Below are 55,687 nucleotides of genomic sequence, written 5' to 3'. Positions count from 1 at the left end.
ACGCTCGCGAGCAGCCCCAGCCCTACCCAGCGCAGGCTTAGTCCGGCCATACAGCCCAGCGCGGCGACACAGGCGTATAGCATCGGTGCGTCCTGACTACCTACGTACTTTGCATATATGGTGTTGCTGTCCCTGCTCCAAGAGTTAGTGCGGCGGGCTAACCCGCGCGCTGCATATCTGTGCAGCCGCTATGATCTTGCTGCAACATGCAGTTGAATGGATCTTGCTGTACTGTGCAGTGCACAAACAGTCTACATCATGCTCAATGCCGTGCTTAACAGGTATGCTGCGCACTTGTAGGCTTCCCAACACACGAAGATGCTCCATGCAAGTGTAAGCAAACCTCCAATTGCCAGCCCCACAATCATGGAATATCTTTCAGAATTGCCTCTTGGCAATACAGTTATCGATTTTTGATCCGAAGCGCCTTTTTCGTCGCCCTCAGGAACTGTCAGCTGAAACGACGAATTTCGACTCATCTTTTTGATTCCCTGAAATCGATCGGCAGTTCATGTCCGGCAACGAAAAGTGAAGACTCAGAACTAAAGCCAAACTAAATTGCATTGCATCTCGGTTTATGGTTCGGCATATTTGAACGATCGCCGGCCCCGCTTGGTTCCATTCTTGAGTGCGCAACCTGCCGTTGCCTGAACGCGACCGCGCCGGAAGCCTACCCTGATTGCCGCGATCTGCGGCGTCACCTCCCGCGTGGTCGCGCACCTTGCCGCGTTCGTTGTTCACAGAAGCCGGCGAGGTCCGCCGCGCAGCTGCGGTCTCAGCACGGACCGATCCCGCTTTGCTCAATCCCGGCTCGCCCATGCCCACTGGAACCGCTCCAGGGCGGCCTCCAGGCCCCGTTCCGCCTCGCCGGCTAGAGCGGGGGGTCGCCCGGAGCCGCATCGACCGCTCGCAGAGCCGCCGAGCGCCGCCCTAGCAGCGGCGCAGTCAGGCGTACCTCGCCAAGATCGCCAAGCGCGTGATGCCGTAGTCGAGGGTCCGAAGTCAGGGTCGAAAAACGGGCGCCGGTCCTAATCGGTCGCGCTCCATCTGCTGCCCCCGCATCTGCCCCGTGAAGCATGCCTCTAACCACGTGTAGGGGGTGGGCTGCCTTTCAGCAGCTTTCGCGCAGTAATCAGCTGCTTTCTCGTTCAATCTATGCCATACTATCCGCAGGTAATCATACGCAGTTTGCTCCCTCTGTACGCAATGCACATAGCCAATCGAGCCTGTTGTTATTTTCCTGCACGCAGCCTCAGTATCAAATCGCGGCACAGTAACCGCATCGCCCTGAGCCTGACAGAATATCTCACAGTTCACATCCGAAACAATGAGATCTGTTAGCTCCTCGCCGGTTGTCGTCACCCGCATCTGTGCTTCGTTCTTGCGCCATACAAAGATACAATATGCCATCCCCGTGCCGGAACAAGCCTCTGCCTCAGGGTAGTGCTCACAGACGTCCTCTCTGCCGGGTGCACACCCTTGCTGATCTTTGGGGATCGGCACGGGTTGCCATCCGCTCTCCATCATCATGGGGCGCACCCTGTCATAGAACGCGCCTTTGGAGATGCGGGGCATCCGCTCCAATGCTGCGGCCATCCTTGCGCTGGCTAAGATGACCGCGAGGGCAGTCACGAGTACGCGCATCGAACCCTCCGCGGGCCGGAACAAACTTCGAGCCTTCCCCACTGCAAGCACCTAATCTTAGGCTTTGCATCCCAGTGGCGCCAAGTGCCTCAGCCTGCCGAACCGAATTTGTGCGAGCTGAGCCGATTACCGCCACCCTGCCGTTCCGGCAGCCCTTGCGACGGTTCCGCTCGACGCTCCGCTTTATGCACCGACCTCCCGGCGCAGCCGCTCCAGAGCCTCTTCGAGGGGCGACAGCGGTTCGGACGATCCGTATCGCCGCGGTCGCAAGGACTACGGGGATCTGCGCCGCCGGCAGGCTCAGGGGGCAGGCACGTGCGAAGGCGCAGAGCCTCTACCGGGGCCGGATCGAGAACGTCGAGCGCAACGCCGGGATCACCGCGATGCTGGCAGCCGGGTGCAGTCGGGCGCACATCGCCATGATCGCCAAGCGGGTCCCTCGATAATTGGGGCTTAGGCGAATAAGCCGCCCTTGTGCGCACGAGGGTAATCCCGTTCGTGAACGGCCCGCTCGACTGAGAAGCGGGTGGGACGGGCGCCTTCAGGGCGAGGAACAAGGCGCCAGCCATGGTGGCTGGACGGCTGTTGTCATCACGAGTCCCTGTGACCGCACGCCCGGCAAGGTCCTAGCATTACAGTTGCGTTTTTGTGCGTGCTGGCTGACGGCTGGCCCGGCTTGGCGTCCGGCGCTGCCGCCGCCGTTTGGCGTCTGACGCGCGCTGTTTGAGATGTGCCTGGCGGGCGGCCGCCTGATGCGCCCGTCGCCAGAGCGACCAGGCGATGACGTGAGCGGGTTGAATGCGCCGCTGTGCCATCCGCACCGCGATGCGGCGGATCTCCTGGACCGACCAGCGGATCAGCGGGCGCGCGGTCTCGGCCGGGCTCGGCTTTTTGGGGGCGGCGCGTTGGCGTGATGGCGGATCACCGTCAGCAGGGCGAAGGCCATCATCACCAGGCTGACGTGCCGATGCCAGCCGTGCCAAGAGCGGGTCTCATTGTGTGTCAGCCCGAGGTCGGTCTTGGCCGTCTCGAACGCGTCCTCGATGCTCCAACGCCGTCCCTCGACGCTGACCAGGATCTGGATCGGCGTGCCGGCCGGGCACCAGGTCGTGAAGTAGGCCCGCTCGCCATCGCTCAGGCTGCGGCGGATCAGGAGCCCCCCGCGTCCACAGGCCGGTCTGGTCGTAGGCGGCACCAGCGAGGTCGGCCAGTTCGCAGTAGGCCCAGTCGTACAGCCGCGCGCCCTTCGTCCCGTCGCCCGCCGACAGGCGCGTCCAGGCCGACGGAGCAAGGCCATCCGCGATCGTCTCGGCGGTGCCGGCCACCAGCGGCTTGCCGGCCCAGGAGTTGAACGCGTGATCGCTCTTCNCCCCGAGCACGTANCCCTTGCCCGCCCGCCGCAGGGCCATCTCGATCTCGCCGACCCCGTAGACGGTGTCGGCCGCTACCCAGGAAAACGGCACGCCGGCAGCCCTCGCCCGCTCGATCATCGCCAGAGCCAATCCCGGCTTGGTCGCGAAGGTCGTCCCCTTCGGCACGTGGGCGGCGGCCAGCCGGGCTGGATCCGAGGTCCAGGTCTGGGGTAGGTACAAGGCTCGATCGATGAAGGCATGACCGTGCCGTGAGACATAGGCCGCGAACACGCCGATCTGACAGTTCGTGATCTTGCCGGCCGAGCCGGTGTACTGGCGATGCACGCCGCACGAGGCCTTGCCCTGCTTTAGAAAGCCGGTCTCGTCGAGAACCAGAACCGCGTCCGGGTCGGCCAGCGTCTCCAGAGCATAGTCACGCACCACGTCGCGCAGAGCGTCGGCGTCCCAACGTCCGCGCCCCAGCACCGCCTGCTGGCGCCAGGGCCCGGGATCGCCCGCGGCTTCCGCCCGCATCCAACCCGTCTTGCGCCGCTCTGCACCGAGCAGTCCATCCAAGAACGCTCCGGCCGAGGCGGCGACCCGGCGCTGGGTGAACAGAGGCCGCATGCGCCCCTTCACCTCCCGGAGCGACGAGGCCCACAACTCCAGCGTCGCCTTGACCGAAGTCTCCGACGTCCATGATGCGCGAATCATGGCGACGCAAAGAGTCAGAACCTCGCCGAAAACGCAACTGTAATGCTAGGGTGTGAACCGATCCAAAGCGTTGCAGGGTTTGTCGTTTTGTGATTCCAGGCCGCAAAGCGGCGACCTGGAGGTAGCGATGGCAGACCTGTTCTGGCTCTCGGATGAGCAATGGACGGTGATCGAACCGTTCATGCCCAGGGACCAGCCCGGACCCGAGCGGAAGGACGACCGGCAGATCATCTCCGGCATCCTGCACGTGCTCACTTCTGGCTGCCGCTGGCGCGACTGCCCAGCGGCCTACGGCCCGCGGACCACGGTCTACAACCGCTTCAATCGCTGGTCCCGGCGCGGCTTCTGGAAAGCCATGCTCGCCGCGCTGGCCAAGGCTGGATGGGCCGGCGATGCAGCCGCCCTCGACAGCAGCTACGTCCGGGCCCACCGCTCGGCCCATGGCGGCAAAGGGGGGCGAGGGCGCAGGCTATCGGCCCGTCGCGCGGCGGCCAGACGACCAAGATCCATGCGCTCACCGATGTCCTCGGCCGCCCCGGCGTCCTCCTGCTGACACCCGGCAACGCCAGCGACGTGACGACCGCCCCGGCGGTGCTGGCCGAAGCGCCGGGGCGGATACGGCGTCTGGCCGCCGACAAGGGCTACGACGCAGACTGGCTGCGCGCTGACCTACGCGAGAACGGCATCACGCCGGTCATCCCGGGCAAGCGCGGCCGTAAGCGGAAGCTCCGCCATGACAGACCCCGCTATCGGGAACGCTGGCGGATCGAGGCGACTTTCAACCGCCTCAAGGACTTCCGCAGGATCGCCACCCGATACGACAAGCTCGCCCGCAACTACGCATCAGCCCTCGCGCTCGCCGCCGTCATCGCCTTCTGGTGCTGATCGAGTCCAAACCCTAACCCTCCGCCGGGCGTTCGTGCGTCTGGTTCTCAGTGGATCGTGTAACGCCCTTTGACCGGCAGATCCGTGACGTCGGCCCCAGCCAGCGCCAGCCTCTTCAGCAAGGTGACGAGTTGGACGGCAACCCTGCGAGAGAGCCCGGTCTGCTCGCGCCCGTTCAACAAGACCGGCTTGCCCGTGTGCTCGGCGTAGATGTCCCAGCCCTGGCGTCCTTTGCGTAGGGCGTACCCGCGGCTCGGCATGGCGTTCCTCCGGTCGTGCTTTGCTACTGGCCTGAGGCACGCCCGCATCCGGGACAAGGGCTGGCACGGTCCACTCGGCGGCGACCGCAACAACATCGAGAGCCGGCGGTCTCAGGATGACGAGGGCGCGCGGCCGGCGCCTAACTTCCCTGACCCGCCGCCAGTCTTGGGAGGGTTGAAGGCGTTCACTCAGCCCGGCACTTATTGGCCGCAGCGAGCGGTGCCTAAATGTTGACCACCTCTGGAACGTCCCTTGTATTTGCGAACACTACTCCAATTTCCTGGTTCGTGGCCCAAACTACTTTTGCCTCATAGCGTATGCCCTGGGGCGTGACCGCGAGGGTGAAGCAGTCCGCTACTGTTCGGGCGCTCGTGAGGACAATGCGCGCTCCTCCTGGGGAGAGATTACGGACCAAGCCCTCAACAGGATGGTAATAGCGCCTCATCTCGATGCTAGCGCCAAGATAAGTGCTGGCACGGTGGAATTTGCGGCGTTCGATCATTAGGCGGCGTGTCCTAAAATACGAAACCAAGTTCCTCTTGCCTGCATTGAGCAAGGATCGCGCCGCGTTTGTAATCGACCTGCGTATGCCGCTGTCCTGTTTTGACACATTTTCAGGGCACACCGAGTGTTTCGTAACGAATTCTTACCTGAATCGAGACAGGCTGTCCGTTTCTCCCATGAGGGGAACCACATGGCGCAGATCCGCATCCTCGACCCGCTGAGCGGTCGCGTGGTCTTGGTTGATCTCCCACTGCCTGCGGTTACGCGTCCCGCTCCACGCCCTGCCGAAGGCGTTCGAGAGCCGCGTCCAGGGCCGGTGCAGGGCGCGACGGCGCCGGAGAAGCCGCTGGCGGTGCTGCCGGGCGTCGTCCCGGCAGCTTGAAGAGGCTCCAGAGCCGGATCGAGGGGCGACAACGGTGCGGCCGATCTGGAGGGCCGTGGACGGGCGGCGGTGCAGATGGGATGGCCGGCGAGCGGCAGAACAGGCGCCACAGGCTGCCTAAGCCGCCCTGCTGGGCTTCGCGAACGCGATGCCGTGACGCTCATCATTCGGGGCGCACTTCTGGATGCAACGGCCGGGCCGTCAGGCCGGATCCGAGTTCGGCTGATCGGCCGCGAGCGAAGTCGAGAAATCCGCCAGCCGCATCGGCTCCCCGCCCGGCGGAGTGATGAAAACCTCGCCGACGCCCTCGCGCTCCAGGACGCGCCCGCTCTCAACCGCCGCTTCCGCGGTCTCGCGTCGAACCGAGAGCGGGCCGACCGGGGTCTGGATCGTGACCGTGAACGTGCTCATCGAACCTCGGACGCAGGAGCGCCGTCGTGACGGCAGGAACGGCGGATCGAGTGCCCCGTTCCGCGCGACACGAGGTGGTGTGCGACGGCCGGGCTGACAGGTCCGGATCAGCCCGGCCGCGCCTTCGCCCACACCGATACGCAACGCGGGTAAGCGGTCTCAGATTTCGGAGGCGGCGGCCCGACAGACTCTGGGAACGGCTTATTGTCGGGCCGCCGCTATGGCCGAGCAGGATGGGGGACATCGGCTCGGCTACGGTCAGCCTGCCGCAGGATGGTTGACGAAGTGCTGCCGACCGGGGTCATGCGGAGGCGAGTGCTCGCAGAGCCTGCAGGCGGGCCAGCCTCGGCGCTGCCCTACCGGCTGCCCAGCGGCCAACAGTATGGCGGGTAACATTTAGGCGCCGAGCGATCTCGCAGAGGTTGTAGCTCTCTGCTGCCGCGACAAGCTCCGACGGAGCAGATATGGCGATCCTCGCCATCTATCTTCCAGCTCGATCGTGGCCACTATGCACTGGCACGTCAGTCCAACCTCATACGATGGACGCCTGGTTGCTGCTATACATCGAATAAATAAAATATATGGGCATTCAACCCAGGGTTACATCAAGCAACACCGCTGAGCATAAGCATCGTGAGTACAAGGCCTGTTGTTGAGGTTGCAAAACCGAAGAGGGCTCTGCCGATCGACGGCAGCGGCAATACGCTGCCCGCCGCTCGCTCATCAAGCTGCGACATGCTATGCTCCGTGGGATGTGATACGATCCTTCAACGAGCCGAAACCTCGGCGGTTCCGCCGGGGGCGAGCAATCAGCTTATCTGTCTGGGCTGCCACACTCCTCAGTGGCCGGTGGCCACCGATCGTAGAAGCTGGCCAGCAGGCTCCGGGCTGGTCGATCCGCATTGACGGCCCGCGGCGGCGCCCAAGATTGCCTAGGGGGCGGCATGGAGGTAGCCATGACGCGGTTCGATCACATCCTGAATTGGACGCTCAAGGCCGGATCCCACCAGTTCCCAGGACCGGACGGCGGCACCTGCATCAACGAAGCCGCCGTCGTCGCGGCCGGGTTTCCTTATCAGCCGGTGTGGCGGGTTGAGGTCATGCCGCGCTGTTTTTCACGACCCATCTGCCGCCTCGCGATGCTGCTCAACGACGAATCGGACGACGTGCAGCGCCAACGGTTGCTGCCGTTCGTCACCCGGCTGGCCTGCGCGGACACACCCGAGGTGGAACGCCTGCGCCAGAACTACATTAGCGCGCGCACGTACACGACGCCGTTGAGCTTCGAGGAAGGGCTGACGGTGCTCGAAGGGGCCCTGGCCATTGGCCGTCAGGCCAGCCTGCTGAGCGAGGACGAGGCGGGTGAAAGGCTGGATCAGATCAAACGCATGCCTGAACAGGTAGCGCCAGATCGGACCATGGTGGGCAAGATCAAGGAATGGCTCGGGATCAAAGCTGAAGTCGTCTGACTTTTTGTAAAAGTACCGTATCGCGGGCGGCAGGAACAATGGCGGTCGTTGAACCGCCTGACAGCCAACGAGCCATCAGCTATCATGCGGTCGGGTCCCGATCATTCTCGTGATGGAAGGGGCGTGCTCATGGTGAAATGCCGAATTGCCCTCGCGGTGGCGCTCCTGCTCCCCGGCGTACCCGGCTTGGCCGCGCAGACCCCCTGGACCGATCCGCCGACCCGCACCGAGGTCCCGTCTGAGACGAACGCGCCTGCCCAGCCGGCGGTCGAGCAGCCGAAAGCACCGGCATCGAAGGCGGTCCAGCGGCAGGCGAAGCGCCCGCCCGCCCGCAGCCGCGCCATCGCCACTTTCCGACGGCCTTCGCGGGCGGTCGCGCAGCGTCCGTCGCCGCCGACCCTCCGCTTGCGTGAGGCAGAACGCGTCTCCAGACCGATGCTGCACCGGCAGAGGATCTTGGCCCGAAGAACCCATCCCGTCGTGGCCTCCAAACTGGTGCTGCACCACCAGCCTGTCCTGGTCCGACGAACCCATCCTGTCATGGCCTCCAGACCGGTCCCGCCCCGGTGGGTCGCTCTGGCCCGAAGAACCCATTCCGCTGTCGGAGGAGACGACGTCGATCCGTGGACGATCCGGATACATCCTTGGGCCGGCGACCTCCACTACTCTGGCCCCTATGGAGGCAGGCGCGGGCTGTGCCCCTGGAAACCCGGCCGAGATCCCAGCGACGACGAGGAGTAATGCGGCCTCCTGAGCGTGTTCCATGTCGTGTTCGGGATGATCCTCACCGTCCTGATCGCGCTGGAGTTCAACCACTCGATCCTGAGCGTGCTGCACCGGCAGGAGAGCATCATCCAGCAGCGCAGGGTCATCCTGACCGCGCTGCTGGTCCTCGCGCGCAAGTTCATCATTCTGGACGCAACCAGGACCGCGCCGCTCACCATCATCGAGCTCGCCGCGGCCGTGCTGGCGCTCGGAGCCGTGCACTGGCTGGTGCGCGACCAGGATCGCAAGGACACCCAACTCGCGGCCCAGAGCCGGCCACCCTCGCAGAACTGAGCGGCCGGCCCCCGCTGACGGGGCCGGCCTCGGTGTAGTGCCAGCCCTCAGTCGTACGGGTCAAAGGCTGGGCCGTAGCCAACCGGCCGTGGTCCGAACCGGCGCGGCCCATAGAAGCCGTCCCGCTCGACCACGACCTCCCGCACGACGCGCCGGGGCCGGTACACGACCGGGCGCTCCACCACGACCTCACGGACAACATGGCGGGGGCGGATCACTGGCCGCTCTACGACGACCTCCCGCACGACACGCCGAGGTGGGGCAACAACCTGCCGCTCGACGACGGTCTCGGGCGCGTCGAAGTCGCCATAGCCATACCCCATGGCCTGAGCAGACGTGATGCCCAGGAGCACCCCGCTTCCGAGCACGGCGGCACTCAGTGTAGCCGTAAACACTTGTTCATTGTCCTACCTCACGCATGGACGCAGCTGCCAGGTGCGGTCCGCGCGAGAAACTCCGGACCCGTCCGTTTGGACGAGGCTTGCGGTGATTTTGCGCAAGTGCGTTCCCCCTTGCTGAAAGCGGGAGCTAAAGCCAAGACCGCCTATTAGGCCGAACTCGGTGGCAAGCTTGAGCGGCGCGTCCTCGCCGAGATCGCGATGGAGCCCCTAATCCGATCGAATAGGCTCTAGGGCTACAATCTACCACATATGTTAGGCAACGAACTGTACGGACCGTGATATATGTTAATTTCGATCTACATAGGATGTGGTCAGTTGCAAACCTGAAGCATCATATTGCTAGTACGTTCATGGAGCCTTCACGCCATTATTATGCCGCTCTAAGCGCTCAAGCCTGCCACTGGGCAACTTTCGTGACGAACATGGCTGCTACAGTTTCGCGCCTCCTCCTGGCTCCGATCCACGCCATCCAGGTCCTGACCGGAGCAAAATCCTTCCGAAGCAATCCGATCCTCGGCAGTGCTTCCTTGAACCGCTGCGGGCTGCACGTCTGGCGCGTCAAGACGGCCATTGCCCTCACAGCCTGGAGACGGCGGCGCCTGGCCCCGCTCGTGAGCGCGGAGGACCAGCGGCAGCTCGATGAGCAGGGCTATATCGAGGTGCGCGACTTCCTCCAACCGGAGCACTTCGCCGACCTCGTGCGGGAGGTCACCTCGGTCGCGCTCCCCACCAGACAGTTTCGCGAGGGAAACGCCGTCACGCGACGCGTCCCGCTGACCCCGGCAACCCTGCGCCACCTGCCGGCCTGCCGGCGGCTCCTCGAAATGCCCGGCTTCCAGGGTCGGCTGCGCTACGTGGCGAGCTTCGACGTCGAGCCGGAGGTCTACATCCAGACGATCTTCTCCCATCTCGACGGCTCACAAGCCGATCCACAGCTCGACCTCCACATGGACACGTTTCATCCAACCATGAAGGCGTGGCTGTTCCTGCACGATGTGCCGGAGGATGAGGGCCCCTTCACCTACGTGCGCGGCTCGGCCACCCGCTCGAAGCGGCGCCTTGCCTGGGAGCGGCGCAGGAGCGTGGAGGCCTGTGATCGAACCAAGGCGGGAGGGGGCGGGGCATTCCGGATCCGTCCGGAGGAGCTGCCCCGTCTCGGCCTCTCGGCTCCCGTCAAGTTCGCGGTCCCGGGCAACACCCTGGTGGTGGGCGACACGTGCGGCTTCCACGCCCGGGGCGCGACGGTCCGTCCGGGCGTCCGCATCGAGATCTACGCCGCCAACCGCCGCAACCCGTTCCTGCCCTTCGTCGGGCTCGATCCGTGGTCTCTACCCCTTCTCCGGCGCCGCAAGATCCCCCTGTTCTGGAGCTTGCTGGTGCTGGGGGAGCGGCTCGGCATCACGCGGAGCCAATGGCGGAACGGCGGTCGAGTTCGCGCTGGCGACCCAGTTCTGCCAGTGAGCAAGGTGCAAGAGGGGTTTCTGTGATGATGTAAGCAAAACGACGATTTTTCAGCCACTTAAACCTGTAAGGTTTGCTTGTCAGGTAATTAAATGGGCACTCCTGACCGATCGGAACGCGTCGCTTGAACCAGCACCGCAATAAGGCGGCCTGCGGGGCGGACCACGACGGGCATGGGCCGAGGGTCTGCTTGCGACCCTTCTGAGACGTTCTATAGATATACCACGGGGCGGTGATGTGGTGCGCCAGTCTGGGCCGACACACCGGCTCAGACCGGCCGCAGTGAATGAGGCTCGGAACGAGACATGGCAATTGAAATTATTAGCGTTGGCATTATCGGTGCTGGTCAGATGGGAACTGGAATTGCCCAGGCCTGCGCGACCGCAGGATTTGCTGTGCGTCTAAATGATCGCGAAGAAAATCGCATCAATGTAGCCTTTCAAAATATTGGCGCTAATCTAGTTAAATTAGTATCGAAAAACAAAATTGAAGAAACCAGAAGTCAGGAGACCATCAGCAGGCTTGCTCCGGCATACAGTTTAGCTGATTTGAAAGATTGCGATCTAGTAATTGAAGCGGCGACTGAAAACGAGACGATTAAGCGCGATATACTAAGCGCACTTTGTGGATCACTAAAACAGAATACAATAATCGCAACTAACACTTCGTCCATCTCGGTTACCCGGCTTGCGGCGGCAACCGACCGGCCCGAGCGATTTATCGGCATCCACTTCATGAACCCAGTGCCGATGATGCAGCTCGTCGAGCTCATCCGCGGTATCGCCACCGACGAGGCAACTTATGCCTCGGCCAAGGCGTTCGTCGCCAAGCTCGGCAAGATCTCCACCATGTCGGAGGATTTCCCGGCCTTCATCGTCAACCGCATCCTGCTGCCGATGATCAACGAGGCGGTCTATATTCTCTACGAGGGCGTCGGTTCGGTGGAGTCGATTGATGCGGCGATGCGGCTCGGGGCCAACCATCCGATGGGCCCGCTGCAACTCGCCGACTTCATCGGGCTCGACACCTGCTTGTCGATCATGCAGGTGCTCTACGAGGGGCTGGCCGACTCGAAGTATCGACCCTGCCCGCTGTTGGTGAAGTACGTTGAGGCTGGCTGGCTCGGCCGCAAGTCGAAGCGGGGCTTCTACGACTACCGTGGGCCGGAGCCGGTCCCGACACGCTGACCTTATTGTGGATTGCACTATCGGCAGCCCCATCAGGCCCTCATCCGGATGCAAGCGCGACACCCTACTTGCGCCTCGTTACGGAGTGGCGTGTCAATAAGACGACGGTTTTTCAGCCACTTGAAGCTGTAAGTTTTGGGTGTCAGGAAATCAAAGCTGGACGTCAGCGGTCTCCCGCACGCCTGTTACGCCCGCGCCGGTCGCGTAAGCGCGGTGTATGGAACCAGACCACGCAAGCAGCACCTGCACGGCCAAGGCGTAACCTGAACGACAGCAGGGGCAGCGGCCAAGCCACAGCTCCAGTTCCGCGTGCGGAGCCCGACGACCTCTCCGCCGATGCTCTCGATCCTGCCGACCGCCATGAACACGGTGGCAGTGATCGAGAACCCCGAACGAGGTGCAGGCCTCGGAGCCCGTTGCCGACTGGCGTGTGTCAGTGCGCCGGCAACTGGCCCTCGGGCGTGTAGCGGTCCACCGCTGAGGGCAACTCGCGCGAGAGCCGGGCCAGCAACTCGTCGTGCGAAAGCCCCGTCTGGCGCGCCAGGGTGTCGAGCACCTCCGGCCCGATCGCCTGCTGGAGCTGGTGAGGCGCCATCTCCTGGTTGGGGCCCTGCCGCACCCACGAGTCCGCAGCCTCGCCATGACCGTTCTGCCTGAAGCGGTCGACGAGCTCACTTAGCCCGCCGCTGAGCAGCCCACCGGCACTGGCCCCACCCAGGGAGCCCGTGAGATTGCCCAGGAGGCCTCCGAGGCCGGTCTGACCCGATCCAGTACCCGCGCCGCTGCCGGCGCTGCCTTGCCCGGCCCCGCCGAGCATCTCGGCGATCTTGTCCCGGTTCTGGTAGCCCGCGAGGGCGAGCAGGCCGAGAAGCGCCGTCATAGATGGATAGCCGCGGCTCATGGTCGTTCTCCTGTTCCGCGCCCGAGATCACCACCGAGCGCGTTCGAATGAGGGTGTGGGATCAGAGTGTCGTCCTGCGCCGCCCGGTGACCAGGCCCCAGATCGCGAGCACGATCACCGCGCCCCATCACGGGTCCGGCCCAGCTCCGTTCAGCGCCGAGCCGTCGCGAGCCGTGTCCTACTGGCCCTTCAACCGCTGTGCGTCCTTCACCGCGTCGGCACAGGCCCGGTCACCCTTCGCGTTCAGGTCGACCGCACGCTGCAAGGCCGTCTTGGCCTGAGACACGCGGTCCTCAGAGGACGGCTGCGCGCCGGCCGACGCCTCGCCACCCCGCGCCGCCTGCGCTGCTGTCGTCGGGCGGTTCTCGGACTGGCGGCGCACATCCTCGGGTGAGGTGGCGATCCGTCCGCTGGCGACCGCATCGGCCTGGGTTCCGCCGGTCGCACTGCCAACCGTGCCCGACACGCCGCCGACCGTGCCCGGGCTGCCGCCCTGCTCGCGCGACGCGCCACCCGGCTGGCTGCGGTCCGTCTCCCGCGTGCCCACAGTGCCGGTTACGCCGCCCTTCTCAGTCGCGGCGCTGCTTTGGCTCTTCTCGTCGTTTGGTCCTTTTCGCTGGCCGTAGCCGGGCTCCGACACGGGTGCGCCGAGGCCGGCCTGCGTGCCCAACTCCCGAGTGAGCTTGGCAATGTCATCGCTGCACGGACCGCTCTGCGCGAGCGTTGCGCCCGGTGCGAGCGCGGCAGCCATGAGGGAAGCTCGAAAGAGCAAACTCAGCCGTGGCATGGCCGTCTCTCCTGTGCCGAATGGCCTCTCTCCATCAGCAACAGCGGACTCCGCGCACGGTTCGAGGCGAAACTTCTGGCCATCATGGCTGAACGGCGAAGGGCGGAGCGCGGTCCCGCGAGGGCCGAGCCAACCCGCTCGACGCCCATCCCGCTACGACGAAGTCGCTCGAATTCTCCTCACGCCAAGCATGGAATGAGGGGCCGCTTGCGACCGAGACTGTGTGAGAACGCGGTTGGGTGTGTCGCGATGCAGCGGTGATGGCGCGCGGTGCCGCGTGCCCTCACGCCCGCAGGGCGGTGAGGAGTGGGCCGGTGCCGAGGATCGCGATCACCGCTGCATCGCGACACACCCAACCGCGTTCTCACACAGCCTCCACCCGTTGCGGACTCGCCATACGCGCGTGAGGGCAGCCCGTTCGCCCCTCAGAAGCGATCACGCGGTGAGACGGGTCGCCCAACCGACCCGCAGCCGCCCTGGAACCCAGGTCGCGTGTCACCCGTTCCCGTTGTGCGACGCAGCATGACCGCCCAGGAGCGCTTGTGATCGGACCCGCGGACATCGAAGACATGATGCTGGATGATGCGGACGCGGAGGCCGCAGCCGGCAAGCGCAGCCTGCCCGAGGCCCAGCCGTGGCCGCCGACGAACTGGTCGTGGGGCAGCGAGCCGGCACGGGGCCGAAGCCAAATACCCCTTCTCCGTGCACCGCGGCTTTATGAGGTCGCTTGGTGGTTTCGGCCTTGGCCCCAAACCTCGACGCGGTAGAAATCTGATTACGTGGCGAAAGCAGATGCTTAAACCTCGGGTGTGACGTTCAATGAAATCCGACACATATTTTTTCGAACTCAAAATGCTTTCCTGAGCCTTGAAAGCAGCAAACCCATCACGACATAGGCGCGGCGCACCAAGATAGCCTGTTTAGTTCGCTATCTAGGCGTGACGTGTTTGTTGTATTCAGCAAGCACGTCATGCGCACATACGCAAAAAGGTAGGAAACACGCATGACTTTCAATCCAAACACTGCGCCGAACAAGCAAGCCGAGCCGAATGAGCGGATCGCCGAGGCTGTCAGGGCGACCATCAAAGAGACCTCCGAGCAGCGTACCCAGTTCGCTGATGCCATCCGTGACGGAATGAGCAAGACGGCCGATCTCGGCGAAAAATCTGCCCAGAGCGCCGAGCAAGGCCTGCAGAAGAACGTCGAGGCAGCTTCTCAGCAGGCCTGCGAAGCCGCCGATCACTTCACCCGCACACTCGGCTTCACCGGACAGGACGGCGAGCGCCTCGCCCGCCAGTCCAAGCAGAACCTCGAAGTCGTCATGCGCTGCGGCACGGTCCTGACCCAGGCCATCCAGGATGCCTCGCGGGGCTGGTTCGAGCTGGGCCAGAAGCAGTGGCGGCGCAACCTCGACGGGCTGACCAAGCTGACGCGCGCCACCTCGGTGCAGGAGTTCACCGCGATCCAGAGCGAGCTGGTCCGCGAGGGGCTGCAGCACATGGTGCAGGACAGCAAGGCCATCGCCGAGGGCTCGGTCCGCGCGGTCGAGGAGGCCAGCAAGGCATTCTCCGGCGTCGCCCAGCAGAGCCCCACACTCCCCCGCTGAGGCGCGTAGCGCCCGAGTCAGACACCTCGGGGCGCAGCAACACCTGCGCGGAGCGGCTGCGTCAGCCGCTCCTTCATCCTGCCTCAGTCGCACGGGCTTCCGCGCGGCGCGGAGTACCCCATGTACAACCCCTTCTACTCCCTCAGCTCGAAGATGCTGGCCCTCAAGGCCCAGAAGGTGATTGAGCTCCGGCTCGTCAGGCTGGCCTGGGGCGGACGGGACGGCCGCGAGGAGGCGACCGTGATGGTCACCGAGAAGATCGGGGCCGCCAACGAGGCGGCCGGGACGCTGTGACCGGTGGTTCGCCCGAGGCGGTCGTGTCCCGCTACCGGGAGCACGTGGCCGCGAACACGAGGCGCCTGATGGCCCGGTAGTTCGCAGAGCTCTCCGTCCGTGAAACGTCGCGGCCTCGCGCCGGATCGATCCTGTCGATCAAGCCGAATGCCCCGAGCAGATAGGACTCTACCATGACGAAGCCATCCAACACGCGGGGCTGGCTCGCCCCGACCCTGCTGGGAGCGGCTGCCGCGCTCGGTGCTTCAGCTCTCTACGCGGTTGCCAAAACGCGCGAGGCGGAACACCGTCACCCGCCGATCGGCCGCTTCATGACCGTCGACGGCGTGCGCCTGCACTACCTCGAGCGTGGCCGCGGCGAGCCGCTGGTGCTCATTCACGGCAACGGCACCATGATCCAGGACTTCCTGGTCAGCGGCATCGTCGAGGACCTCGCCACGCGCTACCGCGTCATCCTCATCGACCGGCCCGGCTACGGCTACAGCGAGCGGCCGCGCGCCCTGTGGACGCCGCGGGCCCACGCGACGCTGTTCGAGAAGGCGCTGCGACGGCTCGGCGTCACGCAGGCAGTGGTGCTCGGCCACTCGTGGGGCAGCCTGGTCGCGGTCGCCCTCGCCCTGCAGGCGCCGCAGTTGGTGCGCAGCCTGGTGCTGGCTTCCGGCTACTACTACCCGACGCTGCGCGCCGACGTGATGCTGTTCTCGCCACCGGCGATCCCGGTGCTCGGGGACGTGATGCGCTACACGGTGTCACCGGCGATCTCCCGGCTGATCCTGCCGGGCTTGATCAAGGCGATGTTCGCCCCGGCCCCGGTGCCGGAACGCTTCGACGAGGAGTTCCCGAAGGACCTCATGCTGCGCCCGTCTCAGCTGCGGGCCTCGGCAGAGGACGCGGCCCTGATGACGCCGGTTACGGTGGAGCTTCAGGAGCACTACCGCGACCTGAAGCTGCCGGTCGTGATTATCGCGGGGGCGGACGATCAGGTAGCCGACGTCGGCCGCCAATCGGAGCGGCTCCACCGCGAGTTGCCGCAGAGCGCGTTGATCGTCGTTCCGGGCCTGGGGCACATGATCCACCACCTTGCACCTGAGCAGGTGGTCAGAGCCGTTGATCAGGCGTCGGAGCGTCCCCGCGCCAGAGCCGCCTGAGCTGGTCCGAGGGGCAGGGAGACTGCCTATTCCGGCTCTCCATCTCCCGATCAGTGAGCTGCGCCCGCGTGGCCGCAGCTCACGCCAGTGCATACATCCGAACGGCACAGACCGCACTGGGATCGGGATCGCGACAGGCTCCCTACTACCGCTGTGCGGCCACGCGAAGGTGCCAAGCCTCTGACAAACATCACGACCGTGAGCAGTGCGGAGTAGCTGACATAGCTCAGTCGTGTCCGGCGACAGGTGGAGGGCCAGCCAGTGCGCCCCTCGAACACCGAGGCTGAGCAGATCTGCCGGAGAACCAGTAACGTGGTGCGGTTTCCGGGACCGCGTTTGCGGTTACCGCCGCCCGCGATAGCCGCCAGCGCGGCCCCGACATATGAGCGCTCGGCGCGCAGCAGCAGGCGCTTAAGCACATTCTGTGTCTAACTAGGCAAACCTGCTGCACGTCTACGTCACATCTTGAAATGCGGAATCATATTCCAATCAAAACAAGAGCATGCATCCAAGATGGGCCATAGAAAAGGCAGAATTAGGCGCAAATGATCTGACGCAAAATGAGGAGACGCAGTCGAAGGCGGTGACTGCGTCTCCTCACATTGAAGCGTCAGCGGCTTACTTGCGGCTATAAGCCAATTCAGTGCGCTTGTTGCTCGAGCGCTCTCTCGTATTCGAGATATCTACCTCGTCGCGCCGCACCGTGTCACGCACCGTCTCGACGCGCCGCGTACGCTCCCGCCGGACCACGACCTCCTCTCGCACCTTGACGCCTTTTCCGACGATGGGCACTTCGGATGTCTCGATCATCTCGACCGTGAGTTCGGTCAACGCCTCACCCGTCACGGCGTCGGTCGCTGGCCTGCGCCGCTCAACCACCACCTTTTCGTCATACAGCGCCACCTTCTGCTCGACCGGGGTCTCCACGACGTAGCGGCGGACCGTAGTGGTGCCGCTGTTCACCGTGTGCTTGCCCACGATCAGCGTCTCCTCCGCCAGAGGAATGACCTCCTCCTCGTGGGTGGACTGCCGCGTCGAGGAGGCGGGGACAGTTGACGACCGAGCCACGGAACGGCTCTGCGGGAAGCCCCACATCCCGAACATCGCGTCCCAGAACAGGGAGCCCGAGCTGATCGGCGCAGTGGCTATACGCTCAACGCTCTCCGCAGCACTCCGGATTACCTGCCGGGAATTTTCGTTTATGACTTCCGCCGTTTGCGCTACCTGCTCTGCAGTCTCATGCGCCACTTCCCTGGAACGCCGCTCGCGCTCCGCGGCTTCTTCCTCCCTCGCGAGCGCCTCATCAGCGCGATCACGCTCACGCCTCTGCTCGGCGCGACGCTGTTCAGCCTCAGCGCGCCTTGTTTCTTCGATTTCGGCCTTGCCCTCCTCGATCCTCTCGACGACGGCCTGAGCCTCCTCGTCGCTCAGCACCTTGATGACTGCCGGGAGCAGCTCCTTGCGCTCGTCACGCACACTCTGCTGGAAGACCTTTCTCAGCTCGGCAACCTTCGGTGCGAACTCCTCACTACCCTTCGGCATCTGCTCGAGCTCAGCCAGGAGCTTGAGGGCTTGCTTGTTGTCGTTGAGGGCCTGCGCCACGAGGTCCCTGGTTTCTTTGTGCTTCCGCAGGACTGGAAAGAGATGCTCCTCCTCGAGTTGTGCGGAGAGCTCCAGCTCGGACTTGAGATCCACCAGCAAGCGCTCACGCGTCTTCACAGCGTTGTCAGAGGTCTCTGCCAGCTTGGCGAGAAGCTCGTTTGCTCGGGTCGGGCTGGTTTGGATCAGTTGACGGATGGTCGTCATTCTTACCCCGTGGGATGCGAGTGAATTACTAACGGACAATTCAAATGGAGTTCGACGCCTCCGGACCCCATGACGACCAGGGCCACGAGAGGCGGAGTGCAGGAGTCCCGTCGTCCGTCGTCCCACCTACTTGAGGGTGGGTTGATAGTGACAGACGAGGGGTGGCCAACCAGGAGGCCTCTCACAGCATGGGTTCCATGCTGCACCGCACCGTGAACTGCCCGAGGCGCCAAACGGTTCCGAAGACCTGTTCGTGTGCTTCTGCTGGAATCGTTTGTAGCTAGGTGGCGAGCGCGTCGAGCTTGGAGGCCTGTTTTAATTGAGTGCTATTCTCTTGGAGCCTTCGGAGTAGACGCTACGCCGAGCGGAAGCTTTGCTATTGCTTTGATGAGGCCCGATCTGAAGCGGCTTCCGGCGTGCACTCGCGCCTTTCACGCATGTCTGAAAAACGACCCTTTCCAGACAGGCTGACGGACCGTCGGAGCTGAGGCGCGTGACGCGAGAGCCCCGCGAGCCGGCCAGTGGCAGGGAACCGCGTCAGGAAATCAAATGTCGGGAAAACCCTCGCAGCCGGACAATCCTGACATCCACCGCGAGGGGCCGCTTCGGGTCATGAGTATTCGTGGACAACTCGTCAACGCGGCTACGTGATCCAGCTGAAGTTGGAGTTTACCCGGGTGGCTTCCGTGGCATGCTGCAGCCCACGTGCCCGGTTCGAGTAAGCCGCAGCCAGCGTTGCGGCACAGCCGGCCTCGGCGGCGCGGTACACGTCGGGGAGGCGGCGCGTCAGAGAAGGACGGCCGGACGCTTCCGTTCCGGCGGGCACGCCCGGCCGCCTGCCGTGCCCCGGCAATCGAGGACACATGGGGCACCGCGCCCCTGAACAGCGAGGACGCCGGTACTGTTCCGTAGATGTGGTGTCTTTCGCGAAGGGCGATACCGGCGAAGCGGCTGGGCCGATGAGCCCTCGCGCGGCCCGGCCGTCCATCGCATCCTCCTCAGTCCCATGATCGCGAGCGCGACATGCGCAGCATCACCCACGTGCAGCATCACCACCGCTACGGAGACGTACGATGGATTTTTCCGGGGAACGGGGCACGCGTGGCGGTGAGTTCTTCGGCCTTCCAGCGCGCCTTCAGTCGCCGAGCCCTCCACCTTCTTCCGCGAGCCATCTTCGTGCTTTGGCGCCGGCTGTGTCGGACGTAGATCGCCGCGATCGGCGCCTCGCGGGCGGTCTCAGACCCGTTGCGCGCTGCTTGGCGGGCCATGGATTCGCGTGGGAGTCGAACAGCCGAACAATCCCAAACGTCCTAACCTGTTGATCGGGTTAGCATGTTCTGCTGTTCTACTTGTTCTATCTATAAGGGAAGAGAGAGGGAAACGATGCAGAAAGACGGTGGTGCGCCGTACCCATGGTACGATACCCGCGCAAAAATTCTGGGAGAACTGCGTCCAAAAAAGCCGAACGGTCGAACGTTCGGAACATACCAATAAAGGCAATGGCTTAGAGCGCTAAAAATGTTCGATGTTCGACATGTCAGTCTAGAATATGGTCTGCACAGCTTCCGGTTTGGCCTTGTTCGGGCGTTCGTCCTCGTCGTCCGTCGCTGCTCCACTCTGCCACTCCGTGACGGCTGTGCCCCACTGCCAGCCAGCATACGCTGCCTCCCACTGTGTCCTGAGCTGCGCCAGCGGCGGGAAGGTCCAGCCCTGCCGCCGCATCACCTTGAGCGTGTTCGTGCAGCCCTTCGACCGGAGAAAGCGGCCGAGCTGGTGGTCGCTCACCAGCTTGAGCTTCGGCGAGATATCTCGCGCCTGATCGAACAGGCCGCGCCGCCGTTCGGTGCGGGTGCTGAGGCCGACTGGCACCTTCTCATCCCAACCAGCCGAGACGGCTCGGTTGGGATGGCGGGGGTCTGCGCCTTCAAGGACGCCGGCTTCCAGTAGAGAAACCCACCACGCCTCGAGGGGACTTAGACTCTGCTCTTGCTGCTCCAACAGGGCTTCTGTCCGCACGACCTGACGCGGGTGCCACCCGGCGAGATCTATTGCCAGAAGGTCGTGCAACATGGCCTCGGCTCCGCCGTTTCGGATCTCGGCGTGTAGGGGCCCAAAGTAGGCCTGATCCTGCTTAACGTGCTCTGATACCCGGAACACCGCGAACCGTCGCTCGTCGGCGCCGGCCGGAGCGACCCAACTTTCGTTGCTCGCCATCATCACGTGGAGCCGGTTCGGGACAATCGTACCATCACGTCCCTTGGCTTCGACAAACAGGCTCGGCTCAGTCAGGAGCCGTTTCAGCGAACCTTCGGCAGATTTGTCTCCAGGCCAATAGGCTTCATCAGCAAATATGAAGCAAGTATCGCGCAAATGATTATTGAATTTACCTGACAAATGATCGGAAGATGAGATGTGAACTGCATGTCGCCCGAAAATATAACACATAATATTGCCAAGCGTCCCCTTGCCGGCACCCTTGGTGCCGAGAAGAACGAGGGCTACCTCAGCCGGAGCATCCGGGTTCTGGACCGCCCAGGCCAGCCACCTAATGATGTACTGTGTGTGCTCAGCGTTGCCGCTCGCGACGACATCGTCGATATGGCGGCGGATCAGTGCCCAGGACCCGGGCTCCGGCTTGATCGCGAACCCGCGCCACAGGTTCAGGTGACCGTCGACCTCTGGCGCGGCGCTGGGGTCGAAGGTCAGGCCGATATACTGCCGCCGCTGCGGGTGCCTCAGCCACCACGCTCCCAGCGACATCCGCTTGTCCTCGCCGACGCTGACCGAGCGGTTCGCGAAGAAGGTCTTGAAGTCCTCGATGCCCAGGAAGGTCGGCACCTCGCGGGAGCGGCCGTTGACGCGCTCCCGCCGGAACGTCAGCACCCGCGTCCGGCCGCCATCGATCACCACAGCGTACTTCTCGTTCATCTCGTCGAGCAGCGTGCCGTGGTCGTCGCCTGCGGGCGGCGGCACCGGGCGCGGGCTCTCGGCGCCCTTCGTCACCCCGCTCTCAATGGTGGCGAGCGCCGCCGCCTCGCCGTCGTCGGCTACGAGCCCAGAAACGCGGGCAGCACTGAGGAGTCGATCACGCACGTCGGTATCGTCCAGGGCGCCCGCGCCGACAAGCTGGCCGAGGGAATACGCAGCGCGGTTCAGGGCGTCGTTGCGGTCGCCTTTGGCTGCGCTCGCGGCGGCCTCGATTTCGGCCGCGAGCGCCTTCGACAAATACGCCGCGCTGAACCCTGCCCGCGCCGGCACGATTTCGCCCTTCCGGCGCCCCATCGCGTCGGCCGCGAGCGTGAAGACGTTGGCGCCGGTCTCGGCGGGTTTGGCTTCGCCCCTCCCGCGGCGCTGCCCACGCGTCGACGCCTCCCTGGGTGCGATCTCGTCCAACAGCCAAGCCGGCGCCTCGGCGACCTGAAAGGCGAGGGCGGGGTCCTCGAAGGTATATGCGCGCCCGTCTGCGAGGATGGAGGGCGGTGCGATGACGTAGCCGCCGTCGCCCCTCACGTCGATGCCGGGCGGCAAACTGCCCGAGCTGCACGCGATGCGGCGGTCCGTCGGATATTTAAACAGGAAGTGCGCGCCGCCATGCGGCGTGCGGTGAGCGTGTGTCGGCGGCAATCCGCCGTTGCGCTCCACCAGCTTCTGCCACGCCGCAAACCCGTCGGGATCCCCTGGCCTCTTGGGCCGGTCGGGGTCAACCGCGAACGCCCCGCACCCTGGTCCGAGCCGTACTCCAATGAGCGCGTTCGGCCATTTCTCCCACCACGCCCTGATTGTGTCAGGATTAATCGAAGCCCTATAAAGTCCTCCACTGTTTAATATCCAATTACCGTCTTTATCTTTGTCTCGCGATAGATAGGGATTCTTTGTATTTGGGTTGCATGGCAGTACGGGAAACCCATTTTGTGCCCATTTGACAGCCTCTTCGGCCATATTTACGATGGGAATATTTGCGCCGGCATTCATCAACGGGCCTCCCCGTATACCACCGCCGCAAGCATGGCTGTGACGGCGGCGCTCGCACCGGCCCGCATCAGGCGCTCGCGGCGCAACTCTCCGATGTCGAAGGTGTCGGTTGGCATTGGAACCGGGCGCACCGCCGGCCGCGTCGAGGTGCGGGCGAGCACCCGGCCGGGGGCTCGTTCGAGGGATTGCTGGGGCGCTTCGTTAACCAGATATCTCTCGACGCAGTCCGCCACATGTGCAGGATTTTTCATGGCTCAGGCGGCCCCCTGCGCAGCCGCCGCCAGGAAGTTGTGCACGCTCTCGCTCAGTATCAGACGACGATTTCCAACCTTGATCCCCTTGAGCTTTCCTGAAGCGAGCAAGTCATAGATGGTCGTTCGACCAAGCCCGAGGGCGTAGCATGCTTGTTCTATCGTAAAGGCGAGCTTGGGGGTTGACGCTCGCAGGTCTCTCTGCGGCGCCGGAACTCTGTCGCAATTCATGGCTGCTGTCCTTGCGTGTCCGCCACGGTGTCGGCGGATGAGGAAGACCTAGCCGGCGATCAGCCGGGCCGCAAAAGGAGTTAAGAGGGGTATTTGCCCCCCCTTTTTCCCCATAGCGGCACTTGTGCCGCACTACCCCTCGCGGTGCTGCTTGCGTCGCTCTATCGCTTGCCTGGCACAGTTCTCCGGACTTGCCTTGACACCAGCGATAGCAAAAATATCCCTTACAAGGTTGTAAAATTTCCCGTACGGCTTGCCGTCGCTGGTTCTTGTCGATATCGTCGGCTCTCTATCTGTTATCATGGCATAAGTATCTGCCAATAAATCTGCTAAAGCCTGATCTAAAGATTTCGCTTTACCTCTTCCGACCTTAATCGGAACGTGAGAAGTATCTATAGATCGGCATACTTCTATGCATTCTTCTAATATGACTAGAAGCGTGTCCGGTATTAATCCTGATTCTCGCAACAGCCGGCTTGTAGGCTCGTGTATGTTTTTTATCGTGTCTCTAAGTTTAGTGAAATTATCATCCAAATCACGCAACTCATCATCAACACCGCTGCGGCCTTGCGGCTTGAACCAGTTATGATCAGCCTTTTGCCTTGAAATGAAGAACGCTAAAACTTCCGCCTGCATCTCTGTATAGTCTTTTACTACATCCAGTTTATTCAATGCTGCAGCGACTTGATCTCGCAAATCGTGGCTAAAAGTTTCATTCCATGGTTTACTCATGGTCTCAAGCTGCTATTTGGGGCATGCAGTACCTCGCCCACGCATCCATCAGCTCGCGCCGTTTCTGAAACAGATCGCTGCGGCGATAGGCGCGCACTACCTTGGATTCGACTGTGTGTGCCAATGCAGCTTCGACAACTTCGGATGGGAAGTCTGTTATCTCCGCCGCCCAGTCGCGGAACGAGGACCGGAAGCCGTGAACAGTGACGTTTGCGTAATTGATGGTTCGGAGCAGCCTCCGCAGAGCACTGGCGCCTAACGGCCCACCGCTCCGGACGCTCGGAAATACGAAGTCGCCGGTCCTGAGCTCAGCCATGGCCATCAGTATCGCAAGCGCCGGGCCGGAGAGCGGGACGCGATGTTCCCGGCCGCCCTTCATTCTCTGTGCCGGTACGGTCCACACACCACCCACGAGGTCGATCTCGCCCCACCGGGCATCCAGCACCTCGCCCGTGCGTGCGGCAGTCAGGATTGTGTACTTAAGGGCGTGGGCGGCAATGCTGTCGCCGGTGCGCAGCGTTGTCAGGAATTGCGGTATGTCGGTGAAGGGCAACGCGGCGTGATGCTCCACCCGCCGGATTTTGGACCGGGCCGGCAATAGATTTTCAAGATGGCCGCGCCAACGTGCGGGGTTCTCACCAGTGTGATACCCGCGGGTGCGAGCCCAATCCAGGATGGCTTCGATCCGCCCTCGCAACCGGTTGGCGGTCTCAGACTTGTTCGTCCAGATCGGCTCCAGCACCCTCATCACCAACCCGGTGTCCACCGCCACCACGGGCAAGTCACCGAACACAGGATGAACGTAGGTCTCCAGTGTCGTGCTCCACTGCGTGGTGTGCTTGGCGTTTCGCCAGCCAGCCTGGTGCGTCGCGATGTAGGTTTCGGCAGACTGGCGGAACGTCATCGCGTGCGCCGCCTTAGCCGCGAGACCTTGCCGTTCCGCCTTTCGCGCCTCAATCGGGTCGACTCCCTCGGCGCATAACTTTCGGCAGACAAGTGCCTTGTCGCGGGCCTCCACGAGCGAGAATGTCGAGGCTGAGCCGAGCCCCATAGCCCGCGCCTTGCCGCGCAGGGTGAAGCGGAAGATCCAGCTCTTGGCGCCGTTGCCTGTCACCTGTAGCCACAGGCCGCCACCGTCGCCGTACATCCCCGGCGTCTTCAGCTTCGCGACCCTCACGGCGGAAAGCTTCCCGGTCATACTTGCTGTTCTCACGTTCCTACCCACACCGTAATCGCGAATTTGGGCGAGTTCCAGCGGCCCATTACGGACGACGGGCTGTGCCTTCCTCAGGCATGCAAGGGGCTTAGCGGTCACATGCGCACTAGTACGGACGGTAAGCTGGCGGAGGTCTTCTCCGCCTTCCTCAAGCTCGGCCTAACCTCCTTCGGCGGCCCGATCGCGCATCTCGGCTATTTCCGCGACGAACTCGTCCTGCGCCGCCGCTGGATCGACGAGGCGGCCTACGCGGACCTGGTGGCCCTGTGCCAGTTCCTGCCGGGGCCGGCGTCGAGCCAGGTCGGGTTCTCCCTCGGCATCCTGCGCGGCGGGGGGCTGGCGGGCGGGCTCGCGGCCTTCGCGGGCTTCACCCTCCCCTCCGCCCTCCTCCTCGTCGCGGTCGCCCTGGGGGCGGGGGCGGCCCCCGGCCCCCTGGCGGCGGGGGTGCTGCACGGGCTGAAGCTCGTCGCGGTGGCGGTGGTGGCGCAGGCGGTCTGGGGCATGGCGCGGACCCTCGCGCCCGACCGGCCCCGCGCCGGCCTCGGCCTCGCCGCGCTCTGGCTCGTCGTGCTGCTGCCCGGCGCCGCGGGCCAGCTCGGCGCCATCGCGCTCGGCGCCGCGGGCGGGCTCCTCCTCTGCCGGGGGCCGGGCGCGGGCTCCGGGCACGCCGCCGCCTTCCCGGTCTCGCGGCGGACCGGCCTCGCCTCCCTCGCCCTCTTCGCCGCGCTCCTGGTCCTGCCGGGGTTCCTGGCCGCGCTGACCGGCTCCGGGGCGCTCGCCGCCTTCGACGCCTTCTACCGGGCGGGCGCCCTGGTCTTCGGCGGCGGCCACGTGGTGCTGCCGCTGCTGCAGGCCTCCCTGGTCGGGCCGGGCTTCGTCACCACCGACGCGTTCCTGGCCGGCTACGGCGCCGCCCAGGCCGTGCCGGGGCCGCTCTTCACGGTCGCGGCCTATCTGGGCGCCGTGCTGCAGGGGGCTCCGGGGGGAGTTCCCGGGGCGGCGCTCGCGCTGGCGGCGATCTTCCTGCCGGGCCTGCTGCTGGTGCTCGGCACCCTGCCCTTCTGGGATGCCCTGCGGGCGCGGCCCGGTGCCCAGGCCGCCATGCGCGGGACCAACGCCGCCGTGGTCGGGATCCTCGCCGCGGCCCTGCACGACCCGGTCTGGACCAGCTCCGTCCACTCCCCCCGCGACATGGCGGTCGCCGCGACCGGCTTCGTGCTCCTGACCGTCGGACGCGCCCCGCCCTGGCTCGTGGTGCTGCTGAGCGCGGCTGCGGGGGCGCGGCTCGGCCCCTGATTCGACATCCGACGGATTGCGTCCGCCATGCGGATGTCGGCTTCGCTCAGGCGCCGCGCGGGCTTGGCATACCCAATCCGCTCGATCCCTTCGGGATGGCGGATTGGGGCCTCGCTCAGGCGCCGCGCGGGCTTGGCATACCCAATCCGCTCGATCCCTTCGGGATGGCGGATTGGGGCTTCGCTCACGCGCCGCGCGGGCTTGGCAGACGCTGTCCGGACGTGATCGTCCGGACAGCGTGTGAGTCAGGCGGCCCGCACGCTCGCCAGGAAGCGGGCGACCTCGGCCCCGAGCCGCTCCGACTGGTGCGAGAGCTCGCCGGCCGAGGCGAGCACCTGCGCGGCCGCGCCGCCGGTCCGCTCGGCCGTGCCCGCCACGCCCGCGATGGTGCAGGTGACGGTGCTGGTGCCGGTGGAGGCCTGGGACACGTTGCGCACGATCTCCTGGGTCGCCGCCGCCTGCTCCTCCACGGCCGCCGCGATGGTGGTCGACACGCTGCTGATCTCGCGGATGCGGGCCGAGATCGAGCCGATCGCCGAGACGGCTTGGCCGGTCGCGTCCTGGATCTGGCCGATCTGGGCCGAGATGTCGCTCGTCGCCCGGGCGGTCTGGCTGGCGAGCTCCTTGACCTCGGCGGCCACCACCGCGAAGCCGCGCCCGGCCTCGCCGGCCCGCGCCGCCTCGATCGTGGCGTTCAGCGCGAGGAGATTGGTCTGGCTCGCGATCGAGGAGATGAGCCCGACCACGTCGCCGATCCGGGTCGCCGCTTGGCTGAGCTGCTGCACCAGCCGCCCCGTCTCCTCCGCCTCGCCCACCGCGACCTGGGCGAGGCCGGCCGAGCCCGAGACCTGCCGGCCGATCTCCTGCACGGAGGTGCCGAGTTCCTCCGCGGCCGCCGCCACCGTGCCGACATTCGTCGACGCCTCCTCGGCCGCCGCCGCGACGCTGGAGGATTGCAGCGCGGTCTCGCTCGCCGCCGCCGCCATGGTCTCGGCCGTGGCCCGCAGCCCCGTGGCGGAGGAGGAGACGAGGCCCACGATGCCGCCGACCGCCCGCTCGAACTCCACCGCGAGGCTCGTCATGGCCTCCCGGCGGGCCGCCGCGGCCGCCACCTCGGCGACGCGCCGCCGCTCGGCCTCGTCGGCGGCCGCCCGCGCCACCATCGTCTTGATCCGCTCCACGGCCCGGCCGATGGCGCCGATCTCGTCGCCGCGCCGGGCCTCGGCGATCTCGGCGTCGATCTCGCCGGCGGCCATCCGCTCGAGCACCCCGACGAGCCGCCCGATCGGCCGCGTGATCCCGATCACCCCGACCACGATCGCCGCGAGGATGCCGACGAGCAGGGCGAGTGCGCTGACGACGATCAGGCTGCGGCGGGTCGCGTTGGTCTCCTCCGTGAGCTCCTCGTCGCGCCGGCTCGCCACGGCCGACATCTCGCCCGCGAGGGCCTCGCCGCCCGCCACGAGCGCGTCGAAGATCGGATCGACCGCGCGGTGAACGACGGCGAGCGCCTCGGCGTTGCGGTTCGCCATCCCGAGCCGGCGCACCTCCTTCACCTCGCTCACGAAGCGCTGGATCAGGCTCCGCTGCTCGTCGGCCCAGGCCACGTAGCGGGGAGCCTGCCGGCGCAGGGCCTCGAGCGCCTTCTCGATCTCCGGCAGCGCCGCCTGGAACCCGGCATCGGCGTGCGCCATCTGCGCCTCCTCGGTCTCGGCGATCACCCGGTAGGCCCAGTAGTTCAGCTCGAAGATCATCCGGTTGAGCCGATGCGTCGTCGCCGTGGCGTTCTCCTCCTCGCCGATCAGCCGCGTATAGGCATCGTCGATGTAGCTCATTCGGCCCTGGGCGTACCACACGACGCTGCCCACGATGGCGCCGATCAGCAGGATGACGCTGATGAGCTTACCCAGAACCTTGATGTTGCGGAGTTTCATAACGGTTTTCCCAAGGGCGCGTGACCCATGGTTAGAAATTGGATTAGCACGCTTAAATAAGTGTAAATTCCGGGGCACCCCCCGATTCGACCAGCATAATCTCGTTCTCGCACGGGTGGACTATGCTGAACGGCGTACATCCTCCTGAGGAACCGAGGAACAGGCCGGGGCCGTGCGCCGAGTTGATGCGGCGGCTCCTCACGCCCGACCGGCAGCGGCCCGGTTCGACGACGCGCGGGGACGTGGCGCCCGCGGCCAAGCACCCTATCTTAGCCGCCGGCCCCTCGGGCCCCCTCGCGGCACAGGATGTCCTGATGGAAGACGTCCCTCCCCTCCCCTCGGCCGATCCGCGGTTCGCCCATCTGCCGATTCACGACCGCCACGCCTACGCGGACACGCTCGACCTCGTCGGCGAGGCCGGCGCGGCGCGGCTGCTCGACCGGCTGATCGCGCAGCTCGACGCCGCCTTCCAGGATGGGGCGGACCGGGAGCGCGTGGCGCGGGAGGCCCACGCCCTGATCTCGACCTCCGGCCTCCTCGGTTGCCCGCGCCTCTCGGAGACCTGCCGGGATCTGGAGGAGGCCGCGAAGGCGGGCATCCCGCTGGAGGAGCGGCTCGCCGGGATCCGCCGCATCCGCGACCTCACGGCCGCGGCCCTGCGCACCGTGCGGCAGGGCGGGGCGGGAGACCCGGCCGGTTGAGGCCCGCCGGGGGCCTCGGGCCCGCCGGCCCCTACGGCCCGCGCGGCTCGGTCCCAAGGGTGCGGTCGAAGAAGGCCGCGATCTCGCCGAAGACCTCGCGGGTCTCGGGCGCGTCCGGGTTGAACAGGTACTGCGCGTGGCTCAGGCCCTCGAAGACCTGGAGGGAGGCCTCGACGCCAGCTTGGCGCAGCTTGCGGTGGGTGCGCACCGTGTTCGACAGGAAGAGGTCGCGGGTGCCGGTGGTGAGGATGGCGGGCGGCAGGCCGCGGAAATCGCCGTAGATCGGCGAGAGGAGCGGGTCCTTGAGGTCGTGCCCGGCGGCGTAGAGGCGGGCGACGTGGGTGAGCGTGCCCTCGTAGGAGACCAGCACGTTGTCGAGCCACTCGTTGGCCTTGTAGCTGTCGCCGGTCTCGGTGAGGTCCGACCAGGGCGTGCCGGGGGCGATGGCGGCGGGCAGCGCCACCCCCTCCTGCTTGGCCCGCAGCATCAGGGCGAGCGTCATGGCGCCCCCGGTCGAGGTGCCGAACACCGCCATGTTCTCGGGGCGCTGCAGGGTGAGCGCGGCCTTCCACACCGCCATCGCGTCGTCGAGGGCGGCCGGGAAGGGCGCGTCCGGCGGCATGCGGTAGTCGAAGGAGATCACCGTGAAGCCGCCGAACGCCGCCATCAGCACCGCCTCGACGGTGCCGGCCTCGCCCGGGTTGTGGACGTAGCCGCCCCCGTGGATGTGGACGAGGAGGCGGTTGCGGTTGCGCTCGGGCAGGTCCCGGGGGGCGATGATCCAGGCCTTCACGCCCCCGATCACCTCCGGGGTCGCGATCACGCCGAGGCGCTCGCGCAGGGCCGGCAGGGAGGCGGCCGCCTGGGCAGCGAGCCGCGCGACCAGGGCCTTCCACTCGGCCACGCCGTCCGGGTTGGCGTTCCAGGCCGGAGACCGGTACGGGGCCGCGATGGCCGCCTGGAATTCCGGGCTGACCGTGCCGGGCACCGGGATGCGCCGGCCCGGCACCGTCCGCGGGCCGGGCTTGCCGTTGGCGGCGCTCTGCTCGGCTTCGAGCCGGGCGAAATCCGGTGCGCTCGCCGTCGGCGCCTGCGGACCGGCCGCCGGCGCGTTGGCCGCGGGCGACGGGATGCTGGCCGCGGGCGACGGGATGCTGGCCGCGGGCGACGGGATGCTGGCCGCGGGCGCTTGCGCGCCGGCCGAAGGCGCCTGGGGAGCCGCCGGGGTCTGGGCCCGCACTGCCGGCACGGCCCCGACGAGGAGCAGGGCCGTGGACAGCGTCACGGCAGGCCGACGGATCATGGGCGGAGCCTCTTCGTCCGGGAGCGTCTTCGCGGGCGGCGCGCAGCGAGCACGAATGCACGCACCGGGCCAGGTGGGCAAGGGCGCGGGCAAGGGCGCGGGCAAGGGCGCTTGCGCGCGCGGCACGGCGCGGATCGGGAGCCGGCGGCGTGTCGCCGTCACCACGGCCGGCGGGGATCGGGCCCCGGCCCGGGTTGCCGTCTGGCCTTTGCCGCAACCGGCCGTTAGGAGGAGCCGAATGGGGTTGACCCGGTTGCGCTGACCGGGACCCTGACGAGACCAGCGGGGAGACCGATGTTCGTCCGCACCAGAGCCCGGCTCGCCGGAATCAGCCTCGCCGCCGCGGCGGCGCTCCTCGGCGGCTGCGTCAACAACCCGCTCTCCCAGACCGGCGGCGTCCTCCCGGCGGGGGAGATCGGCCCGCCCCCCTCCGCCCGCGCGGATCTGCGCACGCCGGCCCGGAGCGCGGCGGCGACGGATCCCGACCAGGTGGTGGCCAGCGAGCCGACGCGGCGCCTCAACATCCCGACCGCGGCCCGCGGGGCCGGCGGCGCGGACTCCCAGGCCCGCCGCATCCGCCGCGAGGACCTGGAGGATTACAAGCCGTCGGGCGGCGGGGGCGGCGGATTGCAGCCCTCCCTCGGCTCCGGCGGCGCGGTCGGGGTCGGCGGGCGCTTCTGAGCCTCGCCGGATCTCGTCCTATTGTCTGGCGGACAATGGAGTTCTCCCGGCCCGGGAATGCTCTAGTTTGAGCCCCCGCGGGAGGGGCCCGCCACCGAGGCCCCTCCGCCGGAGGAACCCCGCATGATCAAGACCGTCGCATCCGCCGCCGCGCTCCTGGCGCTGTCGGCGCTTCCCGCGCTCGCCCTCGAAGCCTCCAAGACCCAGGACATCGCCGCCCCGCCCGCCAAGGTCTGGGCCACGATCGGCGATTTCTGCGGCATCGGGCAGTGGCACCCCGCCGTCGAGACATGCGTCCTCTCCGAGAAGGGCGGCAAGCCGATCCGGACGCTCAGCCTCAAGGGCGGCGGCACCATCGTCGAGGAGCAGGTGCGCCGCGACGACAAGGCGATGAGCTACACCTACACGATCCTGGAGAGCCCGCTGCCGGTATCCGGCTATGAATCGACCATCGCGGTCAAGCCCGCGGGGGGCGGCTCGACCGTGAGCTGGTCCGGCTCCTTCAAGGCCAAGGGCGCCGACGACGCCACCGCCAAGGGCGCCATCCAGGGCATCTACGATTCCGGCTTGGCCGCCCTGGCCGCGAAGGCGAAGTAGGACGGCCCGGGCAGGGCCGAGGGACGTCGGGTCGCCGACCCGCCTCCCGCCCGCGGGCGGGAGGCGGGCGGCTCGCCTCAGGTCCCTCCGGCCGCCTCCGCCTGACCGCGGCGGCGGCGCTGCTGGCCGAGGCCGAGCGTCCGGGCGAGCTGCGAGCGCTGCTCGGAATAGCTCGCCGAGGTCATCGGGTAGTCGGGGGGCAGGCCCCACTTCCGGCGATAGCTCTCCGGCGTCAGCCCCCGCATCGTCAGGTGGCGCCGGAGCGTCTTGTACGGCTTCCCATCCTCGAAGCTGATGAGGAAGTCGTGGTTGATCGAGCGGCGGATCTCCGCCGCCGTCGCCTTCTGGGGCGGCTCGGCCGGCCTGACCCCCTCGGCGATTCCGACGAGGGCGCTGTGCACCTCCCGGATCAGCCGGACGAGCTCCCCTGTCTGCACGTGGTTGTTGGAGACATAAGCGGAGATCACGTCGGCCGTGAGCGTGATCGCCGATTCCCGTTTGTCGCTTGTGCCGTCCATGCGCCCATGACCTTAAGGCTTGGTGAACCAAAGAACGATTCTGGCCTTAGGTAATCGCGGAGAAAAAGACAAGGCCGTGAGTCCGTTTTCCCAGTCTAGATTGAACCCCATTGTATACAGGGGTAGGGCATACGGATGTCCAAGGAACCGCCCGCCGCGGGGGCGAGGTTCCAGACGGCCGATTCTGGGGCATCAGACCGGCCGGCCGACCTCTCTTCGGGCGGTTTATTCCGGCCCTCCGGGCGCGGCCGACAGGATGTTTTAACAAAGGATAACGACGAGGGCCGCAGCGAGCCGATCTTCGGCCTGGTGCCGCCGACGCGCCCCGGGGAGCGGGCGGGATTGCCTGACGGCGCGGCAGGGGGGCTAGAGCACGGGACGGCGGGGCGCGCAGCGGTCCCGCCCCGGAAAGCCGTCGGACGCGACGGGAGGCGGGCGCCGCTCTCACCGCCGGCGATCGGCCCGGATCGAACCAAGTCGAGGAACGCCCGATGAGTTCGACGCAGACGCGTGCCCCCGCGGGCGAGCCCGACGCCCTCAATGTGCCGGTGGAGGATGCCAGCCTCGCGGCGTTCTACCGGGACATGACCGTGCCGGAGCGCCGCACCTTCTGGGCCTGCGCGTCGGGCTGGGCGCTCGACGGCATGGACTTCATGATCTACCCCCTCGTCATCGGCACCATCATCAAGCTGTGGGGCGTCGATGCCGGCACGGCGGGGCTCGCCGCCACCGTGACGCTGCTCGCCTCGGCGCTGGGGGGCTGGCTCGCCGGCTACCTCGCCGACCGGATCGGCCGGGTCCTGACGCTGCAGATCACCATCCTGTGGTTCTCGGTCTTCTCGCTCGTCTGCGCCGTCACGCAGGACTTCACGCAGCTGCTCGTCGCGCGCGCCCTCCTCGGCCTCGGCTTCGGCGGCGAGTGGGCGGCGGGCGCCGTGCTGATGGGCGAGACGATCCGGGCGCAGTATCGCGGCCGGGCCGTCGGCTCCGTGCAGTCGGGCTGGGCGGTCGGCTGGGGCCTCGCCGTGCTGGCCCAGGCGGTGCTGTTCTCCGCGCTGCCGCCGGAGACGGCGTGGCGCTGGATGTTCGTGATCGGCGCGGCGCCGGCCCTGCTGGTCTTCTACCTGCGGGCCTACGTGCAGGAGCCGCAGGTCGCGGCCGAGACGCGGGCGCGGGCCGCGGCGGCGGGCGACCGCCCCTCCCTCTGGGAAATCTTCTCGGGACCGATGCTGCGCACCACGCTGCTCGCCTCCCTGATGGCGGCGGGCTGCCAGGGCGGCTACTACGCGATCACCACCTGGCTGCCGCGCTTCCTCACCACGGAGCGCCACCTCTCGATCGTCTCCTCGACGGGCTACCTCGCGGCGCTGATCGTCGGTTCCTTCGCGGGCTACCTCGTGGGGGCGTGGCTCGCCGACCGGCTCGGGCGCCGGCCCCTCTTCCTGATCTTCTCGCTCGGCGCCATCGCGGTGATCCTGGCCTACACCCAGCTGCCGCTCTCGAACGCCGTGCTGTGGGTGCTGGGCTTCCCCCTCGGCTTCTTCGCCTCGGGCTACTTTTCGGGGATGGGGGCCTTCCTGACCGAGCTCTACCCGACGCGGCTGCGCGGGTCGGGCCAGGGCTTCTGCTACAATTTCGGCCGCGGCATCGGGGCCCTGTTCCCGGCCCTCGTCGGCTACCTCTCGGCCGGGATGTCCCTCGCCTCGGCGATCGCGATCTTCGCCGCCGCGGCCTACGGGGTGTTCTTCCTGGCGGCCTTCGCGCTGCCCGAGACGCGCGGGAAGGTGCTGCACGCCGATGCCTGAGATCCGCGACTGCCCCGGCCCCGACCCGCATCCCCGCGCGGCCCGCCGCTTCGCGGTGCCGGCCGGCGCGACGGACACCCACGCCCACGTGATCGGGCTGCCCCCCGCCTACCCCTTCGTGGCCGCCCGCAGCTACACGCCGCCCACCGCGACCCCGCAGGCCTACCTCGCCATGCTGGACGCCACCGGCATGACCTACGGCGTGCTGGTGCAGGTGAGCGTCCACGGCACCGACAACCGGCTGATGGTCGAGACCCTGCGCGCCCATCCGGGCCGGCTGCGCGGCATCGCGGTGATCCCCCTCGGCCTGCCCGATCGCGACCTCGCGGCCCTCAAGGAGGCGGGCGTGGTGGGCCTGCGCCTCAACGTCCTGTACGGCGGCGGCATCGGCTTCGATCAGGTCGAGGCCTACGGGGCGCTCGCCCGCGAGATGGGATGGCACCTGCAATTCCTGATCGACGCCCGCCAGCTGCCGCCGCTCGCCGACCGGCTGTCGCGGCTGCCGGTGCCCTTCTGCGTCGACCATATGGGGCACATGCCGACGGGCTGCGGCACGCAGGATCCGGGCTTCCGGACCCTCGTGGGGCTGGTGCGGGACGGGGCCTTCGTGAAGCTCTCGGGGGCCTACCGGATGAGCGCGCAGCCCCTGCCCTATTCCGACACGGTGCCCTTCGCCCGCGCCCTGATGGCGGCGGCGCCCGAGCGCTGCGTCTGGGGCTCGGACTGGCCGCACGTGGCGCAGTGGGATCCGATGCCGAATGTCGGCGACCTCCTCGACCTCCTGGCCGAGTGGGTGCCGGACGAGGCCGCCCGCCACCGCGTCCTGGTGGAGAACCCGGCCCGGCTCTACGGCTTCCCGGCCGTCAGCCCCGGGGGCTGAAGCCCATCGCGTAGATCACCAGGGCGACCGCGATCACCAGCAGGACGAGCCCGAACAGGGCCGGGCGCACCCGATTGGTGGTTCTCTCGGGCTTGTCGCTGGGCAGGGCCATCGGCTCGCGTCTCTCTCCGGGGTCTCGACCCCGGCCCAACGTCCCGCCCGGGCGCGGGTTCGCGCCCCGGCCAAAATACCCACCCTGAGTTTATCCGGCGGTGTCCTCGCCGATGTAGTCGCGCCAGATCGCGCCGCCGCCGAGGCCGGCCGTGAAGGCGGCGTGGGCCTCGCGCTCGGCCTGCGTCAGGCGGCTGCGCACGGCGCGGGGCACGTGGGCGGCGGGTCCGCCCAGGGTCGCCACCCGGACGGTGCTCGCCACGTCGAGCGTCAGGCCGAGGCTGGTCTGCTTGCCGCCGAGGAGCTCGATGTAGACTTCGGCCAGGATCTGGGCGTCGAGGAGCGCCCCGTGCTTGGTGCGGCGGGAATTGTCGATCCCGTAGCGGGCGCACAGCGCGTCGAGATTGTTGGCGGCGTTCGGATGCTTGCGCCGGGCGAGCGCCAGGGTGTCGACCACGCCCGCGAGGTCGATGGCCGGCGGGGCCGCGTCGCCGAGGCGGGCGTACTCGGCGTTGAGGAAGCCGACGTCGAAGGCGGCGTTGTGGATGACGAAGGTGGCGTCGCCGCAGAAATCGAGGAAGGCCGGCAGGATCGCGGCGAAGGGCGGCTTGTCGGCCAGGAACGCGTCCGCGAGGCCGTGCACCGCGAGCGCGCCCTGCGAGACCGGGCGCTGCGGGTTGATGTAGCGGTGGAATTCCCGTCCGGTCGGAATGTGGTTGAGGAGCTCGATGCCGCCGATCTCGACGAGGCGGTCGGTCTTCGCGTCGGTCCCGGTGGTCTCGGTGTCGAGGACGATCTCGCGCAGCATGCCGGCTCCCCGTGGTGGTCCGCTCCGGATAACCGGAAATCCTTTCCCCGGCCCTGCGCCCGATGCCCGTCCGCCGAGGCCTCGGCCGCGTTCGCCGCAGGGGTCGCCGGTTCGGCTCAAGGCCGCCGCGCGAGGGCCCCGGCCCGCACCGCCGCGATCAGCGCGTCGACCTGGGCCTGCGCGCGCGGGAAGCCCTCGCCGGTCTCGATGAGGGCGTCGGCGCGCCGCCGCTTCTCGGCATCCGGCATCTGCTTGCCCAGGATCGCCGCGAAGGTCGCCTCGGTCATGCCGGGGCGGGCCAGGACGCGGGCGCGCTGCACCTCGGCCGGTGCGGTCACCACCGCGACCGCGTCGCAGCGCGCCTCGCCCCCGGTCTCGAAGAGCAGCGGCACGTCGAGGACGACGAGGTCCGCCCCCGCATGGGCGGCCAGGAAGGCGGCCTCCGCCTCGCGGACCAGCGGGTGGACGAGGCGCTCCAGCCGCCCCAGGCGGTCGGGGCGGTCGAGCACCGCGGCGCGCAGGCGCGCGCGGTCGACCGCGCCGTCCGCCGCCAGCGTGCCGGGAAAGGCCTCGCCGATCCGCGCCGCCGCCTCGCCGCCCGGCCCGTAGAGGGCGTGCACGCAGGCATCCGCGTCGTGGACCGGGACGCCGCGGGCGCGGAACATCGCCGCCGTGGCGCTCTTGCCCATGCCGATCGAGCCGGTCAGGCCGAGGATGAAGGGCCGGGTCACCGGCGCCCCTCGAGATCCGCCACGACGAGGGCCCGCAGCTCCGGGGTGACGTGCGGCGTCACCCCGAACCAGCGCGCGAAGCCCGGCACCGCCTGGTGCAGCAGCATGCCGAGCCCGTCGACCGCGCGCAGCCCCCGCGCCCGCGCGGCGGCGAGGAGCGGGGTTTCCAGCGGCACGTAGACGATGTCGGCGACCGCCGCTTCCGGCGGCAGGCCCGACAGGTCGAGGTCGAGGGCGCCCGCCCCCGCCATGCCGAGCGAGGTGGTGTTGACGAGGAGCCCCGTCCCGCCCGTCAGCGCCGGGAGATGCGCCCAGGCGACCGCCTCGATCCGGGCCGGGTCGAGGGCGCGCAGGGCCTCGGCGCGCGCGGCCGTGCGGTTGGCGACGCGCAGATGCGGCAGGCCGCGCTCCAGGAGCCCGACCAGGATGGCGCGGGCCGCGCCCCCGGCCCCGAGCACCAGGACGGCCCGGCCCGCGTCGGTCCCGGTGGTCCGCGGCCAATCCGCGCCGAGGCTCGCGTCGAGATGGGCGAGGAAGCCCGGCGCGTCGGTGTTGTCCCCGTGCAGCCGGCCCGCGGCGTCGAGGCTCAGGGTGTTGACGGCCCCGATGCGCTCGGCCCGCGGGGTCAGCAGAGCGGCGCCCCGGAAGGCCGCCTCCTTGTGCGGGATGGTCACGTTGCCCCCGACGAAGCCCCGCTCCGGGAAGTCCCGCAGGAAGGCCGGGAAGGCCTCGGGCGCCACGTCGACCCGCTCGTAGCGTCCGGGGAGGCCGTGCGCCGCGAGCCAGTGGCCGTGGATCAGGGGGGAGCGGGAATGGGCGATCGGGTGGCCGACCACGAAGGCCTTCGGCAGGGAGGTCATGGGAGGGAGGTCATGGGAGGGGGGTCATGGGAGGGGGGTCATGGGAGGGGGGTCATGGGAGGGAGGTCATGGGAGGGAGGTCATGGGAGGGAGGTCATGGGTCAGAAGCTCAGGAGACCCCGCGCCCGCAGGCGCGCGAGGAGGGGCAGGAGCGGCAGGCCGAGGATGGTCGCGTGGTCGCCCTCGATCCGCTCGAACAGGTGGATGCCGAGCCCTTCGAGCTGGTAGGCGCCCACGCTCGCGGCGACGGCCGGCCCGGCGGCCGCCAGGTAGGCGTCGATCGCCGCCCCGTCGAGCGGGCGCAGGGTCAGGCGGGCGCTCACCACGAAGCGCTCCGCCACAGCCCCGTCGAGGGCGAGCGCCACGGCGGAATGGAGCGCGTGGCTGCGGCCCTGCAGCGCCGCGAGATGGGCCCGCGCCGCCCCGAGATCGGCCGGCTTGTGGAGGAGCGTGCCGTCGAGATCGAGCACCTGGTCGGCCCCGACCACCGCCCGCCCGGGCGCGTCCCGGGCGACAGCGGCGCATTTCGCCTCCGCCAGGGCGAGGGCGAGGTCGGCGGGCGGCAGGCCGCCGCAGGCCGCCTCGACGGCGCGCTCGTCGATGCCGGACGCGCGCGTCTCGACCGGCAGCCCGGCGGCTTCGAGGAGGGCGCGGCGGGTCGCGCTGGCCGAGGCGAGGAGGAGCGGGGCCGAGCCCCGCCAGGGCGAGAGCGCCGGGGCGGGCGGGGCGGTCATGGGCCGGAACCGGAGAGAACCATGCGGCACTCTCTGCCGGTTCCGGACGAAACCGCAAGCGCCCGGGCCCCGCGTCGCGCAGCGCAGCGGCCGCCGGTTCGGGGGCGACCGCGCGGCGCACCCGCCCTGGTCAGGCCGCCAGCGTGAGCCGGCCGCCGGCGTCGCGCCGGAGGGCCTCCGCCAGGGCGGCGCGGGCGGCCTCCACGTCGGCCTCCCGCCGGGTCGCCTGCGCGAGGAGGAGGCGCTTGTGCACGTCGAGCCAGTGGATGCCCGAGCGCACCACCGGAAGGCGCTCGCGCTCCACGAAGCGGCGCGCCTCCTCGACGGTGGCGAGGTCGAGGACCGGACCCGAGGCGGGCACGACGCGCAGGCCCGGCGCGAACGGGAGGGGAGGAAGGGAGGTCATCGGCGAGCGCCCCTTGCGGTGGAGAGCCGCGATTGATGGCCCCGAAGATGGCCGCGCGAAGGCACCTTGGCCGTGAGGCCAAGGCACCTTGGCCGTGAGGCCGAGGCACCTTGGCCGAGGCCCTTCGGCCGCCGCGGCGCTACTCGGCGATGAACCTGAGCCGGTGCTCCCGGTGCAACTCGACGATGGCGGCGGCCGTCTCCTCGATCGAGCGGCGGGTCACGTCGATCACCGGCCAGCGGTGCTTGGCGAAGAGCCGGCGCGAGGCCGCCACCTCGTTCGCGACCGCCTCGCGGTCGACATAGGCGGTGGAATCGTCGGCCTTGAGGCTGAGCAGCCGGTTCTGCCGGATCTGGACGATCCGCTCGGGCGAGGCGAGGAGGCCGACGACCAGGGGCTTGCGCGCCGCCTCCAGGCCCGGCGGCAGGGGCACGCCGGGCACGAGCGGAATGTTGGCGGTCTTCAGGCCGCGATTGGCGAGGTAGATCGAGGTCGGCGTCTTCGAGGAGCGGCTGACGCCGAGCAGGATCACGTCCGCCTCGTCGAGGTCGAGCGGCAGGTTGCCGTCGTCGTGCGCGAGCGTGAAGTTCATCGCGTCGATGCGCTTGAAGTACTCGGCGTTCAGCATGTGCTGGGCGCCGGGCCGCGCCGTCGAATGCGCCCCGAGATAGGATTGCAGCAGGCCGTGCACCGGCTGGAGCACGGAGAGGTAGGGCGAGCTCGTGGCCCGGCAGGCCTCCTCCAGGCGCTCGGTGAGGTCCTGGCCGACCAGCGTGTAGAGCACGATCCCCGGCGCCTGCTCGATCTCGTTGATCACCCGCTCGAGCTGCGCGGCGGAGCGCACCAGGGGATAGACGTGCTCGATGGCCGAGACGCCCTCGTACTGGGCGGCGGCGGCGCGCCCGACATTGATCAGGGTCTCACCGGTGGAGTCGGAGACGAGATGGAGATGGAAGTAGCTGCGGACCACGATCGCTCCCCGGGGCCGACGTCCCGCCGCGTGTTCGTCCACATTCGGCCTTCAGGGAGTCGATCAGTGTGGATAATCCGGCCGATCAGCCAGGTCCAGGCGAGGAGGCGCGCGGTTTGTCGACTCCGCCGTCAACAGGCGCGCGGCGGCGCTGAGGCAGGACGGGCCGCGTGGGAGAATCCGGGACGCGCCCGGCGATTCCGCGCCGCTCCCCCGGGCAAGCTCCTCGCGAGCCTCGCGATCCCTGAAACCTAGAGCCAATCCGTTAAAGGCCTCTTAACGGCGCCGCGGTGGGGATGGGGTGTGGACGCCGCGCACCCCCCGGGATTCGGGGGTCCAGAAGAAGAATCAGACTCAAGAGTCTTTCTTTCCTTCTTTTTTTCTCGTCCGAGAGGGTCGCGCCGGGACCGGCTTGCGGAGGGCCGGCGGGCGGGCGACGACGCGTCGGGCTGGTATCCTGGCCGCTCTCCGGTCATAGGGGGAAGCCGAGGGGCTTTGGGGGAGGCGCGGGGGAGATGGGCGAGAGCGAGCGCGAGGCGCGGCCGGTCCTGCGGGTTCTGAGCGGCGAGAGCCTGTCCCCTCCTCCGGCCTGGATGATGCGGCAGGCGGGCCGCTACCTGCCGGAATACCGGGAGCTGCGGGCGAAGGCCGGCTCGTTCCTCGACCTCTGCTACACGCCGGATTTCGCCACCGAGGTCACGCTGCAGCCGATCCGCCGCTTCGGCTTCGAGGCGGCGATCCTGTTCTCCGACATCCTGGTGGTGCCCCACGCCCTCGGCCAGGGCGTGCGCTTCGTCGAGGGCGAGGGGCCGCGCCTCGACGCGCTCGAGGACCCGGCGGCGTTCGGGACCCTGCGCGGGGCCGGCGACGCGCGGGTGATGGACCACCTCGCCCCGGTCTTCGAGACGGTGAGCCGCCTGCGCGCGGCGCTGCCCCGCGAGACCACCCTGCTCGGCTTCTGCGGCGCGCCCTGGACGGTGGCGAGCTACATGATCGGCGGGCGCGGCACCCCCGACCTCGCCCCGGCCCGCGCCCTGGCGGCCCGGGATCCGGCGCTCCTCGACGGGCTGATCGAGCGGCTCGTCGCGGTCTCGACCGAGTACCTCGCCCGCCAGATCGAGGCGGGGGCGGACGCCGTGCAGATCTTCGAGAGCCACGGCGGCACCCTGCCGGGGATGCCGGAGGGCGAGGCCGGCGACGCGCTCACCCGCTGGAGCCTCGGGCCGATCGCCCGGATCGTCGCCGGCCTGCGGGCGCGGGTGCCGGGGGCGCGCGTCATCGTCTTCCCGCGCGGCACCGGCCTCGACGGCCATGCCCGGACGCTCGCCGCGACCGGCGCCGACGCGGTCGGGGTCGACTGGGACGTGGACCTCGCCGCCCTGCGCGGGCGGCTGCCGGGGCGCGCCGTCACCCAGGGCAACCTGCATCCCCACACGCTGATCGCGGGCGGGGCGGCGCTCGACGCGGCGGTCGACGCGATCCTCGCCGCGACCGCGGGCCTGCCCCACATCTTCAATCTCGGCCACGGCATCACGCCGGAGACGCCGATCGCCCATGTCGAGCGCATGCTCGCGCGGCTGCGGCGCTGAGCAGGATGGCGCGTTTCGATTCTGCTTGGATCGGTGGGCCGCATCGTTGCCGGCGCCGCACCGGCCACCGCTTCGGCGCGTGATCCCTGGATCTCTGTCCTGCCGGGAGACCGATGCTCTATCTCTGGATCAAGGCCGCGCACGTCGTCGCGCTGATCGCCTGGATGGCCGCCATGCTCTACCTGCCGCGGCTCTTCGTCTACCACGCGGGCCTGCCGGCGGGCTCGCCGCAGGGCGAGACCTTCAAGGTGATGGAGCGGCGCCTCGCCAAGGCGATCATGACTCCGGCCATGATCGCGACCTGGGTGCTCGGCCTGACCCTCGCCTGGATGAGCGGCGCCTACGCGCAGGGCTGGCTCCAGGCCAAGTTCGCGCTGGTGCTCGCGATGAGCGGCCTGCACGGCTGGTTCGCGCGCATGGTCAAGGACTTCGCGGCCGACCGGAACACCCGGGCGCCGACCTTCTACCGGGTGGTCAACGAGGTGCCGACGCTGCTGATGATCGGTATCGTGATCCTGGCGATCGTGAAGCCGTTCTGAGGAGGGCGACCGCATGGAGACGCGCCGTCTCACCCTGACGCTGCCGGACCGCACCGTCTCGGTCGGCTGCGACGTGATCGGCTCCGGCCCGGACGCCCTGCTGCTGCCGGCCCTGTCCTCGATCGCGACCCGGGAGGAGATGCGGCCCCTGGCCGAGCGCCTCTCCGGCCGCTTCCGCTGCCTGATCCCCGACTGGCCGGGCTTCGGCGCCGAGCCGCGGGCGCGGCTGCCGCTCTCGCCGGCCGCGCTGCACGGCGTGCTCGACGCGCTGCTCGCCGCCCTTCCGGGCCCCTTCGCGATCGGGGTCGCGGCGGGCCACGCGGCGCCCTACCTCGCGGCCGCGGCGCGGCGCCATCCCGGCCGCTTCGCGCGGCTCGTCCTGGTGGCGCCGACCTGGCGCGGCCCGCTCCCCACCGCCATGGGACCGGAGCGGCGCCCGCTCTACGCCCGCCTGCGCCGGGCCGTCGAGGCGCCGGTTCTCGGCCACCTCCTCTACCGGGTGAACCTGAGCACGCCGGTCGTCGCCCGGATGATGCGCGCCCACGTCTACGCGGACCCGGCCCGGGTCACGCCGGCGGTGCTGGCCGCCAAGCGGCGGGTGACGCACCAGCCCGGCGCCCGCTTCGGGACGGCCGCCTTCGTCACCGGCGCCCTCGACCCTGCGGCGACCCGCGAGGAATTCCTGAGCTTGTTCGGCCCAGGCCTGCCGCCCGTGCGCGTGCTGAGGCCGGAGGCCGCGCCGCGGCGCTCCGGCGCCGAGATGGACGCGCTGCTGGCGACGGGCCTCGTCGCCCGGGCGACCGTCCCGGGAGCGCTCGCCCCGCACGAGGAGCACCCGGAGGCGGTGGCGGCCGCCATCCTGGCCCCCTGATCCGCTGTCCGGACGATCACGTCCGGAATGCGGATAACAAGCCCGCGCGGCGCTTGAGCGAAGCCGACATCCGCATGGCGAAGCAATCCGTCGGATGTCGTATGACAAGCCCGCGCGGCGCTTGAGCGAAGCCGACATCCGCATGGCCGAAAGGGGAGATGGCGAAGCAATCCCTCGGATGTCGGATGCCCCGTCCGAGGCCGGGCGCGGGGCGGACGAATTCGGGCGCAAGCGCCGGGATGCGGGCCGGGGCGGGTCCGCGCCAGAGTGGCGGCATCGCGGCGGGCGGGCGCGGATCGTCCGCCGCCGCCCGCAGGACCATCCCCATGAGCGTCCCCCATGAGCGTCCCCATGAGCGTCTCCCCATGACCCTCCCCGACCTCGATCCGATGCGCGCGCGCCCGGCGGGCGATCCGCGCTACGCGGCGCTCGTCCGGCGCGATGCCGCCGCGGACGGCACCTTCGTGTACGCCGTGCGCACCACGGGCGTGTATTGCCGGCCGAGCTGCCCGGCCCGCACGCCGCGCCCCGAGAACGTCGCCTTCTACGCCAGCGGCCGGGAGGCCGCGGGGGCGGGCTTCCGGCCCTGCCGGCGCTGCCGGCCGGACGAGGCGGCCCCCGCCGCGCGCCAGGCCGAGGCCGTCGCCCGGGCCTGCCGGATGATCGACGAGGCCGAGACCCCGCCCTCCCTCGACGCGCTCGCCCGCGCGGCGGGCCAGAGCCCATTCCACTTCCACCGGGTCTTCAAGCGGGTGACGGGCGTCACGCCGAGGGCCTACGCGGCCGCGCGCCGCAGCGCGCGGCTCACCGAGGGGCTCCTGCGCGAGGCCGACAGCGTCACGGCGGCCATCTTCGAGGCGGGCTACGCCGCGTCGAGCCGCTTCTACGCCGCCGCCCCCTCCCGCCTCGGCATGACGCCCACGGCCTATCGCCGGGGCGGCGAGGGCGCGACGATCCGCTTCGCCGTCGGCCCCTGCTCGCTCGGCAGCGTGCTGGTGGCGGCGACCGGCAAGGGCCTCTGCGCGATCCTGCTCGGGGACGATCCGGAGGCGCTGGTGCGGGATCTCCAGAACCGCTTCCCGAAGGCCGACCTCATCGGCGGCGATCCCGGCTTCGAGGCGCTGGTGGCGCAGGTCGTCGGCCTCGTCGAGGCGCCGGAAGCGGGCCGCGTCGACCTGCCGCTTGACATCATCGGCACCGCCTTCCAGCAGCGGGTCTGGCAGGCGCTGCGGGCGATCCCCGCGGGCGAGACCGCCACCTACACGCAGATCGCCCGCGCGATCGGCGAGCCCAGGGCCGTGCGGGCGGTCGCGCAGGCCTGCGGGGCGAACCCGCTCGCGGTGGCGATCCCCTGCCACCGGGTGGTGCGCCACGACGGCGCGCTCTCAGGCTACCGCTGGGGCGTCGAGCGCAAGCGCACCCTCCTGGCCCGCGAAGCGGGCCCCCGCGAGCCGACCGCGCCGGAGGGCGAGCGGTGAGCCCGGACGCCGTCGGGGCCCTCGACTGGCCGCGCATCGCGGCGGATCTCGACGCCCACGGCTGCGCCGCCGCGGGCCGCCTCCTCGATGGGCCGACCTGCGCGCGGCTGCGGGCGCTCTACGACGACGAGGCTCCTTTCCGCAGCCGGATCGTGATGGCCCGTCACGGCTTCGGCCGGGGCGAGTACAAGTACTTCGCCTATCCGCTCCCCGAGCCCCTCGCCGCCCTGCGCGGTGCGCTCTACTCCCGCCTCGCGCCGCTCGCCAACCGGTGGAGCGCGACGCTGGGCTCGGCCCTGCGCTACCCGCCGGACCACGCCGCCTTCCTCGACCAGTGCCGCGCCGCCGGGCAGACCCGCCCGACGCCGCTCCTGCTGCGCTACGGCCCGGGCGACTACAATTGCCTGCACCAGGACCTCTACGGCCCACAGATCTTCCCGCTCCAGGTCGCGATCCTGCTCTCGGTCCCGGGGCGGGACTTCACGGGCGGCGAGTTCGTGCTGACCGAGCAGCGGCCGCGCATGCAGTCGCGGGCCGAGGTGGTGCCCCTCGCGCAGGGCGAGGCGGTGATCTTCGCGGTCCATCACCGCCCGGTGCAGGGCGGCCGCGGGGCCTACCGGGTCGCCCTCCGGCACGGGGTGAGCCGGGTGCGCACCGGCGAGCGCTGCGCGACCGGCCTCATCTTCCACGACGCGGCGTGACCTCAGCGCCGCTTCGGGGCGGGCGGCGGGGGCGCGGCCGGCTGCTCGTCCCCGCCGCCGAGCGAGGCCTTGATCGCGAAGGCGACCAGGGGACCGGCCACGTCCACGATCTCGGCCTTGGTCAGGCCGGCCTTGGGATCGTAGGTGCCGACCATCATCACGACCTTGCCGTCGTTCGTGGCGAGGTCGGGCGCGTTCGGCCCCTCGCCCGCGACGGCGAGCGCCCGGCCGGAGATCTCCGCGCCCTTCGGGTCGTTGGTGAAGAGAACCGTGAGCTTGCCGTCCTTGGGCACGCCGACGTAGCAGATCTCCTTCTCACTCCGGCAGGGGAAGAGCAGGCCCGCCGAGGCGTCGGGCGGCGGGGCCGCCTCCTTCGGCGGCGGGGGCGGCGCCTTCGGCTTCGGCTGGGCCGCCGCCGGCGCGGCGAGGGCGACGAGGACGGTCACGGCAAGGAACGGGCGAAAGCTCACGATCGGTCTCCTCCCTGGCGCGCCCGAGACTGCCGCGAAACCCGCCGCCGTCAAGGCGCGGTCGCCCGCGCCGGTCAGAGCGCGCGCGCGTCGGAACGCAATCGCGAGCTTGGCGTTGTGGACGCGTCCGTCATTCCCGCGACCCGGAGGTGTGCGTGCGCGCCCGTCACCTGATGCTGGCCTTCGGCCTCCTCGTGGCCCTGTGCGGCTGGGCGAGCGCCTCGCCGCTCATTCCCCGGGCCGCCGTGACCGTGGCCCTCGACCAGCCCTCGACCGTCGAGACGGTGCGCTGGCGCCGCCACCGCCACTGGCGGCATCACCGGCACTGGCGCCGCCACCATTATCACCGGCGGCACTGGCACCATCGCCGCCACTGGCATCATCGGCGGCATTGGCACCACCGGCGCCACTGGCACCATCGGCGGCATTGGCATCATCGGGCGCACGGGCACCACCGGCGCCTCCACGGCCGCGCCCTGCATTTCAGCCGCCCGGCCGGCCATTCCTGGATCGAGCCGCGCCAGGCGGCGGGCCGCTGAGCCGCGATGCCGGAGGGGCCGCGGGGAGCGCCCGGGCGGGGGCGCGACTGGCTCGACCTCGGCGCCGCCCCGGCTCCCGACGCGCCCGCGGGCGGCACGGGGCCCGCGCCGCGCGCGAGGACCGGGAGGATCCGCGCCGCCTTGTCCCGCCTGCGCGAGCGCCTCGCGGGGATCCGGGGGCGGGCCGCCCGCGCCGCCTCGCATCCGGCGGCGCGCCGGGCCGCGGCGGGTGCGACGGCGGGTTTCCGGGCGGCTTGGCACCCGCTCCGGCGCGCCGCCGCCCGCGTGCCGTGGCTGCGCGTGCTCGCCGGCAGCCTCGCCCTCGGCCTCGCCCTCCTCGGCGTCATCCTGGTCTACGCGCTGGCGACGCTGCCGGTGAATGGCGGCCTCGTGGTCGAGCCGACCGCCTCGGCCCTGGTGGTGCGCGCCGAGGGCGGCGAGGCCTTCGCGACCCGCGGCGTCATCAAGGGGGCCAAGCTCGCGCCGCGCGACGTGCCGCAGGTGCTGGCCCAGGCCATCGTGGCGATCGAGGACCGGCGCTTCTTCACGCATCGGGGCGTCGACCTGCGCGGGCTCCTCCGGGCGGCCCTGCGCAACGCGGCCGCGGGCGGCACCCGCGAGGGCGGCAGCACCCTGACCCAGCAGCTCGTGCGGATGAGCTACCTGTCGCAGGACCGCACCCTGAAGCGCAAGGTGCAGGAGGCGATCCTGGCCCTCTGGCTCGAATCGCAGCTGCCCAAGGACGAGATCCTCACCCGCTACCTCAACACCGCCTATTTCGGGGCCGGCGTCTACGGGGCCGACGCGGCCTCCCAGCGCTACTTCGGCAAATCCGCCCGCGAGCTGACCCTGAGCGAGGCCGCCATGCTGGCCGGCCTCGTGCGCGCGCCCTCGCAGCTCGCCCCCCACCGCAACCTCGACGGCGCCCGCGGCCGGGCCGCCCAGGTGCTGGAGGCGATGGTCGAGACCGGGGCGATCACGCCCGAGCAGGCGGAGGAGGCCCGCCGGCACCCGGCGACCGTGCAGGTGCCGACCGAGACGCCGGTGGGCACGAACTACTTCGTCGACATGGTGGCGGACCAGGCCAAGGCCCTGATCGGAGCCGGCCCGGCCGACGCCGCGCTGCGCACCACCCTCGACCTCACCCTGCAGAACATCGCCGAGAGCGTGCTCGCCCGCCACCTCGACGAGGCGGGCGAGCGCCGCAAGGTCTCGCAGGGGGCGATCCTGGCGATGAGCCCGGACGGGGCGATCCTCGCCCTGGTGGGCGGGCGCGACTACGCCGAGAGCCAGTTCAACCGGGTGACGCAGGCCCGGCGCCAGCCCGGCTCCCTGTTCAAGCTCTTCGTCTACCTGACGGCCCTGAAGAACGGCTACCGGCCCGATTCGGTGATGGTCGACCGCCCGACCCAGATCGGCGAGTGGGAGCCGGAGAATTACGGCGGACGCTACCGCGGCGCGGTCACGCTGCGCACGGCCTTCGCCCACTCGATCAACACGGTGGCGGTGCAGCTCGCCGAGGCGGTCGGGATCCCGGCGGTGATCGAGACCGCGCGGGGGCTCGGCATCCAGTCCGACCTGCCGAACCTGCCGAGCCTCGCGCTCGGCTCCGCCGAGACCACGCTCCTCGACCTCACCCGCGCCTACGCGGCGCTCGCCGCCGGCGCCGAGAGCGTCGAGCCCTACGCCATCCGGCAGATCGCGGCCCGCGACCAGGTGCTCTACACCCGCCCGGCCGCCGCGCCGACCCCCGCCCGCGACCAGGCCGCCCGGGCCGGGATGCTCGACCTCCTCGCCGCCGTGGTGCGGGAGGGGACCGGCAAGGGCGCCCGCGTCGCCGTGCCCGCGGGCGGCAAGACCGGGACCACCCAGGACAATCGCGACGCGTGGTTCATCGGCTTCACTCAGGACATCGTGGTCGGGGTCTGGCTCGGCAACGACGACAACGCGCCGATGGCGGGGGTGACGGGCGGCGACATGCCGGCGGCGATCTGGCGCGACTTCGTCACCCAGGCCATCGCGGTGCGCGGCCGCGCCGCCAAGGCCCGGGCGCCCAAGCCCGAGCGGCCGCAGGCCCGGCCCGAGGCGGCGGCGGCCGATCCCGACGCGGAGGCGCGGCCGGAGCGCGGCCTCCTGCGCGGCACGCCCTCGGTCGTCGATACCGGCACCCTCGACCTCGGCGGCCAGACCGTGCGGCTCCTCGGCGTGGAGGGATTGTCCGGCCGCAACGCCCGCGAGCTCGGCCGCTACCTGCGCCGCCGCGACGTGTCCTGCACGCCCGCGGAGGCCGGCGCCTACCGCTGCAGCCTCGACGGGCAGGATCTCTCGGAGCTGGTCCTGTTCAACGGCGGCGGCCGGGCCGGCGCCGACGCGACGCCGGACCTGCTCGCCGCCGAGGAGCAGGCGCGCTCGAACCGGATCGGCATCTGGCGGCGGTAGCCCATCCCCGCCGGAACACATACTCCTAGGGAGCATTGAACCGGGTCCCTTCTGGCGAGGTCCCGGCATGGCGCAGCAGATCCCGATCTCCCCCGAGGCGCGAGCCGACGGGCCGGCCGGTCCGGACGGCACCCACGCCATCGCCCCGGACGTCGCCTACCAGCGCCACACCCTGGTCAACGTGGTCTATCTCGGCCCGCCCGGCGCGGGCGACCGCGGCTGGGTGCTGGTCGACGCGGGCATCCCGGGCTCGCGCGGCACCATCGAGAAGACCGCCGCGGCCCGGTTCGGCGCGGGGGCGCGGCCGGCCGCGATCCTGATGACCCACGGCCACTTCGACCATGTCGGGGCGCTGGAGGATCTGGCGGAGGCCTGGGACGCGCCCGTCTACGCGCATGGGCTGGAGACGCCCTATCTCGACGGCAGCGCCGCCTATCCGCCGCCGGATCCACGGGTGGGCGGCGGGCTGTTCGCGCTGATCTCGCCGCTCTTCCCGACCAAGCCCGTGGATGTCGGCGCGCGCCTCCGCCTGCTGCCGGAGGACGGCAGCGTCCCGCCCCTGCCGGGCTGGCGCTGGCTGCACACGCCGGGCCACTCGCCGGGCCACGTCTCGTTCTGGCGCCCGGACGACCGCATGCTGGTGGCGGGGGACGCCTTCGTGACCACCGCCCAGGAATCGATCTACGCCGTCGCCGTGCAGGAAACCGAGCTGCACGGGCCGCCCCGCTACCTGACGATCGACTGGGAGGCGGCGCGGGCCTCGGTCGAGGCCCTGGCGCGGCTGCGGCCCGAGACCGCCGTCACCGGCCACGGCCGTCCGCTCAAGGGCTCGGCCCTGCGCGAGGGGCTCGACGCGCTGGTGCGCGACTTCGCCATCGTGGCGGTGCCGCGCGACGGGCGCTACGTCGCCGAGCCGGCGCGGGCCGCGGACGGGTCGGCCTACCGACCGACCTGACGGGTGCGGTGCGGGCCCCGGGCGGGGCCGCGACAACGCGCAGTCCCGGTCGCGGCGGCCCGGCCGGGGCGGCCGAGGCGGGACGATGTCCCGGCGGCGGTCCGAGCGGCTTCGCGGCGCCATCCCCGGCGGGTATGCTGCGTCCCGGTGAGCGACATCCGGGGAGGCGCCCCATGCCAGGGCCGTTCGCGCCGGCGATCCCGGCCGCGGCGCGCGCGCCCGTGAGGCGGGCGATCCGGCGGCGCGACCTGATCCCGCTCTGCGCCGCGGCGGCGTGGCCCCTCGGCGCGCGCGCGGAGCGCGGTCCGCGCCGGATCGGAATCCTCGTCACGGGGTCGCCGGACTCGCACGGCGCCTTCGTGGCGGCGTTCCGGCGGCGGCTGGCGGAACTCGGCCACGCCGAGGGACGGGACGTCGCCTTCGACCTGCGCTGGAGCGAAGGCCGGATCGAGCGCCTGGGGCCCCTCGCGGAGGATCTCGCGCAGCTCGCCCCGGACCTCGTGGTGACCTCGACGACCGCCGCGGCCCTGGCCGCCAAGCGCGTCATGCCGGAGCGCCCGATCGTGTCCGCGACCCTGATCGACCCGATCGGCGCCGGGCTGGTGACCAGCCTCGCCCGCCCGGGCGGCACCGTCACGGGCATGCTGATCAGCTTCGAGACCCTCCTCGGCAAGCAGCTCGAAGTGGCCCGCGAGATGCTGCCGGGCGTCACGCGGATCGGGATGCTGGTCAACCCGGCCAATCCGGTGATCCCGTTCCAGCGCGAGAACACGCAGGCCTATGCGGACCGGCTGCGGGCGCGGCTGATCCCGGTCGAGGCCCGCTCCCCGGCGGACCTCGATGCCGCCTTCGCGACCTTCGCGCGGGACTCCGCCGGCTTCGTGATCGTGCTGCTGGACGCGCTGTTCATCACCCACCGCGCGCGGATCGCCGAACTCGCCCTCGCGTCGCGCGTCCCGACCGTCGCGGGCGCGCGCGAGTTGGCGGAGGCGGGCGGCCTCGTGAGCTACGGGATCGACCTGAGCGCGACCTGGCGCCAGGCGGCCGCCTTCGCGGACCGCGTCCTGCGCGGCGCCAGGCCGGGGGACCTGCCTGTCGAGCTTCCGACCAAGTACGAACTCGTGCTCAATCTCGGGGCCGCTTCGCGCTTCGGGATCACGGTCTCGACCATGCTGCTCGCCCGCGCCGACACGGTCATCGAGTGATCCGGGATCCGCTTGATCGAAGCGAATCCCGGCTCACGAGCCTGCGCGGCGCCTGAGCGCGGCGCCTGAGCGAAGCCGACATCCGCATGGCCGAAATGGAAGATGGCGAAGCCATCAACCGGATGGCGTACGAGGCCGCGGCGCCGGCTGCATCCCGCGACCGGCGGTCGCCGTTAACGCCTCGCTTACTGCGATCCCCGACGCTGCCGGGCGACCCCACCGGAGGAGAACCCATGGGCGACACGGCCGGCATTCCGGGCGACCGCATCCGCACCATCATCGAGCGGATCGAGAAGCTCGAAGAGGAGATCAAGGACCTCAACGAGGCCAAGAAGGAGGTCTTCCTGGAGGCCAAGAGCGATGGCCTCGACGTGAAGATCCTCAAGGAGATCATCAAGCTGCGCAAACAGGACCAGGACGAGCGCGACGAGCACGAGACGCTGCTCGACGTCTACCTGCGGGCCATGGACGCGCCCGCGCCGGTTCCGAGCGCGCGGGCGGCCTGAGCCCCCGTGGAGGCCCCGCCGGGCGGGGCCTCCTCACGCGCGGCGGGCCCCGTCCGGTCCGGCACCGCGTGCGGGCGGCCGCGTCCGGTCGGGGGCACGCGGACGGTCCGAGCCGCGCCCCCTCCCCGCATCGCCGACGGTCCGGGCGAACCCGCCGGCTGCGTCGGCGAACGCGGCGACGGCCCGCAGATCTCCGCGTCGCCCATGATTTTTCCCGCCGACGCGATTACCATCGCGGGCGACACCGCTCCGGGACCGGAGAAGCTCCATGGTCAAGCCCTCGGTTGCGAAGGAACTGCCCTCTCGCGAGGCTGGGCAGTCCCACGATGCGCAAGAGCATCAGAAGTCTGAGATGAACGACGCCGAGCTCGAGCATGTCTCTGCCGGTGCGTACGAATTCTACGTTCAAACTGAAGGTGTAAAGCAGGGCAAGGCGAAAGAGGGCGTAAAGTAGGAATTCATCATCGCGAGGATCGCGTCCGCTGGACGGCCAAGATCGTTCGTCGGTATTCTTGCTTTTCCAAGGGAGTGGTGCCGCCGCGCCGTGTCGTCCGTCGGCGGGAGCCGGATGGGGGCGTGCCGCTCCTCCCGGGCCACCGCGAGGTCGTGAGCGGCCCGATCATCCGCTCGGCCTGCGGGCCGTGCGCATCGTGCCGGGCCTCCGCCGGTTCCGCCCTGCCCGGGCGCAAGGCTGATCCCCGGCGAAGGGCCGCCGCCGAGCCGCGCGAGGGTGGCCACGGTCGGCGAGGTCTGCGAGAGACGCGTCGGACCTCGTGAAGGAGTCGAGCTGTGAGCGGAAGCGAACGAGCCCCGGCCGAGGACCGCGAGGCGCCCTCGCCCGACGCGGTGGCGCGCGCGGTGCTGGCCGCCCTGGACGAGCGGCGGCAGATCGCGCCCCTCGGCGCGGAGGGCCACGGCCTGCGGCTCGACGAGGCGTACCGGGTGACCGCGTCCGTGCGCCGGATCCGCGAGTCGCGCGGCGAGCGCGCGGTCGGGCGCAAGATCGGCTTCACCAACACCACGATCTGGGACGAGTACGGCGTCCGCGCGCCGATCTGGGGCTACGTCTACGACACGACCCTGCACCGCCCGGAGGGGCGGGCGGGCACCTTCTCCCTGGCGCGGACCGTCGAGCCGCGCATCGAGCCCGAGATCGTCCTCGGCCTCGCGCGCGCGCCGGAGCCGGACATGGACGAGGCGGCCCTCCTCGGCTGCCTGGATTTCGTCGCGCACGGTTTCGAGGTCGTGCAGTCGCTGTTTCCCGGCTGGCGCTTCACCGCCGCCGACACGGTCGCGGCCTTCGGCCTGCACGGCGCCCTGCTGATGGGGCCGCCGGCCGCGGTCACCCCGGCGAACGCCGCCGCGTGGGGCGCGTCCCTCGCGGGCTTCCGGATCACGCTCCTGCGCGACGGCGCCGAGGCGGATCGGGGCCGGGCCGAGAACGTGCTCGGCGGCGGACCCCTGGCGGCCCTGCGCCACCTCGTCCGGGTGCTGGCCGAGGATCCGGAGAGCCCGCCGCTCGCCGCCGGCGAGGTGGTCACCACCGGCACCCTGACGCGGGCGCTGCCGGTCGCCCCGGGCGAGACCTGGAGCACCCGGCTCGACGGCCTGCCGCTGGCGGGCGTCACGGTCGCCTTCGCGTGAGCGATCCGGCCGGAGACGCGATGCGGTGGCGCCCGATGCGGGCCGACGACCTCCCGGCCGTGCACCGGATCGGGAACGAGGTCTATCCGCCCCCGCTCCACGAGAGCCTGGAGGCGGTGCGCTCCCGCCTCGCCTTCGGGGCGGACTTCTCCTTCGTCCTCGCCGCCGGGGCGCAGGTGCGGGGCTACCTCGCCGGCCATCCCTGGGACGAGTCGATCCCGCCGCTGAACCGGGTGCTGGCGCCCCCGGCGCGGGGCAGCCGGGCCTTCCTGCACGACCTCGCCCTGCTTCCCGCCGCGCGGGGGAGCGGCGCGGCGCGGGAGGGGGTCGCCCGCTTCCTCGCCCGCGCCCGGCGCCACAGCGGCCGCGCCGCGCTCGTCGCGGTGAACGCGAGCCTGCCCTTCTGGACGCGCCGGGGTTTTCGCGCGGCCGAGGCGGGCGCGGATCTCGCCGCCTATGGCGGGGACGCCGTCCTCATGACCTGGAAGGCTCATCACCTGCCAGATCACGACGTGGCAGGCTCACGACCTGCCAGGTGATGACCTGGCAGGTGATGACTTGGCAGGTGATGACTTGGCAGCTCATGCCTTGGCAGGCGCCGGAGCGCTTGGCCGCGGATCCTCCGCGCTCCGTCCGACGGTGAGCGATCACCGGCTCGAAGCCGGCGCAAGATCTGATAAGGTGCCGATCCAGCATCGAGCTTCCTCGGGCGTTCCGGGATGGCGACGTCACGGCCTTGCAATCAGGGTCCGCGCTCCGGACCATCCTCCGGCCCGCCGCGATCCCCCGACGGCGCCGCTTGCCTGCCGCGGCGCGCGCTGCTCGGCGGCCTCGGGGCCGCGGCGTTCCTGCCGCGCCCGGCCCGCGCCCAGTCCTCCCCGATGCCGGTGGTCGGCTATCTCGGGCCCGAATCGCCCGGCCCCTATGCCAGCCGCCTCGCGGCGTTCCGCGAGGGCCTCGCCCGGGCGGGCTACGGCGAGGGCCGAAACCTCGCGATCGAGTTCCGCTGGGCCGAGGGCCAGTACGATCGGCTCTCCGCCCTCGCGCGGGACCTGGTCCAGCGCCGGATCGCCGTCCTGGCGGCACCGGGCGGCGCACCGATCGCGCTCGCGGCCAAGGAGGCGACCGCGACCGTCCCGATCGTCTTCGAGATGGGAGGCGATCCCGTGGCGCTCGGCGTCGTGGACGACCTCGCGCAGCCGCGCGGGAACATCACGGGCGTCTCCAGCCTGAGCGTCGAATTGTCCCGCAAGCGACTGGAATTCATGCACGAATGCCTGCCGCAGGCCGGTTCCTTCCCGGTGATCGTCAACCCGACCAGCCCCACCGTCCGCTCCCAGCTGGCCTCCCTGCACGACGCGGCGCAGCGCTTCGGCGTGCAGCTGCAGGTCTACGACGCCGATCGCGAGCGGGATTTTCCCGACCTGTTCGCGACCCTGTCCGCCCGGAAGGCGAGCGGCGTGGTCTTCACCTCGGATCCCTACTTCGCGAACCGCAGCCAGCCCCTCGCCGACCTGGCGTTGCGCCACGGCCTGCCGGCCATCACCCAGTCGCGGGACTTCGCGCTGGCGGGCGGCCTCATGAGCTACGGCGGCGACTTCATGCAGTCGCACCGTCAGGCGGGCTTCTATGTCGGGCGGATCCTCCGGGGCGAGCGGCCCGCCGACCTCCCCGTCCAGCTGGTCACCAAGGTCGAGCTGTTCGTCAATCTGAGGGCGGCCCACCGCCTCGGCGTGACCGTTCCGACGGCGCTGCTCAGCGGCGCCGACACGGTGATCGAGTGATCCGGGATCCGGTCGATCGAAGCGGATCCCGTCTCATCCGCTGTCCGCACGATCACGTCCGGTTTGGCATGAGCCGGGACGGGCCCCGGGGCCCGGGGCTCACGGCGGCGGCACCGGCCCCTCGTGCGGCGGGCGCGCCGTGACTTGGCGCAGGAGGCGCCCGAGCTGCTCGGCCGAGTAGGGCTTGTGCAGCAGCTTGAACCCGTGCTGGCCGTCCTGGGCGAGCACGTGGCTGTAGCCGGAGGCCAGCAGCACCGGGAGGTGCGGCAGCCGCTGCCGCAACTGCTGGGCGAGGGCGAGGCCGCCCATGCCCGGCATCACCACGTCCGAGAACACCACGTCGAAGCCCGACCCGTCCGGCCCGAGCCTGTCGAGCGCCTCCTCGGCATTCACCGCCCAGGTCGTCTCGTAGCCGAGATCCTCCAGGATCTGGGTCGCGAAGCTGCCGACCTCGACGTTGTCCTCCACCACGAGCACGCGCTGGCCCGTGCCGACCGGCGAGGCCGCCGCGGCGGCACCCGCGTCCCGCGCGCCGGGGGCCTGCGCGGCGACCTCGGGCAGGTAGAGCGTGAAGGTCGTGCCGCGGCCGAGCACGCTCGCCACGTCGACGTCGCCGCCCGACTGCTTGGCGAAGCCGAAGACCTGGGAGAGGCCGAGCCCCGTCCCCTTGCCGACCTCCTTCGTGGTGAAGAACGGCTCGAAGATGCGCTCCTGCACCTCCGGGGCGATGCCCGTCCCGGTGTCGGAGAGCGAGACGGCCGCGAAGGGCTGGGTGCTCCCGGCATGGCCGCGGATCGGCGGGAGCCTGCCCGCGCAGGTCAGCCGCAGGGTGAGCGTGCCCTCGCCCTCCATCGCGTCGCGGGCGTTGACGGCCATGTTCACGAGCGCGGTCTCGAATTGGCTGAGGTCCGCCCGCACGAAGCAGGGCGTCTCGGGGATCTCGGTCACGACGCGGATGCGCGCGCCGGTGACCGTCTCGAGCAGGTCCGCCACCGCCCGCAGCCGCTCGCCGAGGGAGAAGACCTGCGGGTCCAGCGTCTGCCGGCGCGCGAAGGCGAGGAGCTGGCTCGTCAGCTTGGCGGCGCGGTCGACCGTGTCGGAGACCGCGTCGAGGTAGCGGGCCTTGCGCGCCTCGGGCAGGTCCGGCCGGCGCAGGAAATCGACCGAGGAGCGGATGATGGTGAGCAGGTTGTTGAAGTCGTGCGCCACGCCCCCGGTGAGCTGCCCGACCGCCTCCATCTTCTGCGACTGGCGCAGCGCCTCCTCGGCCTTGAGCAGCTCCGCCGTGCGCTCGGCGACGCGGCTCTCCAGGGTCTCGTTCAGCTCGCGCAGGCCGGCCTCCGCGAGCTTGCGGTCGTGGATGTCGGTCGAGGTGCCGAACCACGTCGTCACGCGCCCGCTCGCGTCCCGCAGGGGCTCGGCCCGGGCCACGTACCAGCGGTAGGCCCCGTCGTGCCGGCGGTAGCGCAGCTCGACCTCGTAGGAGACGCCGCCGGCCCGCGCCTCGGCCCAGATCGCGGCGGTCTGCGCCTGATCGTCCGGGTGGACGGCCGCGATCCAGCCGTCGGGCAGCACCTCCTCGGGAGTCTGGCCCGTATACTCGCACCAGCGGCTGTTCATGAAGTGCAGCCGCCCGTCCGGGGCGGCGAACCAGACGAAGGCCGGCACGACGTCCGTCAGCGTCCGCAGCCGCGCCTCGGCCTCCCGGCGCTCGTCGATGTCGACGACCGAGCCGAAATAGCCGAGAAAGGTCCCGTCCGGGTCGAGGCGCGGCGAGGCCGAGTCGAGCGCCCAGCGGTAGCTGCCGTCATGGCGCCGCAGCCGGTACTCGACCCGGATCGGCTCCCGCCGCGCGTTGGCGGCCAGGAAGGCCTGCTCGGACCGGCCGCGGTCGTCCGGATGGACCGCGTCGAGCCAGCCGAGGCCGAGCCCCTCCTCCGGCGTCTGCCCGGTGAACT

General features: G+C 69.5%; 53 protein-coding genes and 2 pseudogenes (2 of these 55 cut by a window edge). 28 read left to right on the top strand and 27 right to left on the bottom strand.

Annotation, left to right across the window (positions count from 1 at the left end; all coding sequences use genetic code 11):
* The 3 genes and pseudogenes from MET2598_RS0122675 to MET2598_RS37155 form a co-directional block, all read right to left on the bottom strand.
* A protein-coding gene (locus MET2598_RS0122675; RefSeq protein ID WP_018262466.1) for a hypothetical protein crosses the window boundary here: on the bottom strand, positions 1-83 show its beginning. The gene continues 139 nt to the left of window position 1, outside the view; 83 of the gene's 222 nt are visible here — the first part of the coding sequence; its start codon is at positions 81-83; the stop codon falls past the left edge of the window.
* Between the two features lie 919 nt (positions 84-1,002).
* A complete protein-coding gene (locus MET2598_RS41475; protein WP_157182244.1) occupies positions 1,003-1,644 on the bottom strand; it encodes a hypothetical protein in 642 nt (213 codons plus the stop codon).
* Positions 1,645-2,500: 856 nt separating this feature from the next.
* A pseudogene (locus tag MET2598_RS37155) lies at positions 2,501-3,710 on the bottom strand (IS701-like element ISMtsp19 family transposase).
* Positions 3,711-3,837: 127 nt separating this feature from the next.
* On the opposite strand from MET2598_RS37155, the gene MET2598_RS39720 reads away from it, so the two are divergent.
* Positions 3,838-4,595 (top strand): IS5 family transposase gene (locus MET2598_RS39720; protein ID WP_085984601.1). Its coding sequence is split into 2 segments (ribosomal slippage): positions 3,838-4,168 and positions 4,168-4,595, totalling 759 coding nucleotides; the frame shifts between segments, so codons are not numbered across the junction.
* Positions 4,596-4,642: 47 nt separating this feature from the next.
* Here MET2598_RS39720 and MET2598_RS0122655 read toward each other — a convergent pair.
* The 4 genes from MET2598_RS0122655 to MET2598_RS43460 form a co-directional block, all read right to left on the bottom strand.
* Positions 4,643-4,855: a hypothetical protein gene (locus MET2598_RS0122655; RefSeq protein WP_018262463.1), complete on the bottom strand. Its 213-nt coding sequence runs from the start codon at positions 4,853-4,855 to the stop codon at positions 4,643-4,645.
* A 224-nt stretch (positions 4,856-5,079) separates the two neighbouring features.
* Positions 5,080-5,358 (bottom strand): PilZ domain-containing protein, encoded by a 279-nt coding sequence (locus MET2598_RS43865; protein ID WP_084673915.1) that lies wholly within the window; start codon positions 5,356-5,358, stop codon positions 5,080-5,082.
* Positions 5,359-5,943: 585 nt separating this feature from the next.
* The gene (locus tag MET2598_RS0122650) at positions 5,944-6,153 is read right to left on the bottom strand and encodes a hypothetical protein (RefSeq protein WP_018262462.1); all 210 of its coding nucleotides are present in this window, start codon (positions 6,151-6,153) and stop codon (positions 5,944-5,946) included.
* Between the two features lie 605 nt (positions 6,154-6,758).
* Complete coding sequence (locus tag MET2598_RS43460; RefSeq protein WP_269083015.1) at positions 6,759-6,890, bottom strand: hypothetical protein; 132 nt, start codon at positions 6,888-6,890, stop codon at positions 6,759-6,761.
* A gap of 219 nt (positions 6,891-7,109) precedes the next feature.
* On the opposite strand from MET2598_RS43460, the gene MET2598_RS0122645 reads away from it, so the two are divergent.
* Together MET2598_RS0122645 and MET2598_RS37150 are read left to right on the top strand one after the other, a co-directional pair.
* On the top strand, positions 7,110-7,622 hold the full coding sequence (locus MET2598_RS0122645; RefSeq protein ID WP_018262461.1) for a hypothetical protein: 513 nt from the start codon (positions 7,110-7,112) through the stop codon (positions 7,620-7,622).
* 756 nt (positions 7,623-8,378) lie between these two features.
* Entirely contained in the window at positions 8,379-8,681 is a 303-nt protein-coding gene (locus MET2598_RS37150; RefSeq protein ID WP_018262460.1) for a phosphate-starvation-inducible PsiE family protein, read from the top strand.
* Between the two features lie 47 nt (positions 8,682-8,728).
* Here the strand turns inward: MET2598_RS37150 and MET2598_RS0122635 are convergent, their stop codons facing one another.
* On the bottom strand, positions 8,729-9,034 hold the full coding sequence (locus tag MET2598_RS0122635; protein ID WP_157182242.1) for a hypothetical protein: 306 nt from the start codon (positions 9,032-9,034) through the stop codon (positions 8,729-8,731).
* Between the two features lie 353 nt (positions 9,035-9,387).
* Here MET2598_RS0122635 and MET2598_RS0122630 point away from each other — a divergent pair, with 353 nt between their 5' ends.
* On the top strand, positions 9,388-10,569 hold the full coding sequence (locus tag MET2598_RS0122630; protein ID WP_330218353.1) for a phytanoyl-CoA dioxygenase family protein: 1,182 nt from the start codon (positions 9,388-9,390) through the stop codon (positions 10,567-10,569).
* A gap of 279 nt (positions 10,570-10,848) precedes the next feature.
* Positions 10,849-11,730: a 3-hydroxybutyryl-CoA dehydrogenase gene (locus tag MET2598_RS0122625; RefSeq protein ID WP_026190890.1), complete on the top strand. Its 882-nt coding sequence runs from the start codon at positions 10,849-10,851 to the stop codon at positions 11,728-11,730.
* Positions 11,731-12,163: 433 nt separating this feature from the next.
* Here MET2598_RS0122625 and MET2598_RS0122620 read toward each other — a convergent pair whose 3' ends face one another.
* Positions 12,164-12,631 carry a YidB family protein gene (locus MET2598_RS0122620; protein WP_026190889.1) on the bottom strand — a complete coding sequence of 156 codons (468 nt, stop codon included), beginning with the start codon at positions 12,629-12,631 and terminating at the stop codon, positions 12,164-12,166.
* A 178-nt stretch (positions 12,632-12,809) separates the two neighbouring features.
* Positions 12,810-13,382, bottom strand: a complete 573-nt coding sequence (locus MET2598_RS0122615; RefSeq protein ID WP_236728789.1) for a hypothetical protein — start codon at positions 13,380-13,382, stop codon at positions 12,810-12,812.
* Positions 13,383-14,421: 1,039 nt separating this feature from the next.
* On the opposite strand from MET2598_RS0122615, the gene MET2598_RS0122610 reads away from it, so the two are divergent.
* The 3 genes and pseudogenes from MET2598_RS0122610 (at position 14,422) to MET2598_RS0122600 (ending at position 16,466) form a co-directional block, all read left to right on the top strand.
* Positions 14,422-15,024, top strand: coding sequence for a phasin family protein (locus MET2598_RS0122610; RefSeq protein ID WP_026190888.1), 603 nt, complete (start codon positions 14,422-14,424; stop codon positions 15,022-15,024).
* Positions 15,025-15,144: 120 nt separating this feature from the next.
* Positions 15,145-15,398, top strand: a pseudogene (locus MET2598_RS37145) (hypothetical protein).
* Positions 15,399-15,491: 93 nt separating this feature from the next.
* The gene (locus MET2598_RS0122600; RefSeq protein ID WP_026190887.1) at positions 15,492-16,466 is read left to right on the top strand and encodes an alpha/beta fold hydrolase; all 975 of its coding nucleotides are present in this window, start codon (positions 15,492-15,494) and stop codon (positions 16,464-16,466) included.
* A 618-nt stretch (positions 16,467-17,084) separates the two neighbouring features.
* Here the strand turns inward: MET2598_RS0122600 and MET2598_RS0122595 are convergent.
* The 5 genes from MET2598_RS0122595 to MET2598_RS0122580 form a co-directional block, all read right to left on the bottom strand.
* Positions 17,085-18,272, bottom strand: coding sequence for a DUF2382 domain-containing protein (locus tag MET2598_RS0122595; protein ID WP_026190886.1), 1,188 nt, complete (start codon positions 18,270-18,272; stop codon positions 17,085-17,087).
* Between the two features lie 1,542 nt (positions 18,273-19,814).
* Entirely contained in the window at positions 19,815-22,211 is a 2,397-nt protein-coding gene (locus tag MET2598_RS0122590; RefSeq protein ID WP_084673913.1) for a bifunctional DNA primase/polymerase, read from the bottom strand.
* A gap of 287 nt (positions 22,212-22,498) precedes the next feature.
* Positions 22,499-22,726 carry an excisionase family DNA-binding protein gene (locus MET2598_RS43860; RefSeq protein ID WP_084673912.1) on the bottom strand — a complete coding sequence of 76 codons (228 nt, stop codon included), beginning with the start codon at positions 22,724-22,726 and terminating at the stop codon, positions 22,499-22,501.
* 132 nt (positions 22,727-22,858) lie between these two features.
* Positions 22,859-23,458, bottom strand: coding sequence for a hypothetical protein (locus MET2598_RS41465; RefSeq protein ID WP_157182240.1), 600 nt, complete (start codon positions 23,456-23,458; stop codon positions 22,859-22,861).
* A 4-nt stretch (positions 23,459-23,462) separates the two neighbouring features.
* Positions 23,463-24,656 (bottom strand): tyrosine-type recombinase/integrase, encoded by a 1,194-nt coding sequence (locus MET2598_RS0122580; protein ID WP_018262447.1) that lies wholly within the window; start codon positions 24,654-24,656, stop codon positions 23,463-23,465.
* A 117-nt stretch (positions 24,657-24,773) separates the two neighbouring features.
* Between MET2598_RS0122580 and chrA the strand changes: the two genes are divergently transcribed.
* Positions 24,774-25,970 (top strand): chromate efflux transporter, encoded by a 1,197-nt coding sequence (chrA, locus tag MET2598_RS0122575; RefSeq protein ID WP_018262446.1) that lies wholly within the window; start codon positions 24,774-24,776, stop codon positions 25,968-25,970.
* 245 nt (positions 25,971-26,215) lie between these two features.
* Here chrA and MET2598_RS0122570 read toward each other — a convergent pair whose 3' ends face one another.
* Positions 26,216-27,904 (bottom strand): methyl-accepting chemotaxis protein, encoded by a 1,689-nt coding sequence (locus MET2598_RS0122570; RefSeq protein ID WP_012330972.1) that lies wholly within the window; start codon positions 27,902-27,904, stop codon positions 26,216-26,218.
* Between the two features lie 314 nt (positions 27,905-28,218).
* Between MET2598_RS0122570 and MET2598_RS37135 the strand changes: the two genes are divergently transcribed.
* Positions 28,219-28,605, top strand: coding sequence for an Hpt domain-containing protein (locus tag MET2598_RS37135; RefSeq protein WP_018262445.1), 387 nt, complete (start codon positions 28,219-28,221; stop codon positions 28,603-28,605).
* Positions 28,606-28,636: 31 nt separating this feature from the next.
* On the opposite strand, the gene MET2598_RS0122560 is transcribed toward MET2598_RS37135, so the two are convergent.
* Complete coding sequence (locus tag MET2598_RS0122560) at positions 28,637-29,908, bottom strand: alpha/beta hydrolase (RefSeq protein WP_026190884.1); 1,272 nt, start codon at positions 29,906-29,908, stop codon at positions 28,637-28,639.
* A gap of 294 nt (positions 29,909-30,202) precedes the next feature.
* Between MET2598_RS0122560 and MET2598_RS0122555 the strand changes: the two genes are divergently transcribed.
* Together MET2598_RS0122555 and MET2598_RS0122550 are read left to right on the top strand one after the other, a co-directional pair.
* The gene (locus tag MET2598_RS0122555; protein WP_012330975.1) at positions 30,203-30,589 is read left to right on the top strand and encodes a hypothetical protein; all 387 of its coding nucleotides are present in this window, start codon (positions 30,203-30,205) and stop codon (positions 30,587-30,589) included.
* A gap of 123 nt (positions 30,590-30,712) precedes the next feature.
* Entirely contained in the window at positions 30,713-31,186 is a 474-nt protein-coding gene (locus MET2598_RS0122550) for an SRPBCC family protein (RefSeq protein WP_018262443.1), read from the top strand.
* 77 nt (positions 31,187-31,263) lie between these two features.
* Here the strand turns inward: MET2598_RS0122550 and MET2598_RS0122545 are convergent, their stop codons facing one another.
* Positions 31,264-31,704: a MucR family transcriptional regulator gene (locus tag MET2598_RS0122545; protein ID WP_012330977.1), complete on the bottom strand. Its 441-nt coding sequence runs from the start codon at positions 31,702-31,704 to the stop codon at positions 31,264-31,266.
* Positions 31,705-32,195: 491 nt separating this feature from the next.
* Here MET2598_RS0122545 and MET2598_RS0122540 point away from each other — a divergent pair, with 491 nt between their 5' ends.
* Both MET2598_RS0122540 and MET2598_RS0122535 read left to right on the top strand, forming a co-directional pair.
* Positions 32,196-33,509 (top strand): MFS transporter, encoded by a 1,314-nt coding sequence (locus MET2598_RS0122540; protein WP_018262442.1) that lies wholly within the window; start codon positions 32,196-32,198, stop codon positions 33,507-33,509.
* Positions 33,502-34,389 (top strand): amidohydrolase family protein, encoded by an 888-nt coding sequence (locus MET2598_RS0122535; protein ID WP_018262441.1) that lies wholly within the window; start codon positions 33,502-33,504, stop codon positions 34,387-34,389. The genes MET2598_RS0122540 and MET2598_RS0122535 overlap by 8 nt, the downstream gene beginning before the upstream one ends.
* On the opposite strand, the gene MET2598_RS43455 is transcribed toward MET2598_RS0122535, so the two are convergent.
* The 7 genes from MET2598_RS43455 to MET2598_RS0122500 all read right to left on the bottom strand — a co-directional run bounded on the left by MET2598_RS43455 (position 34,373) and on the right by MET2598_RS0122500 (position 39,009).
* Complete coding sequence (locus MET2598_RS43455; RefSeq protein ID WP_012330980.1) at positions 34,373-34,501, bottom strand: hypothetical protein; 129 nt, start codon at positions 34,499-34,501, stop codon at positions 34,373-34,375. The two genes, MET2598_RS0122535 and MET2598_RS43455, sit on opposite strands and share 17 nt — an antisense overlap.
* A gap of 90 nt (positions 34,502-34,591) precedes the next feature.
* Positions 34,592-35,308 (bottom strand): DNA polymerase III subunit epsilon, encoded by a 717-nt coding sequence (gene dnaQ / locus MET2598_RS0122525; protein ID WP_012330981.1) that lies wholly within the window; start codon positions 35,306-35,308, stop codon positions 34,592-34,594.
* A 116-nt stretch (positions 35,309-35,424) separates the two neighbouring features.
* Positions 35,425-36,039, bottom strand: coding sequence for a dephospho-CoA kinase (gene coaE / locus MET2598_RS0122520; protein WP_018262440.1), 615 nt, complete (start codon positions 36,037-36,039; stop codon positions 35,425-35,427).
* Entirely contained in the window at positions 36,036-36,899 is an 864-nt protein-coding gene (locus MET2598_RS0122515) for a shikimate dehydrogenase (protein WP_018262439.1), read from the bottom strand. The genes coaE and MET2598_RS0122515 overlap by 4 nt, the downstream gene beginning before the upstream one ends.
* Before the next feature lie 101 nt (positions 36,900-37,000).
* Complete coding sequence (locus tag MET2598_RS0122510) at positions 37,001-37,633, bottom strand: Maf family protein (RefSeq protein WP_018262438.1); 633 nt, start codon at positions 37,631-37,633, stop codon at positions 37,001-37,003.
* Between the two features lie 130 nt (positions 37,634-37,763).
* Positions 37,764-38,039 (bottom strand): hypothetical protein, encoded by a 276-nt coding sequence (locus MET2598_RS0122505; RefSeq protein WP_012330985.1) that lies wholly within the window; start codon positions 38,037-38,039, stop codon positions 37,764-37,766.
* Positions 38,040-38,178: 139 nt separating this feature from the next.
* Positions 38,179-39,009, bottom strand: coding sequence for a pyruvate, water dikinase regulatory protein (locus tag MET2598_RS0122500; RefSeq protein WP_018262437.1), 831 nt, complete (start codon positions 39,007-39,009; stop codon positions 38,179-38,181).
* Between the two features lie 515 nt (positions 39,010-39,524).
* Here MET2598_RS0122500 and hemE point away from each other — a divergent pair.
* The 5 genes from hemE (at position 39,525) to MET2598_RS0122475 (ending at position 44,187) form a co-directional block, all read left to right on the top strand.
* A complete protein-coding gene (hemE, locus tag MET2598_RS0122495; protein WP_012330987.1) occupies positions 39,525-40,598 on the top strand; it encodes a uroporphyrinogen decarboxylase in 1,074 nt (357 codons plus the stop codon).
* A 113-nt stretch (positions 40,599-40,711) separates the two neighbouring features.
* Entirely contained in the window at positions 40,712-41,137 is a 426-nt protein-coding gene (gene hemJ, locus MET2598_RS0122490; protein WP_018262436.1) for a protoporphyrinogen oxidase HemJ, read from the top strand.
* A 13-nt stretch (positions 41,138-41,150) separates the two neighbouring features.
* The gene (locus tag MET2598_RS0122485) at positions 41,151-42,008 is read left to right on the top strand and encodes an alpha/beta fold hydrolase (protein ID WP_012330989.1); all 858 of its coding nucleotides are present in this window, start codon (positions 41,151-41,153) and stop codon (positions 42,006-42,008) included.
* A gap of 365 nt (positions 42,009-42,373) precedes the next feature.
* The gene (ada, locus tag MET2598_RS0122480) at positions 42,374-43,486 is read left to right on the top strand and encodes a bifunctional DNA-binding transcriptional regulator/O6-methylguanine-DNA methyltransferase Ada (RefSeq protein ID WP_018262435.1); all 1,113 of its coding nucleotides are present in this window, start codon (positions 42,374-42,376) and stop codon (positions 43,484-43,486) included.
* Positions 43,483-44,187: a 2OG-Fe(II) oxygenase gene (locus MET2598_RS0122475; RefSeq protein ID WP_012330991.1), complete on the top strand. Its 705-nt coding sequence runs from the start codon at positions 43,483-43,485 to the stop codon at positions 44,185-44,187. Before ada ends, MET2598_RS0122475 begins: the two co-directional genes overlap by 4 nt.
* Before the next feature lie 2 nt (positions 44,188-44,189).
* Here the strand turns inward: MET2598_RS0122475 and MET2598_RS0122470 are convergent, their stop codons facing one another.
* Positions 44,190-44,657, bottom strand: coding sequence for a hypothetical protein (locus tag MET2598_RS0122470; RefSeq protein ID WP_036270495.1), 468 nt, complete (start codon positions 44,655-44,657; stop codon positions 44,190-44,192).
* Between the two features lie 155 nt (positions 44,658-44,812).
* Here MET2598_RS0122470 and MET2598_RS0122465 point away from each other — a divergent pair, with 155 nt between their 5' ends.
* From MET2598_RS0122465 to MET2598_RS0122420, 9 genes are all read left to right on the top strand, one after another.
* Positions 44,813-45,196 carry a hypothetical protein gene (locus tag MET2598_RS0122465; RefSeq protein ID WP_018262433.1) on the top strand — a complete coding sequence of 128 codons (384 nt, stop codon included), beginning with the start codon at positions 44,813-44,815 and terminating at the stop codon, positions 45,194-45,196.
* Positions 45,197-45,202: 6 nt separating this feature from the next.
* Positions 45,203-47,635: a PBP1A family penicillin-binding protein gene (locus MET2598_RS0122460; RefSeq protein WP_012330994.1), complete on the top strand. Its 2,433-nt coding sequence runs from the start codon at positions 45,203-45,205 to the stop codon at positions 47,633-47,635.
* Positions 47,636-47,702: 67 nt separating this feature from the next.
* Complete coding sequence (locus MET2598_RS0122455) at positions 47,703-48,590, top strand: MBL fold metallo-hydrolase (RefSeq protein WP_018262432.1); 888 nt, start codon at positions 47,703-47,705, stop codon at positions 48,588-48,590.
* A 173-nt stretch (positions 48,591-48,763) separates the two neighbouring features.
* Positions 48,764-49,795, top strand: a complete 1,032-nt coding sequence (locus MET2598_RS0122450) for an ABC transporter substrate-binding protein (RefSeq protein WP_018262431.1) — start codon at positions 48,764-48,766, stop codon at positions 49,793-49,795.
* A 233-nt stretch (positions 49,796-50,028) separates the two neighbouring features.
* Positions 50,029-50,301 (top strand): DUF2312 domain-containing protein, encoded by a 273-nt coding sequence (locus MET2598_RS0122445; RefSeq protein WP_012330997.1) that lies wholly within the window; start codon positions 50,029-50,031, stop codon positions 50,299-50,301.
* A gap of 268 nt (positions 50,302-50,569) precedes the next feature.
* A complete protein-coding gene (locus MET2598_RS0122440) occupies positions 50,570-50,755 on the top strand; it encodes a hypothetical protein (RefSeq protein WP_018262430.1) in 186 nt (61 codons plus the stop codon).
* A 335-nt stretch (positions 50,756-51,090) separates the two neighbouring features.
* Positions 51,091-51,945, top strand: a complete 855-nt coding sequence (locus tag MET2598_RS0122435) for a 2-keto-4-pentenoate hydratase (protein ID WP_018262429.1) — start codon at positions 51,091-51,093, stop codon at positions 51,943-51,945.
* 20 nt (positions 51,946-51,965) lie between these two features.
* The gene (locus MET2598_RS0122430) at positions 51,966-52,484 is read left to right on the top strand and encodes a GNAT family N-acetyltransferase (RefSeq protein WP_018262428.1); all 519 of its coding nucleotides are present in this window, start codon (positions 51,966-51,968) and stop codon (positions 52,482-52,484) included.
* Between the two features lie 348 nt (positions 52,485-52,832).
* Positions 52,833-53,729 (top strand): ABC transporter substrate-binding protein, encoded by an 897-nt coding sequence (locus MET2598_RS0122420; protein WP_018262426.1) that lies wholly within the window; start codon positions 52,833-52,835, stop codon positions 53,727-53,729.
* A gap of 99 nt (positions 53,730-53,828) precedes the next feature.
* On the opposite strand, the gene MET2598_RS0122415 is transcribed toward MET2598_RS0122420, so the two are convergent.
* Positions 53,829-55,687, bottom strand: partial view of a PAS domain S-box protein gene (locus MET2598_RS0122415; RefSeq protein ID WP_018262425.1) — the 3' portion only. 1,387 nt of this gene lie beyond the right edge of the window; 1,859 of the gene's 3,246 nt are visible here — the last part of the coding sequence; its start codon lies beyond the right edge, outside the window — the gene reads right to left on this strand; its stop codon occupies positions 53,829-53,831.

Source organism: Methylobacterium sp. WSM2598, assembly GCF_000379105.1.
Lineage (GTDB): Bacteria > Pseudomonadota > Alphaproteobacteria > Rhizobiales > Beijerinckiaceae > Methylobacterium.
The sequence above is the reverse complement of the archived record's forward strand: the minus strand, read 5'-3'. Positions and strand labels throughout refer to the sequence as shown.

Bases quoted from the DNA above. Each gene is read 5' to 3' on its own strand.
- MET2598_RS41475 (WP_157182244.1), bottom strand. From the start codon at position 1,644: ATGCGCGTACTCGTGACTGCCCTCGCGGTCATCTTAGCCAGCGCAAGG.
- MET2598_RS0122655 (WP_018262463.1), bottom strand. From the start codon at position 4,855: ATGCCGAGCCGCGGGTACGCCCTACGCAAAGGACGCCAGGGCTGGGAC.
- MET2598_RS43865 (WP_084673915.1), bottom strand. From the start codon at position 5,358: ATGATCGAACGCCGCAAATTCCACCGTGCCAGCACTTATCTTGGCGCT.
- MET2598_RS0122650 (WP_018262462.1), bottom strand. From the start codon at position 6,153: ATGAGCACGTTCACGGTCACGATCCAGACCCCGGTCGGCCCGCTCTCG.
- MET2598_RS43460 (WP_269083015.1), bottom strand. From the start codon at position 6,890: ATGTCGCAGCTTGATGAGCGAGCGGCGGGCAGCGTATTGCCGCTGCCG.
- MET2598_RS0122645 (WP_018262461.1), top strand. From the start codon at position 7,110: ATGACGCGGTTCGATCACATCCTGAATTGGACGCTCAAGGCCGGATCC.
- MET2598_RS0122630 (WP_330218353.1), top strand. From the start codon at position 9,388: ATGTGGTCAGTTGCAAACCTGAAGCATCATATTGCTAGTACGTTCATG.
- MET2598_RS0122625 (WP_026190890.1), top strand. From the start codon at position 10,849: ATGGCAATTGAAATTATTAGCGTTGGCATTATCGGTGCTGGTCAGATG.
- MET2598_RS0122620 (WP_026190889.1), bottom strand. From the start codon at position 12,631: ATGAGCCGCGGCTATCCATCTATGACGGCGCTTCTCGGCCTGCTCGCC.
- MET2598_RS0122615 (WP_236728789.1), bottom strand. From the start codon at position 13,382: ATGGCTGCCGCGCTCGCACCGGGCGCAACGCTCGCGCAGAGCGGTCCG.
- MET2598_RS0122610 (WP_026190888.1), top strand. From the start codon at position 14,422: ATGACTTTCAATCCAAACACTGCGCCGAACAAGCAAGCCGAGCCGAAT.
- MET2598_RS0122600 (WP_026190887.1), top strand. From the start codon at position 15,492: ATGACGAAGCCATCCAACACGCGGGGCTGGCTCGCCCCGACCCTGCTG.
- MET2598_RS0122595 (WP_026190886.1), bottom strand. From the start codon at position 18,272: ATGACGACCATCCGTCAACTGATCCAAACCAGCCCGACCCGAGCAAAC.
- MET2598_RS0122590 (WP_084673913.1), bottom strand. From the start codon at position 22,211: ATGGCCGAAGAGGCTGTCAAATGGGCACAAAATGGGTTTCCCGTACTG.
- MET2598_RS43860 (WP_084673912.1), bottom strand. From the start codon at position 22,726: ATGAATTGCGACAGAGTTCCGGCGCCGCAGAGAGACCTGCGAGCGTCA.
- MET2598_RS41465 (WP_157182240.1), bottom strand. From the start codon at position 23,458: ATGAGTAAACCATGGAATGAAACTTTTAGCCACGATTTGCGAGATCAA.
- MET2598_RS0122580 (WP_018262447.1), bottom strand. From the start codon at position 24,656: ATGACCGGGAAGCTTTCCGCCGTGAGGGTCGCGAAGCTGAAGACGCCG.
- chrA (WP_018262446.1), top strand. From the start codon at position 24,774: ATGCGCACTAGTACGGACGGTAAGCTGGCGGAGGTCTTCTCCGCCTTC.
- MET2598_RS0122570 (WP_012330972.1), bottom strand. From the start codon at position 27,904: ATGAAACTCCGCAACATCAAGGTTCTGGGTAAGCTCATCAGCGTCATC.
- MET2598_RS37135 (WP_018262445.1), top strand. From the start codon at position 28,219: ATGGAAGACGTCCCTCCCCTCCCCTCGGCCGATCCGCGGTTCGCCCAT.
- MET2598_RS0122560 (WP_026190884.1), bottom strand. From the start codon at position 29,908: ATGATCCGTCGGCCTGCCGTGACGCTGTCCACGGCCCTGCTCCTCGTC.
- MET2598_RS0122555 (WP_012330975.1), top strand. From the start codon at position 30,203: ATGTTCGTCCGCACCAGAGCCCGGCTCGCCGGAATCAGCCTCGCCGCC.
- MET2598_RS0122550 (WP_018262443.1), top strand. From the start codon at position 30,713: ATGATCAAGACCGTCGCATCCGCCGCCGCGCTCCTGGCGCTGTCGGCG.
- MET2598_RS0122545 (WP_012330977.1), bottom strand. From the start codon at position 31,704: ATGGACGGCACAAGCGACAAACGGGAATCGGCGATCACGCTCACGGCC.
- MET2598_RS0122540 (WP_018262442.1), top strand. From the start codon at position 32,196: ATGAGTTCGACGCAGACGCGTGCCCCCGCGGGCGAGCCCGACGCCCTC.
- MET2598_RS0122535 (WP_018262441.1), top strand. From the start codon at position 33,502: ATGCCTGAGATCCGCGACTGCCCCGGCCCCGACCCGCATCCCCGCGCG.
- MET2598_RS43455 (WP_012330980.1), bottom strand. From the start codon at position 34,501: ATGGCCCTGCCCAGCGACAAGCCCGAGAGAACCACCAATCGGGTGCGC.
- dnaQ (WP_012330981.1), bottom strand. From the start codon at position 35,308: ATGCTGCGCGAGATCGTCCTCGACACCGAGACCACCGGGACCGACGCG.
- MET2598_RS0122515 (WP_018262439.1), bottom strand. From the start codon at position 36,899: ATGACCTCCCTGCCGAAGGCCTTCGTGGTCGGCCACCCGATCGCCCAT.
- MET2598_RS0122510 (WP_018262438.1), bottom strand. From the start codon at position 37,633: ATGACCGCCCCGCCCGCCCCGGCGCTCTCGCCCTGGCGGGGCTCGGCC.
- MET2598_RS0122505 (WP_012330985.1), bottom strand. From the start codon at position 38,039: ATGACCTCCCTTCCTCCCCTCCCGTTCGCGCCGGGCCTGCGCGTCGTG.
- hemE (WP_012330987.1), top strand. From the start codon at position 39,525: ATGGGCGAGAGCGAGCGCGAGGCGCGGCCGGTCCTGCGGGTTCTGAGC.
- hemJ (WP_018262436.1), top strand. From the start codon at position 40,712: ATGCTCTATCTCTGGATCAAGGCCGCGCACGTCGTCGCGCTGATCGCC.
- MET2598_RS0122485 (WP_012330989.1), top strand. From the start codon at position 41,151: ATGGAGACGCGCCGTCTCACCCTGACGCTGCCGGACCGCACCGTCTCG.
- ada (WP_018262435.1), top strand. From the start codon at position 42,374: ATGACCCTCCCCGACCTCGATCCGATGCGCGCGCGCCCGGCGGGCGAT.
- MET2598_RS0122460 (WP_012330994.1), top strand. From the start codon at position 45,203: ATGCCGGAGGGGCCGCGGGGAGCGCCCGGGCGGGGGCGCGACTGGCTC.
- MET2598_RS0122455 (WP_018262432.1), top strand. From the start codon at position 47,703: ATGGCGCAGCAGATCCCGATCTCCCCCGAGGCGCGAGCCGACGGGCCG.
- MET2598_RS0122450 (WP_018262431.1), top strand. From the start codon at position 48,764: ATGCCAGGGCCGTTCGCGCCGGCGATCCCGGCCGCGGCGCGCGCGCCC.
- MET2598_RS0122445 (WP_012330997.1), top strand. From the start codon at position 50,029: ATGGGCGACACGGCCGGCATTCCGGGCGACCGCATCCGCACCATCATC.
- MET2598_RS0122440 (WP_018262430.1), top strand. From the start codon at position 50,570: ATGGTCAAGCCCTCGGTTGCGAAGGAACTGCCCTCTCGCGAGGCTGGG.
- MET2598_RS0122430 (WP_018262428.1), top strand. From the start codon at position 51,966: ATGCGGTGGCGCCCGATGCGGGCCGACGACCTCCCGGCCGTGCACCGG.